Source organism: Ferrovibrio sp. (assembly GCF_036381655.1).
Taxonomy (GTDB): Bacteria; Pseudomonadota; Alphaproteobacteria; order Ferrovibrionales; family Ferrovibrionaceae; genus Ferrovibrio.
The window spans coordinates 167283-221801 of sequence record NZ_DASVCJ010000065.1; the positions used below are offsets into that span (position 1 = coordinate 167283).

Here is a 54519-nt window from a genome sequence, read left to right on the forward strand (position 1 = left end):
ACCAGGTGGCCGGCGCCATGGTCAAGCCGAAGGATCCGATGGAATACTGGCAGAAGCTGAACTTCCATCGCCAGGTGCAGAGCCCCTCGGCCTACGGCATCGAACGCTGATCCGATGGGCGCGCCCGAGACGGTCGAGATTTTCACCGACGGCGCCTGCCTGGGCAATCCGGGCCCCGGCGGCTGGGCGGCGCTGCTGCGCTTCCGCGGCAGCGAGAAGGAGCTGACCGGCGCCGAGCCCGAGACCACCAACAACCGCATGGAACTGACGGCGGCGATCATGGCGCTGGAGGCGCTGAAGCGCCCCTGCATCGTCGCGCTCTACGCCGACAGCCGCTATGTCATCGACGGCGCCACCAAGTGGCTGCGCAGCTGGAAGGCGCGCGGCTGGAAGACCGCCGACCGCAAGCCGGTCAAGAATGTCGATCTCTGGCAGCGCTTCGAGGCCGCCGCGCAGCCGCACCGGATTTCCTGGCAATGGGTGCAGGGCCATGCCGGCCATGTCGAGAACGAGCGGGTCGATGTCTTGGCGCGCGCCGCGGCGACCGAGATCGCCGGCAGCCTCGATCTCGAATAGCCCGCTTTCGCGCTCAAACAAGAAGGCCGGCCGGAATCGCTCCCGCCGGCCTCGTTGCGATGCTGTCGGACGCGATCAGAGCTGGCCCAGCAGGGTATTGGCGTCGGAGACTTCGAAGGCGCCCGGCTTTTCCAGGTTCAGCGTCTTCACCACGCCGTCCTCGATCAGCATCGAATAGCGCTGCGAGCGCACGCCGAGGCCGCGCGCCGACAGATCGAATTCCATGCCGATCGCCTTGGTGAATTCGCCCGAGCCGTCGGCCAGCATCATCACCTTGTCGCCGGTATTCTGCTGCTTGCCCCAGGCGCCCATGACGAAGGCGTCGTTGACCGACAGGCAGGCGATCAGGTCCACGCCCTTGGCCTTGAGGTCCTGGGATTTCTCAACGAATCCAGGAAGATGCTTGGCCGAGCAGGTCGGCGTGAACGCACCCGGCAAGGCGAACAATGCCACTTTCTTGCCCTTGAACAGCTCGCCGGTCTTCATTGCCTGCGGCCCCTGATCGGACATGACATAGACCGTGACATCGGGAATGCGGTCGCCAACCTTGATGGTCATGATTTCCTCGTCTGTTGCAGTTTGCTATTGCTGTTTGGCCGTCACATGCCGCGCGGAACGGCGGCATTAACATGGTCCGGTACGGATGCGGCGGCAAGCCTCCGGCTCACCCGGGCGCTGCTGCCGAAAGCTCTACAGCCCGCGGTCCGTCGACCAGCGTCAGGGTCAAGGGACCTTTGGCGGCCTGCGGCGGCGCCAGCGTGAAGGCGAATGCCGCCTGATGGCGATCGGCCGAGATCGTCACCTCCGGACGGCTGAACCAGTCGCCGGGCGCTCCCTCGACGAACAGGTCGGGGGTGGAAAAGAGCTGATCGCTGCCCAGGGTCAGGACCATCCGGCTTCCGCTGACTTCTCTGGACAGCAATCGCACTCCGCTGGCCCGGCCCGGGCGCGGCACCCGCGCCTGCCAGGCGGCCAGCAGGGCCGCGTTGACCGGATTCGCGGCCTTGTCCTTCGGATCCAGGCGATGGCTGAGATGATCCTCGCGCAGGATGCAGATGTCCTTGCAGACGCCGTATTCGATGGACAGCACCAGATCGACGGGCAGCGTCCCATCCCGACGTTGAATGGCGATCGGCAGCACCACTTCGCCGGTATAGCCGTAGAGATCGACATCGCCGATCGCGATCCGCTCCGGCGCCGGCCAGTTCACCGCCGCCGCCGCCAGGTTCTGCGATGCCGACCAGTCGAAGCTCGGCGGCACGCCGCCCTCGCCGGGCGTACGCCAGTAGAATTTCCATCCCGGAGCCAGCCGTACCAGCAGTCCGACCTGATCGCCCTCCGCCTGCAGCAGCGTCAGCCGTACCGGCTCGGACAGCGCGGCGAGGCCGGCAGCTGTTGCGGCCGGAACGGGCAATGCAAGGACGGCGAGTGCGGCAAAAAGCGCGAAGAGCGGCCAAGGCTTTTTCATGGGCTCAAGTCTGGGCGCCGGTGCATGAATTGCAAGAGCCGGAACGAGGGCGCGTATGGACAACTGGAGCCATAAGAGTAACATTCAGGTGAGAGTGGGAGCTAGGCATGGCGGATATCGACGACGGCAAAGCGATCACCGGCTATCTGGAGCGGCAGTTACTGGTTGCCATGCCGGCAATGGGTGACCCGCGCTTCACCCGCACCGTCATCTACATGTGCTCGCACAATGCCGAAGGTGCGATGGGCCTCGTCATCAACAAGGCCTATCCCGGCCTCACCTTCCCCAACCTGCTGACCCAGCTCGGCATCGAGCCCGCGGTCGACAACGACATCATCGTCAGGCTGGGCGGGCCGGTCGAAACCGGGCGCGGCTTCGTGCTGCATTCCACCGACTACATGCGCCAGGGCAGCGTCAAGCTCGACGACAGCATGGGCATCGGTCTGACCGCCACGCTGGATGTGCTGCGCGCGATCGCCACCGGCACCGGGCCGCAGCGCAGCCTGTTCGCACTGGGCTATGCCGGCTGGGGTCCGGGACAGCTGGACGCCGAAATCCAGGAGAATGCCTGGCTGGCGGCGCCCGCCGATCCGGATCTGATCTTCGATTCCGATCTCGACACGCTGTGGGAACGGGCGGTGCGCAAGATCGGCATCGACGTGGCCAAGCTGGCCAGCATCGCCGGCCACGCCTGATCCGGGCGCGGGCCTGTCCGTCCCGCTGGCGCGGGGCATGGCGGCAAGCGGAAGCGCCCGTTCAGGCGGGCGGGTCCGTCGCCAAGCGGCTGTAAAGCTGATGGTCGCGCCAGCGGCCGTTGATCTTCAGATATTCGCGCAGAATGCCTTCCGGACGGAAGCCGGCATGCCGCAGCAATCTCTGGCTCGGCTCGTTCTCCGGCAGGCAGGCCGCTTCCAGCCGATGCAGCTTCAGCGTATTGAAGCAATGGCCGACCATCAGCCGCAGCGCCTCGGTCATATGGCCCCTGCCGCTATGCGGCTTGCCGATCCAGTAGCCGAGCTCGCCGCATTGCGAGGCGCCGCGGCGCAGGTTCGACAGCGTGATGCCGCCGATCAGCGCATCGTCGCTGCGCAGGAAAATGAAATAGGCCTCGCCAAGCTCCTGCCGTTTCAGCCGCTCGAACCAGAGGAGCCGGCGGCGGAATCCGTCGCGGGTGAGCGAATCTTCCGCCCAGGTCGGCTCCCAGGGCTGCAGATGATCGCGGCTGACCGCGCGGAGCATCGCCCAGGCGTCGTAATCGGAGGCGGAAGGCGGGCGCAGGTAAAGCGCCTCCCCGCTGAGCACAGCGGCCATGCTGGGGAGGAAGCGCCCGAACAGCATCTGCGGTCTTGCTAGCCGAGCCGGGCGGCGAAACGCGAATAGTCTTCCAGCGTCCCGACCGGCCCCAGCGCCGCGACGGCCGGCGGCGCCGTGCGCAGGACGCGCTCGGCCACGCGCTGGACGGCGGCCTCGTCGACGCGATCGATCGCCGCCAGAACCTCGTCGATATCGAGCGGCCGGCCGAACACCAGCATCTGGCGGCCAAGCTGCTCGATGCGGGCGCCGGAGCTTTCCAGCGACATGACCATGCCGACCTTGAGCTGCGCCCGGGCGCGCTGGAGTTCATCCGCCGCCACATGCCCCGTCATCTTGGCCAGTTCCTCGGCAAGCACCGGCATCAGTTCGCCCAGCTTCTCGCCGCCGGTGCCGGCATACAGCGTCAGCAGCCCGCCATCGCGATAGGCGCTGGGATAGGCATATACCGAATAGGCAAGCCCGCGCTTCTCGCGCACCTCCTGGAACAGGCGCGACGACATGCCGCCGCCCAGCACGGTGGAATAGACCTGCATGGCGAAATAATCGGGATCGGTGAACGACACACCCGGCAGGGCGATCGCCACATGCGCCTGTTCGAGGTCGCGCACCGCCCGCTTCTCGCCGCCGCGATAGACGGCCTTCTGCGGCCGCGGCCGCGGCGTAGCCTGCAACCCGGCCAGAAGCTTCTCCGCCGCGGCGAGCAGATGCTCGTGCTCGACGGCGCCGGCGGCCACCAGGATCAGGTTCGGCGCATGATAGAAGCGGCCGAGAAAGCCCTGCAGGTCCTCGCGGCGCATCGCCGAGACGCGCTCGACGGTGCCGAGAATCGCGCGGCCGAGCGCCTGATCGGGGAAGGCGGTTTCCTGCAGATGATCGAAAATGATGTCGTCGGGCGTGTCTTCCGATTGCCCGATCTCCTGGATGATCACCTCGCGCTCGCGTTCGAGTTCCGAAGCCTCGAAGGTCGAGTGCTGCAAGATGTCGGCCAAGATATCGATGGCCAGATCGATATCGTCCCCCATGACGCGGGCGTAATAGGCGGTCTGCTCGCGCGAGGTGAAGGCATTGAGATGGCCGCCGACGGCCTCGATCTCCTCGGCGATGTCCAGCGCGCTGCGCCGCTCGGTGCCCTTGAAGGCCATATGCTCGAGCATATGCGCCACGCCGTTGATTTCCGGGGCCTCGTCGCGGGCGCCGGCATCGACCCAGATACCGACCGAAGCCGTCTTGACCTGCGGCATGGTCTCGGAAACCACGCGCAGGCCATTGGGGAGCGTGCTGATCCGTATCGTCATGCCGTCACCCGGCTACGTTGTGAATGCTGAAGGATGAAGGTGCGGACGGCCGCCGCATCGTTCGGCAGCACCGTCTGGCGCTCCGGCCGCTCGAACAGGTCGGCCATGCGCGGCGGCAGGGCCGGACGCCGCCCGGTCGCCTCGAAAACGGCCTCGGGGAATTTCGCCGGATCGGCGGTGGCCAGCGTGATCAGCGGAATCTCCGCCGCCACGGCGCCGCTTGAGCGCTGCTCCGCCGCAACCGACAGGCCGACGGCGGTATGCGGATCGACCAGCGCGCCATTGCCGCGCTCGAAGGCGCGCCTGAGGCTTGCCCGGGTCGCCGCTTCGTCGGCGCGGCCGGCCGAAAAGATATGCCGGCTTTCGGCCAGGGCATTGCCCGAAACCGTGAAGCCGCCATTCTTGTCGAGATCGGCCATCAGACCGCGGATCTGGCCGCCATCGCGGCCATGCATGTCGAACAGCAGGCGCTCGAAATTGCTCGCCACCTGGATATCCATGCTCGGGCTGATGGTCGGCACCACCTTGTCCTTGTGATAATCGCCGCCGGCGAAGAAGCGCGCCAGGATGTCGTTGCGGTTGGTAGCGACGATCAGCCTCGCGACCGGCAGGCCCATTTTCGCCGCCGCGTAACCGGCGAAGATATCGCCGAAATTGCCGGTCGGCACGCAATAGGCCATCGGCCGGTCCGGCCCGCCGAGGGCCAGGGAGGCCGTCGCGTAATAGACGATCTGCGCCATCACCCGCGCCCAGTTGATCGAGTTGACCGCGGTCAGCCCGACCTCGGCGCGGAAGGCGGCGTCGTTGAACAGCGTCTTCACCATCGCCTGGGCGTCGTCGAAGGTTCCCTGCAGCGCGATCGCATGCACATTGGCATCCGGCACCGTCGTCATCTGCCGGCGCTGCACCTCGGAGACGCGGCCTTCCGGGAACAGGATGAAGATGTCGAGATTCCGGCGGCCGCGGCAGCCTTCGATGGCCGCCGAGCCGGTATCGCCCGATGTGGCGCCCAGCACGGTCGCATGGCGGCCCGAGCGGGCCAGCGCCCAGTCGAACAGCCGCCCGAGCAGTTGCAGCGCCACGTCCTTGAAGGCGAGCGTCGGCCCGTGAAACAGCTCCAGCAGCCAGTCATTGGCCTCGATCTGGCGCAGCGGCGCCACGGCGCGATGCCCGAACGTCGCGTAGGATTCCGCGATCATCCGCTGCAGGTCCGCGTCCGGGATGCAGCCGCCGATGAAAGGCTTGATGATGCGAAAGGCGACGTCGGCGTAAGGCAGGCCGCGCATGGCGCGCCATTCGGCGGCGCTGAATTGCGGCCAGGTCTCCGGCACGTAAAGGCCGCCATCCGTCGCCAGTCCGGCCAGGAGGACTTCTTCGAAATCGAGGGCCGGTGCCTGGCCGCGGGTGCTGATGTAGCGCATGGTCGTCTTCAATTCAGATAGCGGGATTTCAGGTGCGCCTTGAAGGCGGCGGTCCCCAGCGGCTTGCCGGTCGCCGCCCGCAGCAGCGCGTCGGTGGACAGCAGCGAACCCTTGCCGTGCACATGCTTGCGCAGCCAGTGCAGCAGCGGCTTGAAATCGCCTTTCGCGATCCCCGGCAGGATACTGCCATCCTGTTCCTTGGCGGCGGCGAAAAGCTGGGCCGCGGCAAGCGCGCCCAAGGTATAGGTCGGGAAATAGCCGATCGAGCCGGTCGCCCAGTGGATGTCCTGCATGCAGCCGAGGCTGTCGCTGGGGACGTCGACGCCGAGCAGCGTCTGCATGCCGTCGTTCCAGGCATGCGGCAGATCGGCAACCGGCAGATCGCCATGCAGCAAGGCCTGCTCCAGCCGGTAGCGCAGGATGATATGCGCCGGATAGGTCACTTCATCGGCATCCACCCGGATCAGGTCGGGGCGGACCTGGGTGTAGAGGCGGGCAAGATTGTCGGCCGACCAGGCTTCGCCCTCGCCCTTGAACGCCTTGCGCAGGATCGGCGCCGCATAAGCGAGGAATTCCGGTCCCCGGCAGACCTGCATTTCGATCAGCAGGCTCTGGCTTTCGTGCAGCGTCATGCCGCGCGCTTCGCCGACCGGCTGGTTGCGCCAGAATTTCGGCAGGCCCAGTTCGTACAGGGCATGGCCGGTTTCATGCAGCACGCCCATCAGGCTCTTGGCAAAATCGCCTTCGTGATAGCGCGTGGTGATCCGCACATCCGTCGGCACGCCGCCCGTGAACGGATGCAGGCTGACATCGAGGCGGCCATGACGGAAATCGAAGCCGAGCGCCTTCATGAAGCGCAGCCCGACCTGCCGCTGCGTCTCGGTGGCGAAATCGCCCTTCGGCACCAGCGGCGCCGGCTTCTTCGCCTGGCGCGCCATCGCCTTGTCGATGAAGGCGGGCAGAAAGCCGCCCAGGTCGGCGAACAAAGCGTCGATGGTGGCCGCTTTGCCGTCGGGCTCGTATTCATCCAGCAACGCATCATACGGCGCGACGCCGAACGCGGCCGCCTTCGCCGCCGCCACCTCGCGGGTCAATTCCAGCACCGGGTGAAACGCCGTGGCAAAGCTCTTGAAATGATCTTCCTGCCGTGCCTTGCGCCAGACCATCTCGCAATTCAGCACCGCCTTCGAGCGCGCCTCGACCAGCTTCGGCGTCAGCGCCGTGGCATGGCGCCACTGCCGCTGCATCTCGCGCAGATTGGCCGCCTGCCACTCGTTGAGCTGGTCCTTCTGCGTCTCGGCCTCGCCGAGGAGATCGCCAAGCCGCGGATCGGTCAGCCACTCATGGCGGATCACGCTGAGCGTCGCGATCTGCTCGGCGCGCACCTTGGCGCCGCCCTCGGGCATCATGGTCGACTGGTCCCAGCCGAGCACCGCCAGCGCGCCATTGACAGCGGCAATCCGGCGAAAGCGCTGTTCCAGGGCCTTGTAGCTTTTCATAGCCTAGTCCTTGGACGCAGTATCGCGCGCCCGCCGCCGATGCCATAGCACATAAATCAGGGCCAGGACGATGGCGCCGCCATACCAGGTGACGGCGTATTCCAGATGGTTATTGGGGAAATCGACCCGCGTCTGGCCCCCGACCGGTGCCCCGCCGGGCACCGGCGTGTCGTCGGCATCCACGATCAGGGCCGGAACCTCGCCGATCCCGGCCAGTTGCGCCATCGCCGCCAGATCGGGGTAAAGCCACAGATTCCTCGCCGGATCGTTGTCCGGGGTGAACAATCCCGGCCCCCAGGCCTTATGGGCGATGCCGCGAACCGTCTGCTCGCCCTGCAGCAAGCCCGCCTCGCGCCGCGACCGGTCCTTCTTCTCCGGCGGAATCCAGCCGCGATCGACGAAAACATAGCCCGGCGCGTCGCTGCGCTTGAGCGGCACCAGGACGTGATAGCCGAAATTGCCCCGCTTCGAATGCGCCATGAGGTGGAATTCATGGCTGTTGTCGAAGGTGCCCGTCACGACGACGCGGCGGTAGTTCCATTCGGCCGGATCCAGCACGCCGGCCGGCAAGGGCACCGGCGCGGCCTCGAGGCCATGCTGCACCGTCGCGATGAGGTCCAGTTTCCAGAACAGCCGCTGGACCTGCCAGGTTCCGAGCGCCAGGAGGACGATCAGGGCAGGGATGGTGATCACGGTCGGCCAGAAGGCTGGCCGGGAACCTAATATTTTCAATGTATCACTCGCGCAGCAATTCGATATCGGAAGACGCCTTGTGGCGGAATTGTAGCGCGATGAGCGTGGCTTTGAAGGGTCGGAGCATCAGAATGGAGCCGCCCAGGATCAGCGGCGTCCACAGGACGAGATGCAGCCAGAGCGGCGGGCCGAATTTCAGTTCGACCCACAGCGCCAGTCCGACCACGATGAAACCGAGGATCAGGATGACGAAAACGGCCGGGCCGTCGCCGGCGTCGATCTTGCTGTAATCGAGGCTGCAATTCGGACAGTCTGGCCGGAGCGTCAAAAGCCCATTGAAGACCGGGGCTTCGCCGCAGCGGGGGCAGCGGCAGCGAAGCCCGGTCGAAAAGGGAGACAATGACGGATAGAATTCCGTCATCGCCTTAATGGGCCGCGTGAGCGGCGCCCGACGAACCCCACCAGTAGATGGCGGTGAACAGGAACAGCCAGACGACGTCGACGAAATGCCAGTACCAGGCGGCCGCCTCGAAGCCGAAATGCTGGTCCGGCTTGAAGTGGCCCTTCATGGCCCGGATCAGGCAGACGAGCAGGAAGATCGTGCCGACGATGACATGGAAGCCGTGGAAGCCGGTCGCCATGTAGAAGGTCGACGAATAGATGCCGTCCTTGAAGCCGAAGGCGGCGTGGCTGTACTCGAAGGCCTGACAGCTGGTGAACAGCAGGCCGAGAATGACGGTCAGCGTCAGGCCCTGCACCAGACCCTTGCGGTCGTTATGCAGCAGGGCATGGTGCGCCCAGGTCACCGTCGTGCCGGACAGCAGCAGGATCAGCGTGTTGATGAACGGCAATTCCCAGGGATCGAAAGTCTCGATGCCCGCCGGCGGCCACTGATGGTTGATCGCCTCGGTCGGGAATAGCGCGGCGTTGAAGAAGGCCCAGAACCAGGCGACGAAGAACATCACCTCGGAGGCGATGAACAGCAGCATGCCGTAGCGCAGGTGAAGCTGCACGACCGGCGTGTGGTGCCCCTCGACATGGGCTTCGCGGATGACGTCGCGCCACCAGGCGATCATCGTGTAGAGCACGATGAGAAGGCCGGGGACGATCCAGAGATAGCCATGGCCATGGAAGCCGGCGACAGCGCCGAGCGCCAGGACGAAGGCGCCGATGGAGCCGGTGACCGGCCATGGGCTCGGGTCGACGAGATGGTAATCGTGATTGCGGGCGCTGCTGGCGGCCATGTGGTCTTACCCCCTAGTTACGCAGTCGTTGCACATACTCAGTTCACCGATCTTGCGGCGGAGCCGCGATCGGAAACCTGTTTCTCCCCTTCCTCCACGCGGAAGAAGGTGTAGCTCAAGGTGATCGTCGTGACATCCCGCGTCTGCGGATCCTTGAGCAGCTTCGGATCGACGTAGAACGACACCGGCATGTCGACGGTCTGCCCCGGATTCAGCCGTTGCTCGGTGAAGCAGAAGCAGGCGATCTTGTTGAAATACTGTCCGGCCTTGTCGGGCGTGACGTTGAATGCCGCCTGGCCGGTGATGGCCTGATCGGTCGGGTTGCTGGCGCGATAGAAGATCAGCGTCTCCTCGCCCGGACGGACCGTGACCTGGCGCTGCTCGGGCTGGAATTTCCAGGGCATGCCGGGCGCCACGTCCGCGTTGAAGCGGACCTTGACCGTGCGCTCGGTCGGGTCGGTCACGCCAGGCGCCGACTCGGCCCGCAGCGGCGTGCCGGAAAAGCCGGTGACGCGGCAGAACAGGGAATATAGCGGCGCCGAGGCGAAGGCGCCGCCCAGCATCAGGGCGGCGACGGCGCCGCAGATGGCCGCGATGCGCAGATTGCGCCTGCTGCCGGGCTGGCGGCTCATTGCCCACCTCCGGTCATCTTGGCGATGGTGATCAGGTAAAACAGGATCACCAGCGCCAGCAGAACACCGCCCAAAGCATAATTGCGCGCCCTGCGGCGCTTATGGTGGTCGTGAAGAGGCATGGCGCTCATGCTCTCCAGCCCAATCCATGTTCCGCCAGCAGCAGGGCGAAGAGCAGGAAGAGGTACAGGATCGAATAGGCGAACATGTGCTTCGCCGGGCGATCCGTCTCGCTGCGCCAGATGCGCAGCGCCAGCAGGAGGAAAATCGCCCCGAGCAGCGCGGCGACGCTGCCGTAAAGCGGGCCAGCCAGCCCGAGCGCCCAGGGTGCCAGCGTCAGCGGCACCAGCAGCAGGCTGTAGATCAGGATCTGCCGGCGCGTCTCGCGGGCGCCGGCGACGACGGGCAGCATCGGCACGCCGGCGCGCGCGTAATCGTCCGAGCGATACAGCGCCAGCGCCCAGAAATGCGGCGGCGTCCACATGAAGATGATGGCGAACAGCAGGACCGGCATCAGGCTGAGATCGCCGGTCACCGCCGCCCAGCCGATCATCGGCGGGAAGGCGCCGGCGGCGCCGCCGATCACGATGTTCTGCGGCGTGCGCCGCTTCAGCCACATCGTGTAGATGAAGACATAGAAGCCGATGGTCAGCGCCAGGATGGCCGCCGCCACCCAGTTCACCGCCAGGCCCATGACGATGACCGAGCCGACGGCGAGCACGCTGCCGAAGCCGAGCGCCTCGTCGCGGCTGACCCGGCCCTGCGGGATCGGCCGACCGCGCGTGCGCGCCATCACGGCATCAATATCGGCGTCATACCACATGTTGATCGCACCGGATGCCCCGGCGCCGATGGCGATGCACAGCAAGGCGGTGACGGCCAGTGTCGGATGCAGGCTGCCCGGCGCCAGGACCAGCCCGACCAGGCCGGTGAACACCACCAGCGACATCACCCGCGGCTTCAGCAAGGCCAGATAGTCGGCCGGCTGCGCCTCGCGGCAAACCGTTTCGAGGCCGGCAGAGCCGGCCTCGTCGCGTTCCGTGATATAACTCGCGTCCGTCACTGATACTCTCCCGCGGCCCGGAAGGTAAGGCCGGGCCGCCCGGCCTTACGCAATCCGGTCCTACTTGATGACCGGCAGCTTTTCGTACTGGTGGAACGGCGGCGGCGAGGACAGGGTCCATTCCAGCGTCGTCGCACCCTCGCCCCACGGGTTGTCGGCCACCCGCTTCTTGCGGATGAAGGCGTAGATCACCGAGCAGACGAAGAACAGCGTCGAGCCGAAGGCGATATACGAGCCGATCGAGGCGATGTAGTTCCAGCCGGCGAAGGCATCCGGATAATCCGGGATGCGCCGCGGCATGCCCTGCAGCCCGAGGAAGTGCATCGGGAAGAAGGTCAGGTTCACGCCGATGAAGGTGGTCCAGAAATGGATCTGGCCCGCCGTCTCGCTCAGCTCATAGCCGGTCATCTTGCCGAACCAGTAGTAGAAGCCGGCGAAGATGGCGAACACGGCGCCGAGGCTGAGCACGTAGTGGAAATGCGCCACCACGTAATAGGTGTCCTGCATGTAGGTGTCGATGCCGGCATTGGCCAGCACGACGCCGGTCACGCCGCCCACCGTGAACAGGAAGATGAAGCCGATGGCGAACAGCATCGGCACCTTGAACTCGATCGAGCCGCCCCACATCGTGGCGATCCAGGAGAAGATCTTCACGCCGGTCGGCACCGCGATCACCATGGTGGCCGCGGTGAAATAGGCGCGGGTGTCGACGGCGATGCCGGTGGTGTACATGTGGTGCGCCCACACGACGAAGCCGACCACGCCGATGGCGACCATCGCGTAGGCCATGCCGAGATAACCGAACACCGGCTTGCGCGAAAAGGTCGAGATCACCTGGCTGATGATGCCGAAGCCCGGCAGGATCAGGATGTAGACTTCGGGGTGGCCGAAGAACCAGAACAGGTGCTGGAACAGGACCGGATCGCCGCCCATCTCAGGCTTGAAGAAGGCCGTGCCGAAATAGCGGTCGGTCAGCAGCATGGTGATGCCGCCCGCCAGAACCGGCAGCGAGAGCAGCAGCAGGAAGGCGGTGACCAGCACCGACCAGACGAACAGCGGCATCTTGTGCAGGGTCATGCCCGGCGCACGCATGTTGAAGATGGTGGTGATGAAGTTGATCGCGCCCAGGATCGAGGACGCGCCCGCGATATGCATGCTCAGGATCGTCAGGGCGACCGCCGGGCCGGGATGGCCGACATCGGAGCTGAGCGGCGGATAGAGCGTCCAGCCGGTACCGGCGCCGTTGCCGCCGGCCGGCCCCTCCACGAAGACGGAGAGCAGCAGCAGCAGGATCGCCGGGATCAGCAGCCAGAAGGAAATGTTGTTCATGCGCGGGAACGCCATATCCGGCGCGCCGATCATCAGCGGCACGAACCAGTTGCCGAAACCGCCGATCATCGCCGGCATGACCATGAAGAAGATCATCAGCAGCGCATGGCCGGTGACCAGCACGTTGAAGAGCTGATGGTTGCCGCCGAGGATGCCGTCGCCCGGGTTCATCAGCTCGGCGCGCATCAGCACCGAGAAGAGGCCGCCGAGCAGACCCGCCACGATGGCGAAGATCAGATACATCGTGCCGATGTCTTTGTGGTTGGTCGAATAGACCCACCGGCGCCAGCCGGTCGGATGGTCGTGATGGGCGTGATCTGCTTGGGCGTGGGCATGAGCCATGGCGATCTTCCTTAACTTAACCGTTTACTGAGCGTTGCGGGCGTCAGCCAGACGCGGCGAGGACGACTCGCCGTCCAGCGAGGCGAACTGCTTCTTCGCCTCCTCGACCCACTTGGCATAGGCCTCCTTCGAGACGGCTTTCACCTCGATGGGCATGAAGCCATGCAACTGGCCGCAAAGTTCCGAGCATTGCCCATAATAGGTGCCTTCGCGCTCGACGCGGAACCAGGTCTCGTTGAGGCGGCCGGGAACGCCGTCCTTCTTCACGCCGAAGGCCGGCATGGCCCAGGAATGGATCACGTCGGCGGCGGTGACCAGCATGCGCACATCGGTGTTCACCGGCACCACGACCACATTGTCCGTGGTCAGCAGGCGCGGCTGGCCTGGCTTCAGGTCGGCTTCCTGCACGATGTTGGAATCGAAGGTGAAATTGCCGTTGTCCGGATATTCGTAGGACCAGTACCATTGATGGCCGATCGCCTTGATGGTGAGCTGGGCGTCGGGCGACTTGTCGCCGTAATACAGCAGCTTGAAGGACGGCACCGCGATCACGATCAGGATCAGGATCGGCACCACGGTCCAGACCACCTCGACCAGCGTATGGTGCGAGGTCTTGGACGGGACGGGATTGGCCGAGGCGCGGAAGCGCAGCATCACGTAGATCAGCAGCACCAGCACGAAGGCGGTGATCAGGGTGATGATCCACAAAAGCAGGCCGTGGAAATGATGCATCTGATCCGCCACCGGAGTGACGGAGGGCTGCAGGCCGATATGCCAGGGGCTCGGTTGGCCCACGACCTCCTGGGCCAGCGCCGGAACAGCCTTAAAGAGAATGGCCACGACACCAAGCGCCGCAACCCGCAGCGCCAGCCGGCCAGCGCGCGTAAACCAGTTCCACCCCATCGTTTTATACCCTCACTTATGGTCGGACAGAGTCTGTATCTTCGAGGACCGGAACATACACTGTGGCCGCCCCGAGGCACAGTGCCCCACGATTATGCGACGATTTGTCGCTCTGCGTCGTGCCGGGCGGTTTGATCTTAATCATTGATTCGCCTCGCCCTTGCCTACCCGGAATGGTCCCCCTAATCTGCCTTCTCAGGGGGTGCGGGCATGCTTGATCCAGTCCAGCGGAAACTGACCCAGGACATCCTGGATTGGTTGGACCGGCCCGCATTCACGGTAGAATGCGATTCCGCTGACAACTACCATTACGTGTCATGCAACGCCGCCTACTCGGCCCTGACCGAGATGAGCGAAAACGAGCTGGCCGGCCAGGTCTTTTCGGTCGGTTTCGCCCTGGGCGAAGCGGAAAAGCTGCGCATCCTGCTGGAAGCGGCGCGCCGCGAGAACCGGCGCCAGATCGGCTCGACTCTGATTCGCTGGGCGAATGGCTGGCTGTGCCAGGGCCTGACGGTGGCCCCGGTCAGCGACGCCGGCGGCCAGGTTTCCGGCCTGGTGGTGATCGCCGAGGCCAGCACCCCGGAAAAGATGCATCAGGTGGCGCTGCAGGTCGCCGAATACAAGCTGCGCGACTTCGCCGAACTGGCCTCCGACTGGTTCTGGGAAACCGATGCCGAGCATCGCTTCACCTGGATCTCCGAATCCTCCTCGCAGCAGACGAACACCTTGCGCAGCCTCTATCTCGGCCGGCGCCGCTGGGATATCGCCACGCAGAACAACGCCGAGGCCGACCAGCAATTCTGGGACGAGCATCGCCGCCTGCTCGACCGGCATCAGCCCTTCCGCGGCTTCCGCTACTGCTCGATGATCAGCGGCCAGGAAATGTGGATCGAGATCAACGGCAAGCCCGTTTTCGATGCCGAAGGCCGCTTCATGGGCTATCGCGGTTCCGGCCGCGACATCACCGAGCAATACCGGCAGCAACGCCGGATCGAGGTGGCGCTGCGCCAGGCTGAGGAAGCCAGCCGGGCGAAGAGCCAGTTCCTCGCCAATATGAGCCATGAGCTGCGCACGCCGCTGAACGCGATCATCGGCTTCTCCGAAATCATCCGCGACCAGATGTTCGGCTCGGTCGGCGTGCCCCGCTATGTCGATTACGCGCGCGACATCAATGCCTCGGGCACCCATCTGCTGGCGCTGATCGGCGACATCCTCGACATGTCCCGCATCGAGGCGGGCTATTACGCGCTCGACGAAAAGGCTGTCGACCTGTCGGCGGTGATCGAATCCGCCCTCACCATGGTCCGCCCCCAGGCCGAGCGCGGCGGCATCACGCTGCGCAACCTGTCGCCCGACAACCTGCCGAAGCTGCGCGCCGACGAGCGCGTGGTCAAACAGGTGCTGATCAACCTGCTGGGCAACGCCGTGAAGTTCACGCCGGCAGGCGGCACCATCGATGCGATCTTCCGCCAGTTGCCCGACGGCAGCCCGTCGCTGATCGTGGTGGATACCGGCATCGGCATCGCGCCGGAACGGCTGGAACAGATTTTCGAGCCGTTCCAGCTCGCCAAGGCCGAAGTCGCGCGCCAGCATGGCGGCACCGGCCTCGGCCTGTCGATCAGCAAGCGCCTGATGGAGCTGCATGGCGGCACGCTGGCGATCTCCAGCACCCTCGGTCACGGCACGCAGGCGCAGATGACCTTCCCGAGCTGGCGCCTCCTGTCCGATGGCGGTCAGGACTGGCAGCCGCCGCCCGAGGCGGCCGCTGCCGCCCCGGCATCGCCGGCTGCGGCACCCGCCGCAGCGAAGCCCGCGGACAAGGCGGCGGCAGATAAAGCGGTCAAGCCAGCCAAGGCGGGCAAGGCGAACAGACAATCCGCCGAAGAAGATCCTGCCCTCGCGGACGCCGGCTCGACGCTGCGCAGCCTGCTCGAAACCATGGGCGAAGGCGTCATCAATATCGACAACCGCGGCACGATCGTCGCCATCAGCGATACCGGCGCCCATGTCTTCGGCTACAAGCCCAGCGAATTGATCGGCCAGAGCGTCAATATCCTGATGCCGGAGCCTTTCCGCTCGGGGCATGACAGCTACATCCAGAATTATCTCACCACCAAGCGCGCGAAGATTCTCGGCCTCGGGCGCGATACGCTCGGCCGCAAGAAGTCGGGCGAGATATTCCCGATCCATCTGAGCGTCGGCGAATTCCACAACGGCACGGAGGTCGGCTTCATCGGCATCTTCCGCGATATCTCCGACCGCCGCGACGTGGAATTGCGGGCCGAGTTCGCCAGCCGCAACGATCCGCTGACCGGCATTCTCAACCGCAGCAGCTTCATCGCCGAGACCGAACGCATGCTGAGCGCACAGCACCGGCTGGATGGCGGTCTATGGGTGCTGTTCAACCTCGACATGGACGGCTTTCGCGACATCAATGAGGGTTTCGGCTATCACATCGGCGACACGGTGCTGAAAAGCACGGCCGACCGGCTGGCCGATGTCCTGCCGCGCGAGGCCCTGGTCGGGCGCATCGCCGCCGATCAGTTCGCGGCGCTTGCCGCCGTCAACGATCTGAACAACGCGTTGAATCTGGCGCAGGCCCTGCACGGCCAGCTCACCAAGCCGCTCGCCATCGACGGCCGGATCGTGCCGCTGAAGGTGAGCATGGGCGCCGCGATCGTCGACGATCCGGGCGAAAAGATCGGCGATGCGCTGGCCAAGGCCGAACTGGCGATGAAGCTGGTACGCGCCGCCGGCGGCGATGCGACCCGATTCTACAGCCCGGAAATGACCCGGGCGGCCGAGCGGCGGCTGCGGCTGACCATGAATCTCGATGCCGCGGTGGAGAATGACGAGTTCCACCTCGTCTATCAGCCGGTGGTGGAAGCCGCCTCCGGCGCGATCTGCGCCATGGAAGCCCTGCTGCGCTGGCGCCATCCGGATCTCGGCGCCATTTCGCCCTCGGAGTTCATCCCGCTGGCGGAGGAGACCGGCAGCATCATCCAGATCACGCGCTGGGTGTTCAGCAACGTCTGCAAACAGCTTCGGCAATGGCTGAAGGATGGCGTCGAGCCGCGCCGGGTTTTCGTCAACGTCTCCGGCCAGCAATTCGTGCGCGACGACCTGCCCGGCTATTTCCGCAAGCTGCAGAACGAAGAACCGGGGCTGATCCCGTTCCTGGGCATCGAGATCACCGAGCAGGCGGCGATCCAGAATATGGAGGCGACTGTCGGGGCGATCCGGGAACTGGCGGAGATCGGCGTCGATGCGGCGCTGGACGATTTCGGCACCGGCTATTCCTCCCTGAGCTATATCCAGCGGCTGCCGATCCGCAAGATCAAGCTCGACCGCGCCTTCATCGCCGATCTGCCCGGCAACAACCGGGATATCGCCCTCGTCCGCGCCATGGTCGGCATGGCCAACGGTCTGGACCTGCCGGTCGTCGCTGAGGGCGTCGAAACCGCCGCCCAGCGGGATTTCCTGCGCGGGGTCGGCTGCAGCGAATTGCAGGGTTACCTGATCAGCAAGCCGGTGCCGGCGGAAGCCATGACGGCGCTGCTGCGCAAGAGCGAACGCCGCCGGCGCTGAGGCCGGTCATCCGTCGCTGTAGAAATCGTCATCGTCAGCCTGAAGGTCAGCCCTTTGCTTTGGCCAGATTCAAGGCCACGGCCGCGCGGATCAGCGCCTGCAGCGCCTTTTCGTCGATCCTGTCGCCCTGCCGGAGATCGATGGCCCGCCGCGTGCTGCCATCGAGGCTGGCGTTGAACAGCCCGGCGGGATCCTCCAGCGCAGCGCCCTTGGCGAAGGTCATCTTCACCACCGCCTTGTAGGTCTCGCCCGTGCAGACGATGCCGGCATGCGACCAGACCGGCACTCCGCGCCACTTCCATTCCTCGACGATTTCCGGATCGGCCTGTTTGATCAGGCGCCGTATCCGGGCCAGCGTCTCGCCCCGCCAGTCGCCCAGCTCCTTGATCCGCGCGTCGATCCGTTTCGCGGCGGGCATGCCGTCCGGCGCGCCGGTCTTGCTGCCCGTCTTGCTCCCGGTCTTGTTCATGGTGCTCACTCCCGTATCCCCGCCCCCGGATCGCCGCGCCGTCTCTCTCTATCTGGCGGAAGTCGACTTCCGCTACAACGGTCGCTCAATCGACGACAATGCCCGCGCCGTACCGCCCGGCAAGAGCTCGGAAGGCAAGCGCCTGACCTATCGGCGGACTTACAACGCCTAAGCCGATTGCCCCGGCTACGGTGCGTCGCCGATTTATTACGCTTTGGCCGTCCAGCTTTTGCAACGCTCGCGGGACTCTTAGCCGCGTTCCCCTTAGGCTTATGCGGGGTCGGCGGGGTCTGAACCATGCGCTTCAGAATCTCATCGTGCTTTGCATCATCGGGGGGGATTTGGCATGGCAAATGATCCGAATAGCGTTCGATTAATCTCGACTCTTCGAGAGCGCCGGCCTGTCTATTATCTTGTACCTGTTTCACTCTGTTCATTCAAATATATATTAGGAATATTTTGATTGACTCGCCCGGGTATGTTCCTACATTATTCCATCTCTTGCTCGAAACGTCGGTCCCGCCATGCCCCTTTTGCCGTTCCAGTCCCGACCGGAAGACACCGCGCCCCCACTGGCGCCACCCGGCCTGGCCAGCGGGAGGCAACCGGCCTTCCCTCGGCCTGCCATCGGCTTCGCCTGGCGCGGCATCGGCGTCCAATCGGCATCGCACCGGCTCGCAACGGGCCGCAATTGGCTCCGAATGGGCTGCAATTGGCTCGCAACTGATGCGAGGGCGGACGGAGAAATCGCGAAAATCCGCCTTCCGTTTACCGGACGAAGGCTTATCGGGCTGGGCGCCGTATTTCCGGGCGCTGTATTTTCCGAACGCCGCGCGCCATATACTCGCGCGGTGAGGCTTGCCGGCTGGCTGAACTGCCGGCGTTGGACTGGTGACGGAGTGTTGAGATGACGGTGACTTCCGCGGCGCAGGATTTGTTCTTCACCCGAGCCGGCCTCGATCGCCCCCGCCTGGAAACGCTGGTCAACGACGCGCTGCACGGCGCCGATGACGGCGAACTTTTCCTGGAATACAGCCAGTCGGAAAGCCTCGGCTACGACGACGGACGCCTCAAGGCGGCCAGTTTCGACATCAGCCAGGGCTTCGGCCTGCGCGCCGTCTCGGGCGAGCAGACCGGCTATGCCCATGCGTCCGAACTGAGCGAGGCGGCGATCAGGCGCGCCGCCGCCACGGTGCGGGCGGTCCGCGCCGGCCATGGCGGCGTGATGAGCGCATCGCCCCAGCCGACCAACCGTCACCTCTATGGCGAGGACAACCCGCTCAACGAAATCCCCTTCGAGAAGAAAGTCGAGCTGCTGCAGGCGATCGACGCCTATGCCCGCGCCAAGGATCCGCGGGTGCGCCAGGTTTCGGTCTCCCTCGCCGGCTCCTGGCAGGCGGTGGCCATCCTGCGCGCCGACGGCGTGCTGGTGGAGGATATCCGCCCGCTGGTGCGGCTCAACGTTTCGGTCGTCGCCGGCCAGGGCGACCGGATGGAAAGCGGCAGCCGCGGCGCCGGCGGCCGGCTCGGCTATGCCCAGTTCTTCGATCCCGCCCATTGGCAGGCCGAGGTGGACGATGCCCTGCGCCAGGCTTTGGTCAATCTGGAATCGGTTCCGGCCCCGGCGGGCGAAATGAATGTCGTGCTGGGTCCGGGCTGGCCCGGCGTGCTGCTGCACGAGGCCATCGGCCACGGGCTGGAGGGCGATTTCAACCGCAAGAAGACCTCCGTCTTCGCCGGCCTGATGGGCCAGCAGGTCGCGGCCAAGGGCGTGACCATCGTCGATGACGGAACCCTCGAGCGCCGCCGCGGCTCGCTGACCGTCGACGACGAAGGCACCCCGACCGAATGCACGACGCTGATCGAAGATGGCATTCTGAAAGGCTTCATGTATGACCGCATGAATGCGCGGCTGATGGGCAGGGCCTCGACCGGCAACGGCCGGCGGCAATCCTTCGCCCATAACCCGATGCCGCGCATGACCAACACCTACATGCTGGCCGGCGATCGCGATCCGGCGGAAATCCTCGCCGGCGTCAGGAACGGCATCTACGCCGTCAATTTCGGCGGCGGCCAGGTCGACATCACATCGGGCAAGTTCGTGTTCTCCTGTACCGAAGCCTACATGGTCGAAAACGGCAAGGTCGGCGCGCCGATCAAGGGCGCCACGCTGATCGGCGCCGGCGCCGAGGTGCTCAAGAAGGTTCAGGCGGTCGGCAACGACCTCAAGCTCGACACCGGCATCGGCACCTGCGGCAAGTCCGGCCAGGGCGTACCGGTCGGGGTCGGACAGCCGACGCTGCTGATCGGTGGATTGACGGTGGGCGGCACCGCCAAAGCCGCGTAATATCGACATCCGGTACGACGGAGGAGGACCCCATGCCCGTCAGCGCCAGCAAGGCGGCGAGCGCCGATCTCGCCAAACACGATCCAGTCTGGGCGGCCATCCGCGAGGAGGCGCAGCGCGCAGCCGCGCAGGAGCCGCTGCTGGCCAGCCTCGCGCATTCCACCGTGCTGCAGCACGAGCGGTTGGAAGATGCCCTCAGCTACATCCTGGCGCAGAAGCTGGGCAGCGACGCCCTGCCGGCGCTGGGCCTGCGCGAGATCATGGAGGAAGCCTTCGAGGCCGATCCCGATATCGGCCTGTCCGTGCGCGCCGACCTGGTGGCGGTGAACGACCGCGATCCGGCCTGCCGCGGCTTTCTCAAGCCGTTGCTGTTCTTCAAGGGCTTCCAGTCGATCCAGGTGCATCGCGTCGCCCATTGGCTGTGGCACCAGAACCGCGAAACCATGGCCTTCCTGCTGCAGAGCCGCGCCTCGGAGGCCTTCGCCGTCGACATCCACCCGGCGACCCGCTTCGGACGCGGCATCATGATCGACCATGGCACCGGCGTGGTGATCGGCGAGACCGCGGTGGTCGATGACGATGTGTCGATGCTGCAGAATGTCACGCTCGGCGGCACCGGCAAGGAAACCGGCGACCGACATCCGAAGATCCGCCGCGGCGTGCTGATCGGCGCCGGCGCCAAGGTGCTCGGCAATATCGAGATCGGCGAATACGCCAAGATCGGGGCCAGCAGCGTCGTCCTGATCCCGGTGCCGCCGCATTGCACCGCAGCGGGCGTGCCGGCGCGGCTGCTCGGCGATTGCGGCTGCGAACAGCCGGCGCGCGAGATGGATCACGCGCTGCCGAATGCGCCGGGTTGATCGCGCCCTCCTTGCCGTTCTCCTGATCGCAACACCCGATGTTGCCGCCGCGCAGTCCCTGCGCGGCGCGCTGGAATGGCTGCCGCCCGGCAGCCTCTCGGTCGCGGCGCTGAGTTCGAGACCGGGCGAGGCGCTCGACGGCGGCGAGCGCCAGAGCTTCTACGTCGAATTCGGCCGCCTGGCATTCCGTTCGCCCGATATCCTGGGCGGCCGGGCGCGCAAGGCGGGGTTGTCCTGCCAGGCCTGCCACAGCAACGGCTTCAGCACGGCGGAATTCTTCATTCCCGGCCTGTCGGATGCGCCGGGCCGGATCGATGTCAGCAACAGCTTCTGGAATCTCCGCGGCGAGAATCGCCGCGACGATCCGCTGACCATCCCCAGCCTGCGCGGCGTGAAGGCGAAGCCGCGCCTCGGCCATGACGGCCGCACGGCCTCGCTGCGCGAATTCACCCGCCGCGTCATCGTCACCGAATTCGGCGGCGACGAGCCGGCGCCGGTGCTGCTGGATGCGCTGGTCGCCTATGAAGAGGCGCTGCGGCCGGCCGATCCGGCGCGCGAGCCGATCACGCTCGAGGGCGATCTCGGCGATCTGCGCCGCTATCTCGATGCCCTGGCTGTGCCGCTGGCGGAGGAGAATATGCCCGTCGCCGGCATGATCGCGCAGATGATCCGCGGCCAGCTCGGCATCATCGACGAGCGCTTCCCGGAAGACGAAGCTGTGCATCGGGTACTGGCCGGCTGGTCGCGCCGGCTTGCGCAGATCGCCACCCTGGCCGAGGCCGGCGAATGGCCGCAGGCGCGAGCCGCCCGCGACGGATTGGCAGCGGACGTACTGCAGCCGCCGGCCGCCTTCGCCGCCGCGCCGCTATCGCTGTACGATCCGGTGCGGCTCGCGGCCTGGATCAGTAGGCAAGTTCGGTGAAGGCCGGATCGATCATGCGGTTCCAGCGGCCGTGATACAGCTTGAGCAGGGTTTCCGCCGGCGTCTCGCCGGATTCGACGATCTTGGCCAGCGGCTCGAGGAAATGCGTCTCGTCCTCGCCGGCCGGCGACAGGCGCGCGCGCGCCTTCAGGCCGGAGAGCGAAATCTTTAGCATCTGCTCGGCATAGTGTTTCAGCGGCCGGCCGCGCAGCTGCGTGTGCAGGCCGTATTTCGGCACATCCAGGCGCAGTTGCTCGCGCTCGGCCAGCGTCCAGTCGCGGCACAGATCCCAGGCCGCCTCCAGCGCCGCCCCGTCATAGAGCAGCCCGACCCAGAGCGCCGGCAAGGCGCACAGCCGCGACCACGGCCCGCCATCGGCGCCGCGCATCTCGAGATAGCGCTTGAGCCGCACCTCTGGGAACAGCGTGGTGATGTGATCGGCCCAGTCGCGCAGGGTGGGCATTTCGCCCGGCCGCGCCGGCAGCTTGCCGGCCATGAAATCGCGGAAGCTCTGGCCCGAGGCGTCGATATACTTGCCGTCGCGGTAGACGAAATACATCGGCACGTCGAGCGCATGATCGACGTAGCGCTCGAAGCCCATGCCGTCTTCGAAGACGAAACCCAGCATGCCGGTGCGGTCCGGATCGGTGTCGGTCCAGATCTGGCTGCGGTAGCTCAGGAAGCCGTTCGGCTGGCCTTCGGTGAACGGCGAATTGGCAAAGATCGCGGTCGCGATCGGCTGCAGCGCAAGGCCGACGCGGAACTTCTTCACCATGTCGGCTTCGGAGGCGAAATCGAGGTTCACCTGCACCGTACAGGTGCGCAACATCATGTCGAGGCCAAGCTTGCCCTTCTTCGGCATGTAGGCCCGCATGATGTCGTAACGGCCCTTCGGCATCACCGGGATGTCGTCGCGCCGCCATTTCGGATTGAAGCCCAGTCCCATCATGGCGATGCCGAGTTCGCCGCCGATCTCCCGGATCTGCTTCAGGTGCGAGCCGACCTCGATGCAGGTCTGATGGATGCTCTCCAGCGGCGCCCCGGACAGTTCGACCTGCCCGCCCGGCTCCAGCGTGATCGACTGATCGTCTTGCGCAAGCGCGATGACGTTGTTGCCTTCGTTCACCGGCTCCCAGCCGAAACGCTGCAGCTCGGTGAGCAGGCGGCGGATGCCGACCTCGCCATCGTAGGGCAGCGGGCGGAAGTCGGTCGTATTGTAGGCGAATTTCTCGTGTTCGGTCCCGATGCGCCACTCGGCCTCGGGCTTTGCTCCCTGGGCGATATATTCGACGAGCTGTGCCTTGGACGTGATCGGCGTCTCAGGGGCCTGGGCCGGTCCGGACATGACTACCTCAAAGTGATTATTGTTATCGTTAGATGACTTGCTGGTCGCGGCCGAACGGCTGCTTCCGGCATATGGGGCAGATGGACAAGCTTGTCCAGTATCCGCCGGGGCCGCCAACTGTACTTATGACCAAGATCAATTCTGCCGGACGGATTGTAAAATTGCGAGGGCGGCGATGGCAGCGGTTTCCGCGCGGAGAATCGTGCCGCCGAGCGATACCGGCACGGCTTGCGGCAGGGCGCGGACCCGGTCCTGCTCTGCCGGCGCAAAGCCTCCTTCGGGTCCGACCAGCAACCCACAGGGCGCCGCTTTGGGCCAGGCCTGCGCGGCGCCGAGCAACGCATCGGCTGCGCCGCGTTCGACGCAGAAGAACAGCCGCCGCTCCGCCGGCCAAGTGGCCAGAAGGTCATCCAGCGACGTCGCAGCGGCGATCTGCGGCACATCCAGCCGCTCGCACTGCTCGGCCGCTTCGCGCGCATGGGCGGACAGCCGATCCGTGTTGACCCTGCCGATCTGGCTACGCTGCGTCTGCACCGGCAGCAGGCGGCCGACGCCGAGCTCGGTCGCCTTCTCGACGATGAATTCGATACGGCCCTGGCGGATCGGCGCGAAACAGAGCCAGATATCGGCGGCCGGCGCAAATGGCCGAAGCTGCGTTGCGACCGCGGCAATCGCCTCCTTCTTGCCGAGCTTCTCGATCCGGGCGCTGTATTCGCCGTCGCGGCCGTTGAACAGCGTGACGGCATCGCCTTCGGCAAGCCGCAGGACGTTGCGCAGGTAATGATGCTGTTCGGCGCCAAGCGTCACCGCCGCGCCGGGCGCAAGCGCATCCGGAACGTAAAGGCGGGCTTTTTCGGCAGCTTTCATCGGCGCTTGTACTCTCGGAATGAAGGGACTACAGGAGCGTTATGACAAAGCCCGAACCCGAAGTCACCCCGCCCGGCGGGGGGCGGAGCGACGGAAGCCATGCCGGGCCGGCCCCTGCCGACGCACTGCCCGACCATTGGGTGGCGCGCTGGCTGCCGGCCGCCTGGCAGCCTTATGCCCGGCTGTCGCGCCTGGATCGGCCGATCGGAACGTGGCTGCTGCTGCTGCCGGGCTGGTGGGCCATCGCCCTGACCCGGGGCGAGGGACAGCCGCTCGATTTCTATCTGCTGATCCTGTTCGGCATTGGCGCGCTGGTCATGCGCGGCGCCGGCTGCACCTTCAACGATATCGTCGACCGCGATTTTGACGCCGCCGTCGAACGTACCCGCCTGCGGCCCATTCCAGCCGGGCGAGTCCGCGTCCGGCAGGCTTGGATCTGGCTGATCGCCCAGGCCCTGATCGGCTTTGCCGTGCTGATCCAGATGAACAGCCTCGCCATCCTGCTTGGCGTCGCCTCGCTTGCGCTGGCGGCGATCTATCCCTTCATGAAGCGCATCACCTGGTGGCCGCAATTCTTCCTCGGTCTCGCTTTCAACTGGGGAGCGGTGCTGGGCTATGCGGCGGCGCGCGGCACGCTCGACTGGACCACATTGGCGCTGTATGCCGCCGGCATCAGCTGGACCCTCGGTTACGATACGATTTACGCCCTGCAGGACAAGGAGGATGATGCCCTGATCGGGGTGAAATCCACCGCGCGGCTGTTCGGCGACCACGCGCGATTGTGGATTGCCGCCTTTTACGATCTGACCCTGATCGGCCTGGCGGTCGCCGGCGGCTTTGCCGGTCTGCGCTGGCCCTTCTGGATCGGGCTGGCCGCTGCGGCATGTCACTTCGCATGGCAAGTACTGACGTTGAAACCCGGCGATCCGCAGGATTGCCTGACCAAGTTCCGCGCCAATCGCGACGCCGGCATGGTTATTTTCGCGGCATTCCTGTTCGGCTAGCTTATCGCTTGGCGAATGCGGAAGCCGCGCGTATCTTCCGCCCCATGAAAAAGCCCCGAATCAGTCCGAAAGATTTCGCCGCGCTGTACCAGAAGTACAACGCCAATCTCGCCAAGGTCGATTGCGGCCGCAAATGCGCGCCGCTGAACAAAGGCCAGCCGGTCTGCTGCAGCACCGAGAATGCGATTCCCGTCGTCGACAAGGCCGAATTCGAGCTGTTGAAAAGCCGCACCGACCTCTGGTCGCGCTACAAGCCGGTGGATGCCGCCTCGCGCAAGATCGTCAACGAGCTGACCAGCCATGCCTGCGCCATCGAGTGCAAGGGCGCGGCCTTTTGCGAGCGCGACAACCGCACCATCGCCTGCCGCTCCTTCCCCTTCTATCCCTATATCGACAAGGCGGGGAATTTCATCGGCCTCACCTATTACTGGGATTTCGAGGACCGCTGCTGGGTGATTTCCAACATGCAGGTGGTCGAGCGCGAATTCGTCGACCAGATGGTCGCGGCATTCGAGACGATCTTCAGGCTCGATCCCGACGAATACGATACGATGAAGGACCACTCAGCCAATATGCGCCGGGTTTTCAGCCGCAAAAACAAGATCATCCCGGTCATTCACCGCGACGGCGGCTATTTCAAAATCAAGCCGGGCAGCGGCGGCGCGCTTACGCCCTGCGATCCATCGGACTTCAAAAAGTTCGGCCCGTATAAATCCGAGGCCGCCTACATCCGCGCCGTCAAGAAAGCCGGCGGCACGCTCGGCCCGGCGCCTCGGAAAGGCTACCTCGCGCCATAGACCCGCCTTGGATCGATAGGGAGAAGCGCACGGACATCCGTGACAGATGTCCACCCGCTTTTCCAGGTCGATTCTTTCCCCGGCACCGCGGCATAGTATAGTCGGGCGGCCGATTCGAGAGATGCGGGGGCGGGACATGGCGGCATCCATTTGCCTGGCGGGTGGCCAAGTACTGACACCCGAAGGGACCCTCGAGACCGCGGATGTGCATATCGCCGAAGGCCGGATCGTCGACCCGCCGGCAGCGTCCGCGTCCACGCGCATCGACTGCCGCGGCTACTACGTTCTGCCGGGCATCGTGGATGTCCATGGCGACGCTTTCGAGCATGAACTGCATCCGCGTCCGGGCGTGGATATCGCGTTTGCTGTCGCGATGCGCTCGGTCGACCGTCAATTGCTGGCCAATGGCATCACGACGGCCTTCCATGGCCTGACGATCTCGTGGGAGCCGGGCGCACGCAGTCTCGCCGCGGGACGCCGCTTCATGGATGCGCTGCAGACCCTGCGCCAGGATTTGATGGTCGACCACCGCGTCCAGTTGCGCTGGGAGACCTTCGCCCATGACGTGGTGAACGATCTAGCCCGCTGGCTTTCCCTGCAACCAGCGCCGGCGCTTGCTTTCAACGACCATACAACCTCGACCATGGAAAAGGTGAAAGCCGGCAGCCACAGGAAACTCGGCCAATGGGCGGAGCGCGCCGGCCTCACGCCGGAGCAATATCTGGCCGAAGTCGATGCGGTCAGCCACCGTGCGCCGGAGGTTCCGGCCAAGATCCAGGCCGTTGCAGGACAGGCCCGCCGGCAAGGCGTCGTCATGCTGTCGCATGACGAGCGCTCCCGCGACGAGCGGGTGGCCTATCGCGATCTGGGCGTGAGCGTCTGCGAATTCCCGCTTGCGTCGGAAGTGGCGGCGGATGCCGTAGCGAGCGGCGAACACGTCATCCTGGGCGGTCCGAACGTGATCCGTGGCGGCAGCCATACCGGCGCGATGTCGGCCGAGGCTGCCATACGCGACGGCCTCTGCACCGTGCTTGCCTCCGACTACTATTATCCGAGCCTGCTGCATGCCGCGGAGCACCTGGTCGGCCGCGGCGTGCTGTCTTTTGGCGAGGCGTGGAATCTGATTTCGCGAAACCCCGCCGCGGCGATGCGGCTGCAGGACCGAGGCCTGATCGCCGCCGGCTGCCGCGGCGATATCGTCGTGATCGACGCCTCAGGTCCCTGGCGTCTCGTCCACACCATCGCCGGCGGAACCGTGACGAGCTTCGGTTACTGACGACGCCGCCTACTTCGCCGGCTGATCCGCAAACAGGAATGTCCCCAGCAGCACCCAGCGCCGCGCCGCCTGCTCCCCTCCGGGCCTGGCGCGCAGGGGCGTCGTGTAATGCCAGAAGGGCAGCCGATAGGCGGTGATCAGGCCGCTTTTGGTCACTTCTTTCATCTCGGTGAAATGGCCGCTCCTGGCGTAAACCAGGAATTGATCCCGCACGGCCGGCGTGGCGAAACTGACATGCAGGTCCAGATAGCCGCGCAGCGCGGCGGCATCCTCCGGATGATGATCGGTATGCGGCCCGGCATAATCGCCGGCGCCATACGCGATCGCCTGCAGACCGCATTTGCGTTGCAGCACCCGTCCGGCCAGGACGGCGGCAAAGGCGCGATAGCTCTCCGAGCGCAGCATGGCGATCAGCCCGATCTCGCTTGCCGCGTGAAACGCCGCTGAACGGCTGTTGTCGAGATGCGCGGTTCTCTGGCGCATCGTCTTCGGCAGCAGTTCGGCATAATTCTCTCTGGCTTCCCAGATCGTCTCGGGCGGGATCGGCTGCGCCATCAGCCGCAGATGCGACAGCAGCGCCTTGTCCAGCAACATCGCCGCCGCCTGCGCCTGCCGCCGCTCGATCAGGCCGTCCAGGGCGAGGACGCGGCAGCGCGGATTGGCAAGCGCGCCGGCGGCGGCATGGCGGCCAGTCAGCAAGGCGCGGCCTCGGGCGGTCAGCAGGTCGGCGAATTCGGCAGGGAAACGGCGCATCTCTTCGGCTTAAACTCTGGCCAGCCCGGCAGGCAAGCCCTAATCTCCGGCTCGCAAGAAGAAAGTTCCCGATGACGGCCGCCTCCTCGTCCTCCGCCAGCCGCGATCAGCAGATCGCGCAGATTCTCATCTTCATCACGCCCGCCATGTTCGCCACCAACATGCTGCTGGCCCGCTATTCGGCCGACTTCATCCCGCCGATCGCCCTGGCGGTCTGGCGCTGGCTCGGCGTCTTCGTCCTGCTGCTGCCCTTCTGCGGTGGCGAGCTCTGGCGCAAGCGGCAGGCCATCCGCAGCGATTGGCTGCGGCTTCTGGTTCTCGGCGCGCTCGGGATGGGCATCTGCGGCGCCGTCGTCTATGCGGCGGGCCAGACCACGACTGCGACCAATATCGGCCTGATCTATGCCGTCTCGCCCATCCTGATCATCCTGCTGTCGCGGATCATGTTCGGCGAACGCCTTTCGGCGCGGCAGCGCACCGGCACACTGCTCGCGCTTGTCGGCATGCTGGCGATCGTTGCCAAGGGCGATCCGCGCATTCTGCTGCATCTGCGTTTCGTGCCGGGCGATCTGATGATCCTGGCTGCCGCCACCGCCTGGGCGCTCTATTCCGTGCTGCTCAAGCGCTGGCCGGGCAGCCTGACCATCAATGCCAGGCTTGCCGCCATCGCCATGGCCGGCGTGCTCGTGATGCTGCCCTTCCTTGCCTGGGAGACGATCACCATCGGGCCGGCCAGGCCGGACCCGCGCACCCTTGCCGTCATGGCCACGGTGGTTCTGGTGCCGGGCATCGGCGCCTATGCCCTGCATGGCTACATCACCAAGCATCTCAGCCCCTACAAGGCCGGATTGATCCTTTATCTATCGCCGGTCTACACGGCCCTGCTCGCCTGGCTGCTTCTCGGCGAGCGGCTGGCCGTCTATCATTGGGTCGGCGCGGCCCTGGTTCTGGCCGGGCTCTACATCGCCACCAGCCAAGCAAGGAAAGCCTGAATGCCCTATGCCTCGCTTCGCGATTTCATGGCGCAGCTCGAGGCGCGCGGCGAACTGGTGCGCGTGAGCGAGCCGGTCTCGACGGTACTGGAGATGACCGAAATCCAGACACGGCTGCTGGCCGAAGGCGGACCGGCCGTGCTATTCGAAAGGCCGATCCGTGCCGATGGCCGGCCCAGCGACGTTCCCGTTCTGGTGAACCTGTTCGGCACGGTAAAGCGCGTCGCGCTGGGCATGGACCGCACGCCGCCGGAATTGAAGGATGTCGGCGAGATGCTGGCCTTCCTGCGCCAGCCGGAGCCGCCCGGCGGCTTCAAGGAAGCGCTTGGCATGCTGCCGCTGCTCAAGACCGTGATGGCGATGCACCCGAAGACGGTCGGTCACGGCCCGGTGCACGAGGTCGTGCTGCAGGGCGACGATATCGACCTCAATGCGCTGCCGATTCAGACCTGCTGGCCGGGCGAGCCGGCGCCGCTGATCACCTGGCCGCTGGTGGTCACGCAAGGCCCCTCAAAGTCCGACAAGACCGACCGCTTCAACCTCGGCATCTATCGCATGCAGGTGCTGAACAGGAAGCAGACGCTGATGCGCTGGCTGAAGCATCGCGGCGGCGCGCAGCAGCATCAACGCTGGAAACAGGCCGGCAGGCGCGAACCGTTTCCCGCCGCCGTGGTGATCGGCGCCGATCCCGGCACGATCCTTGCGGCCGTTACTCCCGTGCCGGAGACGGTGTCGGAATATCAGTTCGCCGGCCTTCTGCGCGGCAGGAAGGTCGAGCTGGTCGAGTGCAAGACGGTGCCGCTGAAAGTGCCGGCGGAAGCCGAAATCGTGCTGGAAGGCCATGTCTCGCTCGAGGATTACCGCGACGAAGGACCCTATGGCGATCACACCGGCTATTACAACTCGGTCGAGCAATTCCCGGTCTTTACCGTCACCGCCATCACACGGCGCCGGCAACCGATCTATCTGAGCACCTTCACCGGCCGGCCGCCGGACGAGCCGAGCGTGCTGGGGGAGGCGCTGAACGACGTGTTCGTGCCGCTGATCCGCCAGCAGTTCCCCGAGATCGTCGATTTCTGGCTGCCGCCGGAAGGCTGCTCGTACCGCGTCGCCGTGGTCAGCATGAAGAAAGCTTATCCCGGCCATGCCAAGCGCGTGATGATGGGCGTGTGGTCGTATCTGCGGCAGTTCATGTACACCAAATGGGTGATCGTGGTGGACGACGACATCAACGCGCGCGACTGGAAGGATGTCGTCTGGGCGATCTCTACCCGCATGGACCCGGCGCGCGACATCACGCTGATCGAGAATACCCCGATCGATTACCTGGATTTCGCCTCGCCCGAATCCGGCCTGGGCAGCAAGATCGGCCTGGATGCCACCAATAAATGGCCGCCGGAGACCAAGCGCGAATGGGGCGAGAAGATCCGCATGGACGAGGACATCGTCCGCACCGTGACGGAGAAATGGCCGCGGCTGGGTCTGCCCGGTTCGGGCAGGCCGATCTGGTAGGATACATGCCGGACGGCATCGTGACTGCCGTTACGGAAAGTTGCCCCCGCCGTCCCTCGCGCAAGCGGCGATAATCGTCTAGCTTACGGGGAATGCGGCATTCCCCCTGCCGATCCGGGGTTGGCAATGACGATTTGGCACCGTCTTCACGATCTGGTCTGCGGCGAAGGCCGGCAATGCATGCCGGGCGAAGCCGACGCCCCTCTCTCCGCTGCGCTGCGCCAGGAAGAATACGAAGCGCTGCGCCTGAGCATCGGCCTGCGCCTGATTGCCTGCCTGGTCATCGCCGTGCTGTTGACCATCGAGCTGCATTGGCCGCTGGTGCTGAATTATTACGGCTATATCGCCGCGCTGGCCGCGTCCGGCTATGTGCAGCTCGTGGTGCGCAGGCCGGCGCTCAAGCAGCCCTGGATGGACTGGGCCTTCCCGCTGGTCGATATGGGCATCCTGGTCGCCGGCATCGTGCTGCCCAATCCGCTCGACCCCAATCCGCTGCCGCCGCCGATGCATCTCGGCTTCGACACCGTGCTCGATCTCGTGCTGTTCGTCGTGCTGGCCGGCCTCGGCCAGTCGGCGCGGGTGATGCTGTTTTCCACCCTGGCCGCCGTGCTGGCCTGGGCCGCCGGCACCCTCTACGTCGTCTCCCAGCCGGGCGTGACCTTCCACAGCTTCACCGACAATCTGATCGATATCACCACGCCGGAGCGCCTCGCCTATCTGCTCGATCCCTGGAATGTACGCGTCGGCGAGTTCATCCCGCGGCTGGTGCTGATCGGCCTAATCGGCATGATCCTCACCGTCGGCGTGCTGCGCTCGCGCCACCTGATCGCCCGCCAGCTCGAGGCCGAACGGGCGCGGCGCAATCTGTCGCGCCATTTCTCGCCGCATATCGCCGAGACGCTGGCGCAGATGGACGACCCGTTGGGTCAGGTCAAGCAGCTCGAGGCCGTCGTGCTGTTCGCCGACCTCGTCTCCTTCACCCAACTGGCTGACGATCTCTCGCCGCAGCAGACGGTGGCGCTGCTGCGCGACGTGCATCAGCGCCTGGCGCGTGCCGTGGCCGAGCATCGCGGCACGCTGGACAAGTATCTCGGCGACGGCATCATGGCCTCGTTCGGCACGCCGGAGCCGGGCCCGCGCGACGCCTCCGCCGCCCTGCTTTCTGCCCGCTGCATGCTGCGCGAGATCGAGGCGCTCAACCAGCAGCGCAAGCTGTTGCGGCAATCGCCGCTGACCCTGGCGATCGGCCTGCATTACGGACCGCTGACGCTCGGCAATATCGGCGATGAAAGCCGCGTCGAATATGCGCTGATCGGCGAAACCGTCAATGTCGCCCACCGCCTGGAGCAGATGACCCGCGCCCTCGGCACGCCGATCTGCGTCAGCCAGGCTTTCGTCGACAAGCTGGCGGAAGAGACCCGCGGCGACCTGACCTGCCTGCGCGATCTGGTGGCGCTGCAGCCGCAGGCGATCCGCGGCCTGCGCGATCACATGGTAATCTGGATTCAGCAACGCGCCGCGCCCTTTGCCAGCGACAGCGGCGCACCGGAAGCGGCGCCGACCATCCACTAGCCACGTCTGGGGGTGACATCATGCGGCTCGCCATCAAGCGCATCTACGAACCGCCGGCCGCCAGCGACGGCGCGCGGATTCTGGTGGACCGCGTCTGGCCACGCGGCGTCAGCAAGGAGAAAGCCGCGCTCACGCTTTGGCTGAAGGAGATCGCGCCGAGCACCGCGCTGCGGAAATGGTTCGGGCACGATCCGGCGCGCTGGAACGAATTCCGCCGCCGCTATCACGCCGAACTTGCCGCCAACAAGGAGGCGATCGCGCAGTTGCGCGCCGTCGCCGCCAAAGGCCCGGTGACGCTGCTTTACAGCGCCCACGACGAAAAGCACAACCAGGCCGTCGCCCTGGCGGAATATCTGCGTACGCATAAACAGCGCTGAAAACGCCCGGCAGGCTCGCCCCCCGGCCCCAGTGCGACGGCCGGCGATTGCTTGCCCCGGGGCTGATTTCGCTCTATGTCCTGAACGATGAGCAAACGCCACGCCTGACCAGGTTCCCCCGATGGCCGATCCCCGCACGCGCGCCGCCGACGCGCAAACCCTTATTGCCGACCTGATCGCCGCCGCGACCAAGGCAGGCGCGGAAGCCGCCGACGCGGTGTACCACGAAGCCCGCTCGCTGAGCGCCGGCGTCAGGATGGGAAAACCGGAGGATGTCGAATCCTCCGAAGCGCGCGATCTCGGCCTGCGCGTGCTGCTGGGCCGGCGCCAGGCCTGCGTTTCCACCACCGATTTCGCTCCGGCCGCCCTGCACGAGCTGGTCGAGCGTGCCATCAGCATGGCGCGGGTGGCGCCGGAGGATAAATTCTGCGGATTGCCGGATCCGGCGCAATTGGCGACCGAAGCGGCCGAACTCGACCTTTTCGACGGCGTCGAACTGGAAATGCCGCAACTGCTCGAGCGCGCCAGGGAAACCGAGGCCGCCGCGCTGGCCGTGGCGGGCGTCACCAATTCCGAAGGCGGCGGTGCCAGCCGCTCCTTCGGCCTCGTCGTCTATGCCAACAGCCTCGGTTTCAGCGGCGCGAGCTGGAGCGGATCGCATAGCCTGTCGGCCTCGGCCATCGCCGGCAAGGACACGGCGATGGAGCGCGATTGGGATTACGAGGCGAAGACGCATTTCGACGATCTGCCCAAGCCGGAAAGCGTCGGCCGCAAGGCCGGGGAGCGCGCCGTGCGCCGCCTCAATCCGCGCAAGCTGGAAAGCGCGGCGATGCCGGTCGTTTTCGACCCGCGCGTCGCCACCAGCCTGGTCGGGCATTTCGCCAGCGCCATCAATGGCAGTGCGGTCGCCCGCGGCACGTCTTTCCTGAAGGACAAGCTGGGGCAGGTCGTTTTCGCACCCGGCGTCAGCATCATCGACGATCCGCTGCGCAAGCGCGGCTTCCGCTCGCGCTGGTTCGACATGGAGGGCGTGGCGCGGCAGACGCGCTCGCTGATCGAAGATGGCCGCCTGACCACCTGGCTGATGGATTGCGCGACGGCGCGCCAGCTTGGCATGACCAGCACCGGCCACGCCGCCCGCGGCACCGCCTCGCCACCCTCGCCGGCCCCTACCAATGTCTATCTTGCGCCGGGACGGCAATCGCCCAAGGAATTGATGGCCGATGTCAGGCAAGGGCTCTATGTCACCGAACTGATCGGCATGGGCGTCAACGGGGTGACCGGCGATTACAGCCGCGGCGCCGCTGGCTTCCTGATCCGGGACGGGGAACTTGCCGAGCCGGTTTCGGAGATCACCATCGCCGGCAATCTCAAGGAGATGTTCCTGCACCTGACGCCGGCCAACGATCTGGAATTCCGCTTCGGCACCGATGCGCCGACCGTCCGCGTCGACGGCATGACCATAGCCGGCCGCTGAAGGCAATGCCATGGCCGTCTCGCTGCATCAGGATCAGGAATTGCTGCTATCCACCGTCCGGGAGGCCGGGGCGGTGGCGATGCGCTATTTCGGCAGCGGCCTGAAGACCTGGAACAAAAAGCCGAACGATCCGGTCTCGGAAGCCGATCTCGCGGTCGATACCATGCTGCGCGAGCGGCTGATTGAGGCGCGGCCGGATTACGGCTGGCTGAGCGAGGAGAGCGGCCAAAAGCCAGGCCATGCGGACGACCTCTGGGTGGTCGATCCGATCGACGGCACCCGCGCCTTCATCGACGCCAAGCCGGAATTCACCATCTGCGTCGCCCTGCTGCGCCAGCATCAGCCGGTACTGGCGGCGATCTTCAATCCAGCGACGGATGAATTCTACGACGCGGTCGCCGGCGGCGGCGCCCGGCTGAACGGCAAGTCGATCCATGCCTCGGGCCATGCCAGCCTGATGGAGGCCCGTTTCCTGGCCAGCCGGCGCACCTTCGAGCGGCATGGCTGGATGGCGCGCACCGCCAAGGCCGATTTCGCCTATCGCAACTCCATTGCCTATCGCATGGCTCTGGTCGCCGCCGGCAAATTCGACGCCGCCATCAGCCTGACCGAGAAGAGCGACTGGGACGTCGTTGCCGCCGACCTGCTGGTGCGCGAGGCCGGCGGCCGCGTCGCCACCGCCGAGGGCGAGCCGCTGACCTATGACACTGGCGGCAAACGCCATCCCTCGGTGATCGCCACCGGCGCCTATATCTTCGACGATGTCGTCGATCTGCTGAAGACGCGGAAGGGATAGGCCGCCGCCGGCGCTTCAGGCCGGCAGCAGCTTCAATCCGATCACACCACCGATCACGGCAAGCAATGCGATTGCCTTCGCTAGCGAGACCGTCTCGCCGAACAGGAGAAGCCCCGCGAGGACCGAGCCGACGGCGCCGATACCGGTCCAGACGGCGTAGGCCGTCCCCAGCGGCAGCACCTTCAGCGCCTGACTGAGCAAAGCAACGAATCCGGCCAGCGAAAGCAGCGACAGGAGCGCCCAGCCTGGCCGCGCATAGCCTTCCGACTGCTTGGTGGCAATCGCCCAAAGCACGTCCGTCGCGCCCGATAATACCAGCAGCAGCCAGGCCAAGCCGTTCGACATGTCAGGCTGCCTCCTCGCGCATCACCGGCACGGCCAGGCCGCGCTGGACGGCGGGACGCGCGGCAATCTCGCGATACCAGCGCACAAGCGCGGGATAATCCGCGATAGCGACGCCGATCTTCTCCTGCGCGGCATGAATCCAGGGCCAGGTCATGATGTCGGCCAGACCGTATTCCGCCACCAAAAAGGGCCGCTGCCGCAATTGGCCATCCAGCACCTTCAGCACGCGGCGGGTCTCGCGCTCGAAACGCTCGATCACCGGCGGCAGCTTCGGCTCGACGAATATCTTGTAGTTCCAGAGCTGGCCCAGAGTGGGGCCGACATGAGCCGCCTGGAACAGGATCCATTGCAGGGTGAGCGTCCGCAGAGCTTCGTCCTGCTGCACGAAGCGGCCGGCGCGATTGGCGAGATAGATCAGGATGGCACCGGATTCGAAAACCGTTCGATCGCGGTCAGGATCGACGATCACCGGAATCTTGTTGTTCGGATTGAGGCTGAGGAAATCGGGCTGATGCTGTGCGCCGGCTTCGATATCGACGAGATGGACCTCATAGGGCAAGCCGGTTTCCTCGAGCATGATCGAGGCCTTGTGGCCGTTGGGGGTCTGGTAGGTGTAGAGCCGGATCGGCGTTATCGGCTTGGCGGCATCGGCCATGGCGGCATCCTTTCTGCGCGGCTGACATTCGCCGCTCAGATAGGCTGTGCCACTTCGCAAATAAATGTTCTATATTGCAGATTATGACTGCAAAAACGCACAGGGGAGAACGGCAGCCCCAGGCCCGCGATCCACTCGGCCGCATCGCCTGGGACGATCTGCGCATCGTGCTGGCCGTCGCCACGGCCGGATCGCTGGCCGGCGGCGCCAGGCGGCTCGGCGTCAACCATACCACGGTGCTGCGCCGCATTGCCGCTGCGGAAGAGCGGCTCGGCCTGCGGCTGTTCGAACGCCAGCCGGGCGGCTATATGCTGACCGCCGGCGGCGAAGAATGGGTGAAGGCGGCGCGCGGCATCGACGAGACGGTGACAGCGCTGGAACGCCGCCTTGCCGGCCAGGATCTGCGCCTGTCCGGCAGCATCCGGCTGACCACCACCGATACGCTGATGGCGTCGGTTCTGCCGAAGATCCTGGCCGAGTTCCGCGCCGCCCATCCCGGCATCCAGATCGAGGCGGCGGTGTCGAATGCCATGTTCAGCCTCACGCGGCGCGAAGCCGATGTGGCGATCCGGCCGACCACCATCGCGCGCTGGCTGCGCCAGACCCTGCCCGACGTGACCGCAGCGGCCTTCGCCGATTCCTTCGTTACCCTGCGCGACCTGGCGGTGGCCGGCATCGGCCTGACCGCCCTGCCCTGCTATCTGGGGGATAGCACGCCGGGGCTGCTACGTTTCGGCGCGCCGCAGGCCGGCATGCAGACGGCACTCTGGCTGCTGACGCACGAGGATCTGCGGCGCAGTGCGCGCATCCGCGCCTTTACCGATTTCGTTGCCCGCGCCCTTGTCGGTCGCCGGCCGCTGCTCGAAGGCCGCGGCCGGCGCTGAGCCTATTCACGCCGCCATGGCCGGCGCGAAATCGATGAAGCCGGTCACGCTCCGCAGGCGTCCATCGACCACGGAGGCGAAATCCGTGCCGCCGGCCAGGGCCTCACCGTCCTCCGGCCCGAGCAGCCAGGAAAAACGCAGGCAGCCCTCCACCATCTCCGCCTGCCCCTTGCGGCTGAAGCGCAGACCGGGGAACTTCGCCTGCACGCCCCGCACCAGGGCATCGATGCCGTCGTGCCCCTCGCCCCGCATCATCGGATCGACATAGCGGGCATCCTCGCTCCAGGTTTCGGCGATCAGGCGGCGGCGCTGGGCGGCATCGGCCTCGTTCCAGATGGCAATGTAACGGTCCACCAGGGCATCGTAGTTGCTCATGTCGTCCTCCATATGTGGCTTGCGGGATCAGCTTGCGCATAGCCGGGATGGAAAGCGATTACGTCACGGATAATCAGCAGGGGCATCGCATGATGCCGAAACGCAACATCAGAAGGGATTTTCCGCGGATGCCTGGTTATGCCGCGCGGCCGGACCGCCGCGCCGCTTACGCGGCGCGGACCCAGATGGCATTGTCGTGGAATGCCGCGCCGCCATTGGGCTGGCCGGGATCGGCGCCAGTCAGCGCATTGATGCCAATGCCTTCCTCGAAAGCCTTATGCGGCCAGATGCTCTCGACGATGACCACGCCCCGCTGCACGCCATCGAACAGTTTCGCATGCAGTTTCACGGTGCCGCGCCGGTTGCCCAGCCGCACGGGAGCGCCATCGGCAAGGCCGAGTTCGGCGGCGTCGGCCGGATGGATGAAGGCTGTCGGCCGCGCCTCGCGTTGCAGTGAGGTCGGCGTTTCGGTGAAAGTGGTGTTGAGGAAATTGCGCGACGGCGCCGTCACCAGCCGGAACGGATGCTCGTCGGTGGCTTCCTCGATGCTGGTCCAGTGGTCCGGGAGGCGCGGCATGCCCTCGGGATTCGGACCCATCTGCGCCCAATCCGGCGCGAAGCGGAATTTGCCATCCGGCCAGGCGAAGCCGTCGAGATAATGACTGCTGCGGAAGTCCGGCTGGCAATCGTGCCAACGCCGTTCGCGCAGGGTCGCCACATCGGGCCAGCCGGAAGCCTTCAGGGTCGCCTCGACGATCTCGATGGCCGACATGTCGAAACCCGGATGCTCGGCGCCGAGCCGTTTTGCCAATTCACAGATGACGAAATGATTCTCGCGCGCCTCGCCCGGCGGCTCGACCAGCTTCGGCCCGAGCAGGATATGCTGCTGACCTCCGGCCTGATAGATGTCGTCATGCTCGGTGAACATGGTGGCCGGCAGAACGATATCGGCCACTTGCGCCGTCGGCGTCATGAACTGCTCCTGCACGCAGACGAAAAGGTCGTCGCGGGCGAAGCCGCGCGCCACCTTGTTCGAGTCCGGCGCGACCTCGATCGGGTTGGTGTTCTGGATCAGTAGGGCCGTCACCGGCGGACCATGGCGCAGGGCATCCGGTTCGCCGCAGAGGATCGGCCCGATCTGCGACTGGTCCAGCGTGCGGATTTTCGGATCGACGGCATCGAAACCCTCGATCAATGTCTTGTCCCAGCGGAAAATCGCGCCGTTGTTATGGAACGAGCCGCCGCCTTCGTATTGCCAGGCGCCGGTGACCGAGGCGATGCAGCTTGCCGCATGCATATTGACCGCGCCGTTGCGGCTGCGCGCAAAACCATAGCCCAGACGGATGTAATGCCGCTTGCGCTCGCCTAGCAGATGCGCGAAGGCAACGATCTCGTCTTCGCTCAGGCCGGTGATCGCCGCAGCCCAGGCCGGACCGCGGCTTTGCAGATGCCGTTCCAGCTCGTCCGGCACGTCGGTATAGCGCGCCATGTACTCACGGTCGGCGAAGCCGTCGCGGAACAGGACATGCATTACCGCGCAGGCCAAGGCGCCGTCGGTTCCCGGCCGCAGCATCAGATGCATGTCTGCCTGTTCGGCGGTCGCATTGCGGTAAGGATCGACCACCACGATCTTGGCGCCGCGTTCCTTGCGGGCGCGGATTGCATGGGTCATCACGTTGACCTGCGTATGCACGGCATTGGTGCCCCAGATCACGACGCAATCGCTTTTCGCCATCTCGCGCGGGTCGGGGCCACGCAGGCTGCCGGTGCCGGCGATGGCGCCGGCGCGGGCGAGCGTGACGCAGATCGTCGAATGCTGCCCGGAATAGCGCTTGACGTGCCGCAGCCGATTGATTCCGTCGCGCTGCACCAGCCCCATGGTACCGGCATAGAAATACGGCCAGACGGTTTCGCTGCCAAATCTGGCTTCCGCTTTCCGAAAGGCTTCGGCCACGCGATCCAGCGCCTCGTCCCAGGAGATGCGCTCGAACTGGCCCGAACCCTTCGGCCCGGTCCGCTTCAGCGGATACAGCAGGCGATCCTTGTGGTTCGCCCGCTCGGCATAGCGGGCGACCTTGGCGCAGATCACGCCGGCGGTATAGCTATTCTCCTCGGCGCCGCGCACCCGGCCGATCTGACCGGACGGCAGAAGCTCGATCTCCAGCGCACAGGTCGACGGGCAGTCATGCGGACATGCGCTATGGCCGATCCTGGGCTTGGTCGCGGCAAAAGGAGCGTTCATTGCGGCATCATGTTCGCAGGCGGGTGGGGCTGAGGTCCTGCTCGGTCACGCCGAGATCGGCAATATCGTTGGGCAAAGCGCGGCCCAGCGCAAGAGCGCCAGCGACCCGGCTCATGGCCGCCGAGGTCTGAATCCCATAGCCGCCCTGGGCCGCCAGCCAGAAGAAGCCCGGCGCCCCCGGATCGAAGCCGCAGACAATGGTGCGGTCGGCCACGAATGAGCGCAACCCGGCCCATTTCGCCGCCAGCCTTCGCACCTGCAGCGTGCTCACCGTCTCCAGACGATCCACAGCAATGGCGATGTCCATTTCATCCGGCTGGGCATCGCAGGGCTCGCTGTCGGTCTCGTCGCAGGGCGACAGCAGGATGCGGCCGGCATCGGGCTTGAAGTAGTAGGCCTCGTCGGCGTCGATCACCATTGGCCAGTCCTGCACCGACATGCCTTGCGGGGGATCGAAAGTCAGGGCCGTGCGCCGCTTCGGCATCAGGCCGATCTGCGCAACGCCCGCCAAGGCGGCAATCCTGTCCGCCCAGGCGCCGGCGGCGTTGACAACGACGGGCGCCGCGAAGCTGCCCTGGCTGGTCTCGACCTGCCAGACGGCACCGTTGCGCGCAAGTCCCGTCACCTCGGCCTCGGTGACGATCCGTCCGCCCGCTGCCGTCATGCCGCGCAGGAAACCGCGATGCAGTGCATGCACTTCGATATCCATGGCATCCGGCTCGGCGATGCCGCCGCCAGTGACAGCTTCCGCCCGCAGCACCGGCATACGCTCCAGCACCTCGGCCGGCGTAAGGCGGCGCAGCGAACCGACCAGCTTGCGCATATCGTCGTATGCGGTATCCAGCTTCCCGGCCTTCTCGGCAGCGCCGATATGCAATGCGCCGCGCGGCGTGAGGATCGGCACCTCGCTGAAACCGGCAGGCGGGTTCATCAAAAAGCTCCGGCTCGCCACGGTCAGAGCACGGATCGGCGCGTTGCCATAGGTTTCGGCAAATAGCGCCGCCGAGCGCCCGGTGGTGTGATAGCCGGGCTGGCTCTCGCGCTCGAGCAGGATGACGCGCTTGCCCTCGCGTGCCAGCGCATAACCGGCGCCGGCGCCGGCTATGCCGCCGCCGATGATGACGAAATCGCAATGCTCGACCATGGAAACCTCTCAAGGCTTGGGGAGGGCCGCCGCGTCTTGTGCGCCGCTGGCCTGGCTCCAACTATAGAGAGTGGCCGCACGGCCCTCCAATGCCTTGAAGGTATGGGCGCATACCCAGCCTTGGCCTACACGCCGCCGAGGCAGAGATATTTTATCTCGACAAAGCTGTCGATGCCGTATTTGGAGCCTTCGCGCCCCATGCCGGATTCCTTCATGCCGCCAAACGGCGCTTCCGCCGTGGAGATCAGGCCTTCGTTGATGCCGACAATGCCGTAATGCAGCTTCTCGGCCACGCGCCAGACCCGGCCGATATCGCGGCTGTAGAAGTAAGCGGCCAAGCCGTAGGGCGTGTCGTTGGCCAGCTTGATGGCTTCCGCTTCGTCCTTGAAGCGGAACAGCACGGCGACCGGGCCGAATATCTCCTCCTGCGCGCAGGCCATGTCCGGCGTCGCCTCGGTGATCACGCTGGGCTGATAGAAGGTGCCGCCCAGTTCGTGCCGCGCGCCGCCGAGCAGCACCTTGGCGCCCTTCGCCTTGGCATCGGCCACCAGCCGCTCGACCTTGTCCAGGGCGTCCTTGTTGATCAGCGGCCCCTGCGTAACGCCCTCGGTCAGGCCGGGGCCGGTCTTGAGCTTCTTCGTCGCGTCCACCAGCTTGGCAGCGAATGCGTCGTAGACCTTGTCATGCACCAGCAGGCGATTGGCGCAGACGCAGGTCTGGCCGGTATTGCGGTATTTCGAGATCATCGCGCCGGTGACGGCGGCGTCGAGATCGGCATCGTCGAAGACGATGAAGGGCGCGTTGCCGCCGAGTTCGAGCGACAGCTTCTTCAGCGTATCGGCGCTCTGGCGCATCAGAATCTTGCCCACCTCGGTCGAGCCGGTGAACGAGACCTTGCGAACCGTCGGGTTGGTGGTCAGTTCGAGGCCGACTGCCGGCGCCTGCATGCTGGTCACCACGTTGAACACGCCCTTCGACATACCGGCGTCTTCGGCGAGTTTGGCCAGTGCCAGCGCGCAGAGCGGCGTGTCCTCCGCCGGCTTGACCACCACCGGACAACCGGCAGCAAGGGCCGGCGCCACCTTGCGGGTGATCATGGCGACCGGAAAATTCCAGGGGGTGATTGCGGCAACCACGCCAACCGGCTGCTTCAGGACGATGATTCGTTTGTCCGACGCATGGCTGGGGATGACATCGCCATAGATGCGGCGGCCTTCCTCGGCGAACCATTCGACGAAGCTGGCGCCATAGATCACCTCGCCTTTCGCCTCGGCCAGCGGCTTGCCCTGTTCCAGCGTCATCAGCGCGCCGAGATCGTCCTGGTTCTGCAGGATCAACTCGTACCATTTGCGCAAGATGCCGGCCCGCTGCTTGGCTGTCAGCGCCGCCCAGGCAGGCCAGGCGGCTTCCGCGGCGGCGATAGCGCGGCGGGTTTCAGCCACGCCCATGTCCGGCACCTCGGCGATCAGGCTGCCATCGGCCGGATTGGTGACGGCAAAGGTCTTGCCGCTATCGGCGCTGATCCAGGCGCCATCGATATAGGCCTGGCGACGTATAAGATCGGCATGTTTCAACATCGTCATATGGTTCGTCCTCCCGCAGCGATGTGAGACACCGCCACTTTCAAAAAGGTTCCGGCCCTCCCCCGACGGGCATGCACACGGCTTCTCGATGTGCATCAATTCTGGAGACGGGCTTCCGTGCTTCGCTGCCTGCGACTGCGATGCCGGAATGGATTCCAGCCGCAGTCTAACAAGGCCGTTTACCGCATGGAAGGAGTCTCAAGATGACAAGATTCCCTCGTCTGATCGCTGCGCTGGCCGTTCCGGCTCTGCTGGTCGTTGCCGGCTGCACCCAGCAACTCAACCCCGACGACCGGGCTCTGCTCGAACAGGTCCGCCTGACGGCGAATGATGCCAAGGCCGAGGCCAGCAAAGCCGCCTCTTCGGCCCAAATGGCAGCTACCGCCGCCCAAGCCGCGGAGGCCAGGGCCTCTGCCGCCGCTGACGCGGCTGCAAAATCGGCGGCAGATGCCATGGCGGCGAATGAAAAGACCGAGCGCATGTTCGCCCGCGCACAGCGGAAGTAAAAAATAGCGCGTTCTGGCGTTCTGCAAATCACCATCCACGACATGGAGATCAGTGCGACAGACGCCGCAGGTGCTCACCTTAACAGCGACCTGTTGCGGGCCGGGTGGTAGATCCGGCATCGCTGTCATGACCAGAGGCTGCCCGGCTGCATGCAAAACCATTGCGCGCATTGCTCGCCCCCTTATGCCGGATTGACATTACGGTTCGGGTCGGCAGCGACATTGACCTATATCAAGTCACCCAGCCGCTTGTCGTGGCAATCTGCGAGCATGCTATCGACCGGCATAAACAGGAGAAATTCCCATGCCAACGCGGAAATTTCCCGTAACCTGGGTCGTCACAGCCGATGTTTGGCGCGCCCGTTTCCGGGAATGCCTGGACCGGCAGGGACCGTTGCAAGAGGTCGCCGACCTTGCGCTGGAAACCGAGGAAATGCACGGCAATGCCCGCGACCTCAAAAGCGACAAGCCTGGCCGCGCCTTTTCCAGCACCGAAGCCAGCCGTTCTATGATGGAACCGCATCACGATCCCGTTGAACTGGCCAAACTGCGTTTCGCCAAGGCCGTGGCCCGGCAGGTCAATGATGCCTTCCGCAGGAACCAATTCAAACGGCTGGTGATCTCCACCCCGCCCAAGATGCTGGGCGCGCTGCGGCAGGATATCTGCGCCTCGGCACAGCAAGTCATCGCCGGGGAACTCGACAAGGACATGATGAAGGCTACCCCTCAAGCCATCTTCGAAAGCGTCGAGCCTTTCCTACGCTGATCCGACATGCCGTACCGTTCCAACAGCGATCTGCCCGACGCGATCCGCAATCACCTGCCGCAGCACGCACAGGATATTTTCCGCGCCGCCTTCAATCATGCTTGGACGGACCATGCCGGCGATCCGCGTCAGGAGGAAGCCGCGCACCGCATTGCCTGGGCGGCAGTGAAACGGCGCTATGTCAAGCATGGAGACGTCTGGGTCGAGAAGGCTTAGCGCACCCTCCTGGCTTGCGCCGTCGCGGCCTTTCAGGATGATCAGGGCGGCAGCGGGATGAATTCGTCATCTCCCGGCACAGCCGCGAAGCGGCCTTCCCGCCAATCGCGCTTGGCCTGCTCGATCCGCTCAGGCGAGCTGGAAACGAAGTTCCACCAGATATGCCGCTCCACATCGAGCGGCGCGCCGCCCAGCAGCATCAGCCGCGCGGCGGAATGCGCCGCGACATCGGGCCGGACATCGGGTTTGAAGACAACGAGCGAACCACTCTCGTATAGCTCGCCATCGACGGCGATCGAACCATCGACAATATAGATGGCCCGCTCCCCGTATTCTTCGGGCAAAGGCAAAACGCCGCCCGGATCGAGCGCGGCATCCAGATAGAATGTCGGCGCGAAGCTACGCACCGGCGACGTCATCCCGAAAGCGGCGCCGGCGATCAGGCGCAGACGGGCGCCGTCCTTTTCGATCGCCGGCAGGACGCCACCGCCGACATGCTGAAAGGCGGGCTCAGTCTCTTCCCAGGCCTTCGGCAGTGCAATCCAAGCCTGAACGCCATGCAGCGGTCCACCTTGCGGACGCAAATGATCCGGCGTGCGCTCGGAATGGGCGATCCCTCTGCCGGCAACCATCCAGTTGACATCGCCTGGCCGGATCGGCTGCACGATGCCGAGACTGTCGCGATGCATGATCTCGCCTTCGAACAGATAAGTCACGGTAGCGAGGCCGATATGCGGATGCGGACGTACGTCGAGACCCCGGCCCGCCTCGAACCGCACCGGCCCCATATGATCGAGGAAAACGAAAGGTCCGACATGGCGTCGACGCGCATAAGGGAGGATGCGGCGCACCGTGAAGCCGTCACCCAGATCGCGCAGGCGCGGCTGGATGACGAGGTCGATCGTCTCGGGCAGAAGATTGTCGGACATGGGTCACCTTTCTGCGGCAGCCTAGCCCAACATCAATCCGAGCCCAAGCACTCGATTGCCGCCCCTCGATCGTCTAAACGCGCAGCAAATGCGGCAGCCAGAGGGAGAAACCCGGCACATAGGTAACGATGATCAGGGCGATGAGCAATGCCAGATAGAACGGCAACACGCTTTTCATCGACTCCTCGATCGTGATCTGCCCGATCGCACAGCCGACGAACATGACGGCGCCGACCGGAGGCGTCAGCAATCCAAGCCCGAGATTGATCATCAGCACCATGCCGAAATGCACCGGATCCATGCCCATGGCCTTGGCCACCGGCAGGAAAATCGGCGTGCAGATCAGGATCAGCGGCGCCATGTCCATCACGCATCCCAGTGCGAGCAGAATGACATTGATGATGAGCAGGACTGCCCAGGGTTCCTTGCTGAAATGTCCCAGCAGTTCGATGGCATGCATCGGCAACTGATGCAATGCGAGAAGCCAGCCGATCGAATTGCCGGTGCCGATCACCAGCATGACCATCGCCGTGGTGCGCACCGCATTCATCGTGGCACGCTTGAGGTCCTTCAGGCTGAGACTGCGATAGACGAAAGCGGTGATGATCAGGGCATATAAGGCGCCTATGGCCGCCGACTCGGTTACGGTGAATACGCCCATGCGGACGCCGACCAGAATGATGACGGCAAGCCCGAGACCAGGTATCGCCGCCAAGAAAGAAATGCCGACAGCTGCCCAACCTGGGAAAGCCTCGCGCGGGTAGTTGCGCCGGACCGCCAAGATCCCGGCCACCAGCATCAGCAGTCCCGACATCAATAGCCCGGGCAGGATGCCGGCCGTGAAGAGCGCGATGATCGAGATGCCGCCGCCAGCCGCCAGCGAATAGATGATCATGTTGTGGCTGGGCGGAATCATGATGCCGATCAGCGCCGCGCTGGTGCTGACGTTGACCGCATAATGCGTATCGTACCCGCGCTTGGACATCGACGGAATCAGGATCGAGCCCAAGGCAGATGCGTCCGCCACCGCCGAGCCCGAAATGCCACCGAACAGGGTCGATGACAGGATGTTCACTTGCGCCAAGCCGCCGCGGAAGCGGCCGACCAGCGTCATGGCGAAATTGACCAGCCGCTCGGCGATACCGCCATAAAGCATCAACTCGCCGGCATAGATGAAAAAAGGTATCGCCAGCAGAGAATAGATGTTCATGCCAGAGGACAGCCGCTGGAAAACCACCTCGGCCGGCAGGCCGTCGTAGATGATGGTCGCGAAGGCGGCCAGGCCCATGGAGAATGCGACAGGCACACCAAGTGCCAGCAGCGCGATCATCGTGCCGAAGAGAAGAAGAACCGACATCAGGAGGCGTGATCCCTATAGACGTCCTTGTCCACTGCAAGATTCATATGCAGGGCGAACAGGCGCTCGATGATGAACAGAAGGATGGCGGCGCCGGAGAATGGCAGGGCGAGGTAGAAAACCCCTTCCGACAGCTCGACTTGCGGCATGACATGTTCGGCCGTGGCCATGGCCAGCCGGCCGCCGTACCAGACCATGCCGAACGCAAAGCAGCCTACCGCCAGCAGGCTGAAAGTTTCGGCCCAGCGGCGACCGCGATCCGACAGAAGCTGCAGGACGACCTGCACTCCCATATGGAAACCCTCGCGTACGCCGACAGCGGCGCCGAACAGGCAGAGATAAAGCATGAAGATCAGCGACAGCGGCTCGGCCGCAATCGGCGTTTCGTTCAGCACATAGCGGCCCCAGACCTGCCAGCCGACCATCATGGTCATCGCCAGCAGCAACAAGGCACTCGTGGCGAGCAGGATGTCCCCGATGCGGCGACAGAGATAGGTATAGCGATTGAACATCGATGCCACCCGAACAATGGGCCGGCGGCTGTTCGCCGCCGGCCCTTACACATCAGGCGTCGGCCACGTCCTGGATCCGCTTGACCAGCGCCTTCGCCTTGTCGCTGGTGACGAAGCGGTCATAGACAGGCTTCATCGCTTCCTGGAACGGCTTTTTGTCGATCTTTTCGACGATTTCGCAGCCGGCGCCGCGAATGATGGCCTGCGACTTGGCCTCGCGCTCGTCCCATAGCTTGCGCATATACGGGACAGAATCCTTGGCGGAGGATTTGACGATTTCCTTCTCCTTGGAACTCAGCTTGTCCCAGGCGACCTTCGACATTACGAAGATCTCCGGCGACAGCGAATGCTGATCCAGCGAATAATGCTTCGCCACCTCGTAATGATGCGAGGATTCATAGGACGGCCAGTTATTCTCCGCACCGTCGAGCACGCCAGTTTTCAGGCCGGTATAGACCTCGCCATAAGGCATCGGCGTGGCGTTGGCGCCGAGCGCCTGCACGAGGGCGACGAAGATGTCCGACTGGATCACACGGATCTTCATGCCTTTCATGTCGGCGGGCGTGTGGATCGGCCGCAGCCGGTTGTAGAAGCTGCGGGCGCCGCTGTCGTAGAAACACAGACCGATGAAACCATGCGGCTCGAAAGCGGCGAGAATTTCGTCGCCGATCTTACCGTCCATCACGGCGCGCATATGCTGTGTCGAGCGGAAGACGAAGGGCAGAGCCGGTATGCCGGATTCAGGGACGATCCCGTTGAACGGCGCCATGTTGACGCGGTTGAACTGCAAAGCGCCGATCTTGGTCTGCTCGATGGTATCCTTCTCCTCGCCGAGCTGGGCGGAGTGGAAAACCTGCAGCGACATCTTGCCGCCGGAACGCTCCTTCATCAGGCGGCCCATCTCCTCGACCGCCTTCACCGTCGGATAATCCGGCGGATGCGTATCCGACGAGCGGAAGTCGGCAGCCAGCGCCGCGCGGCTGCTCAGCAGCGTCACGCCCATGGTGCCCGCCACTAGGCCGGCACCGCTGAGGCGAAGCACCTCACGTCTATTCATTGCGTTTCCTCCCGCCGGCCGTCTGCCGGCCTTTCGTATCTTTCCAGGGCAATCGGACCCTGATGGTTGACCCTGGCAGGTGTTGACCCTATGATCATGTCATACGATGACCTGATGAGCAGACGGTAATCTTGTCCGAAGTGAAAGACAAGCCCTTTTCAATGGCCCCTCTCCCGGCTCCCCGTAACCTCACGGCAGAGCTGGTCGAACGGCTATCCAACGACATCCTGAGCGGCAAATTAGAGCCCGGCTCGAAATTGCCAACGGAACAGGAAATGGTGGCCGCCACCGGCGTCAGCCGCACCGTGGTGCGGGAGGCCGTGGCGGCGTTGCGGGCCGAAGGCCTGGTCGTGACCCGCCAAGGCGTCGGCGCTTTCGTCGCCGCCGATATCGCGCGACGCCCCTTCAAGATCGACGAAGCCAGCCTTGATCTGGTCAAGGAGGTCATCAACGTCCTCGAATTGCGCACGGCCCTGGAGGCCGAGGCAGCGGCGCTGGCGGCGCGGCGGCGCCTTCCGAAGCATCTGGAGGTGATGCGCGACGCGCTCAGCCAAATGGCCAACGCCATCGAGGATGCGGAAGATGCCGTGGCGCCGGACCTGGAATTTCATCGCACCATCGCCGAGGCGGCGAACAATCCGCATTTCACGCATCTCTTCAATTATCTCGGCGCCCTGCTGATCCCGCGGGCGCGCCTGCAGACCTTCCGGGTCCTGCAGGAAGACCGGTCCGAATATCTGCGGCGGGTCAATCGCGAGCACGAAGACATCTATCAGGCCATCCTGTGCCAGGACGCCGACGCCGCGCGTTCGACCATGCGACTGCATCTGGAGAAAAGCCGTGAGCGCCTGCGCCGGGCTATGGAGCAATCCGAGCGCGGCGACACTCAAATCAGGTAACGCCTAAACGTACTCCGTATCGAGGCTACCCATGGAACCGAATGCCCTGAAGGCCGCAATTTCGGCCGGCTTGCTGTCCTTTCCCGTTACCGACTTCGATTCCGCCGGTAATTTCGAGCCGAAAGGCTATCGCCGCCGTCTGGAATGGCTGATGCCCTACGGTGCCAGCGCGCTGTTCGCGGCCGGGGGCACCGGCGAATTCTTTTCGCTGGCGCCAGACGAATACGGCGCCGTGATCAAGACCGCGGTCGAAACCTGCCGCGGCAAGGTGCCGATCATTGCCGGCACCGGCTATGGCACGCGGCAGGCGATCGCCTATGCGCAGGAGGCGGAGCGTCTGGGCGCCGCCGGATTGCTGTTACTGCCGCACTATCTGGTCGCAGCCGATCCGGAAGGCATCCGCCGTCATGTCGCGGCAGTCTGCAGGTCGGTCAGGATCGGCGTCATCGTCTATAATCGCGGCGCCTGCCGGCTCGGAGCGAATGCCTTGGCAAAACTGGCCGACGAGTGTCCGAATCTGATCGGCTTCAAGGACGGCGTCGGCGATCTGGAACTGATGGTCTCGATCCGCCGCAAGATGGGCGACCGCTTCGCTTATCTCGGCGGCCTGCCGACGGCGGAATTCTTTGCCGCCCCCTATAAGGCGATGGGCGTGCCGGTCTATTCCTCCGCCGTCTTCAATTTCATCCCAAAGACCGCGATGGAATTCTGCCGCGCCGTCGCCAGCGACGACACCGCAACCATGACCCGGATACTCGATACATTCTTCATGCCCTATGCGGCGATCCGCAACCGGCGAGCGGGTTATGCCGTCAGTATCATCAAGGCCGGCGTCCGCCTGGTCGGCCATGACGCCGGACCGGTTCGCGCGCCGTTGGTTGACTGCACGGATGAGGAGCACGACATGCTGAAGGCTTTAATCGACAAACTCGGTCCGCAATAACGCCGGGCCGCAAATCAAGGAGGCAGCGCATGAAACGGGTTCTGCTTACTGGAGCCAGCGGCGGCGTCGGAACGCGGTTACGCAGCCTGCTCAAGCCGATTTACCCCGATCTTATCCTCAGCGACATCAAGGCGCCCTCCGATCTGCACGACGACGAAACCTTCCTGCCGGCCGACCTGGCCGACATGGCCGCCGTCGAGAAGATCTGCGAGGGCATGGACGGCATCGTTCACCTGGGCGGCTTCTCGGTCGAGGGCCCCTGGGAAACCATTCTGCGCGCCAACATCATCGGTTGCTACAACCTGTTCGAGGCGGCGCACCGCAAAGGCGTCAAGCGTATCGTCTTCGCCTCCTCCAACCACGTCATGGGCTTCCACCCACGGCATCGTAAAATCGGCATTGAAGCCGTGCCAAAACCTGACACCCGTTACGGCGTCAGCAAGCTGTTCGGCGAGGGTCTTGGCGCCCTCTATGCCCATAAGCATGGCATAGGTGTACTCAGCATCCGCATCGGCAATTTCGGCGACAAGCCTGTCGACGAGCGCCGCCTGGCGATCTGGCTGAAGCCGGACGACCTGGTGCAGCTAATCCGGATCGGCCTCGAAAAACCCGATCTGGTCTACGAAACCGTCTACGGGATGTCGGACAATAAGCGGGCGTGGTGGGACAATGCCCGGGCGCTCGAGCTCGGTTATCGCCCGAGCGGCAAAGCGGAGGATTTCGCAGCCGAAGCCTTGGAGGCGCAGAAGAAACTGCCGAAAGACGAGATCGGAGATTATTTCCAGGGCGGCAGCCCGTTCTGCAGCCAGGAATTCGACGGCGATTTCGCCAAGCTGCGCAAGCAATGATGGACGCCATGCGCATCCAGAGCATTGAGGCGATTCCGCTGAAAATTCCGTTCAGCGATCTCTATTCCGGCCCGCGCCACAAGGAACGCGGCTGGACTCATTTCGATACGGTGCTGGTGCGCGTGACCACCAAGGATGGCCTGGTCGGCTGGGGCGAGGCCTTCGCCTATAGCTGCGCGCGTTCCGTTACCGCGGCCGTCAACGAGATGATCGCGCCGCTGGTGGTTGGGCGCAGCATCGATGATATCCCGGCATTGAACCTGCAATTGCAGAAGGATCTCCATATCTGGGGCCGCTATGGGATCACGATTTTCGCGTTGTCCGGTCTTGATATCGCGCTCTGGGATATCGCGGCGAAGGCGGCCGGAAAGAGTCTTGCCGATTACCTGGGCGGGCGGGTGCGAGAAGCCGTCCCCGCTTATGCCAGCCTGGTCCGCTACGGCGCACCGCCGCCGATTGCGGCCGTCGCCGCACAGGCCGTGGCGGAGGGCTACCAGGATGTGAAACTGCACGAGGTCACCTACGACAATATCGCCGCCGGCCGCAGCGCGGTGGGACAGACCATTCGTTTGACCACGGATGTCAACTGTCACTGGTCGGTGCCGGAAGCAGAAGCGGTCTTGCCGCGCCTGAAGGCGCTCGATCTGTTCTGGGTCGAAGAGCCGATTTTCCCGCCGGAGGATTACGACGCGCTGAAGCATCTGGGCGAATTCGGCGTATCGCTCTCGGCCGGCGAAAATGCCTGCACGGCGGTTGAGTTCAAGCGCCTGATCGAGGCCGTCGCCTATCCGCAACCGAGCGTGACCAAGGTCGGCGGCATCAGCGAATTCCTCAAGATCGCCGCCCTGGCCAGGATTGCCGGCAAGCCGGTCATGCCGCATTCGCCCTATTTTGGGCCTGGCTATTGGGGGACGCTGCAATTGGCGGCACATCTCGAACAGATCGGTTTGTTCGAGTTCCTCTATGTGAAACCGGATGCCTGGCTGGGGCAGGACATCCCCCTGCCGAAGGCTGGTCAGATCGCGCTGCCGGGCGCCCCTGGCATCGGCTTCGTACCGGTGGATGAAACGCTGCGGCGCTACCGCATCGATTGAGGGAGGATTTTCATGTATACGCGCACGCTCACCGGCCCGCCGCCCCGCCTGAAGGCTCCCGCCGGCACTTGCGATACGCATATCCATTTCTACGACAGCCGGTACGAAGCCGTTCCCGGCACACCGACGCCGCCGGATGCTTCCGTTTCCGATTATCGCAAGGTGATGGCTTGGCTCGGGATCGAGCGCGTCGTCGTCGTCCAGCCGAACGCCTATGGCGACGATAATCGCCTGACTTTGGATGCGACGGCGCAACTTGGCGCGAATGCGCGTGCGGTCGTGGTGGTGAAGCCCGGTGCAAGCGATACTGAGCTGGAGAGGCTGACCAAGGCCGGTGCCCGTGGCCTGCGCATCATGGCCTTGCTTGGCGGCACATTGGGCCTCGATGTTCTGGAGCAGATGGCGGCGCGAGTGCATCCCTTCGGCTGGCATGTCCTGGTGCAGCTCGATGGCCGCGAACTGCCCCGGCACGAAGAAACGCTCAGACGCCTGCCCTGCAATGTGGTGATCGACCATATCGGCAAATTCCTCGAACCGGTCCCAGTAGAGCACGCGTCCTTCCAGAGCCTGCTGCGGCTGGTGGAAACCGGTCGCGTCTGGGTCAAGCTCGCCGCCGTCTACGAGACCTCGAAAAGCGGCAAGCCGCATTACGAGGATGTCGGCGTTCTTGCCAAGGCGCTGGTGAAGGCAGCCCCGGAACGGATGATCTGGGCCAGCAACTGGCCTCATGCCCAGGCCGCGAAATTCGGCTATCCCGATGATGCCGCCCTGATGGACCTGCTGCTCGACTGGGCGCCATCGGAGGCTGACCGCAAGAAAATCCTGGTCGACAACCCTGCCGAACTCTACGGATTCTGAACATATCCAGATATTTCTCTTGACCCGGACCGGCCAAAGCCTCATATAGCGCATGCTGCTTCGGCGGCCTCTTGCGCTGCGGCCGCGTGAGCGAATGGCTCGAATCGCCATTTCGTCCTGCCCGGCGCCTTGAATTTCCTATCACGACCCAGGTCACGCGGGGCGTTTCATCAAACCCCGCGCCCGATCGCTGCGCTTCAGGCCCGCAGGCCTGCGCCATCGTGCGCCTTCGAAGGATTCCGTTTTGACGACATTTTCCGACCTTGGCCTATGCCAGCCGCTCCTCAATGCGCTGGCTGCAGGCCGCTATACCCAACCGACGCCGATCCAGGCCCAGGCCATCCCGCCGGTCATCGCCGGGCGCGACCTGCTTGGCATCGCCCAGACGGGCACCGGCAAGACCGCCGCCTTCGCCCTGCCGATCCTGCATCGCCTTGCGGCCGAAAAGCGCCGCCCGGCGCCCAAGACCTGCCGCGCCCTGGTACTGAGCCCGACGCGCGAACTGGCCAGCCAGATCGCCGAGAAATTCCGCGCCTATGGCCGCGAGACGAAGCCGTCTATCGCCACTGTATTCGGCGGCGTCGGCATGAATCCCCAGGTGCAGACCCTGGCACGCGGCGTCGACATTCTGGTGGCCACGCCCGGCCGTCTGATCGATCACCTGCAGCAGAATACGCTCAAGCTGGACCAGGTCAGCGTCGTCGTACTGGACGAAGCCGACCAGATGCTGGATCTCGGTTTCGTGCATGCGATCAAGCGTATCTCTCAGGCCCTGCCGAGACAGCGCCAGAGCCTGTTCTTCTCAGCCACCATGCCGCAGAATATCGCCCAACTGGCAGCCGGCTTCCTGCGCGACCCGATCAAGGTGGAGGTCACGCCCGTGGCAACCACCGCTGAGCGGATCGAGCAGACGGTGATTTTCGTCGAGGCCGAACGCAAGCGTGCCATGCTGGCCGAGATCATGGCCGATCCGGCCATCACACGGGCATTGGTTTTCACCCGCACCAAGCATGGCGCCGACCGTGTCGCCCGCCACCTGACCAATGGCGGAGTACCCGCGAACGCCATCCATGGCAACAAGTCGCAGAGTCAGCGCGAACGGGCCTTGAGCGAATTCAAATCCGGGCGCATCCGCGTGCTGGTCGCCACCGATATCGCCGCCCGCGGCATCGACGTTTCGGGCGTCAGCCATGTGATCAACTTCGAACTGCCGAATGTGCCGGAAAGCTATGTGCACCGGATCGGCCGCACGGCGCGCGCCGGCGCCGCCGGCCAGGCAATCTCGCTATGCGCCCAGGATGAGCGGGCGTATCTGCGCGATATCGAGAGACTGACGCGTCAACGCCTTCCGGCCACCGACCGGCGCGGCGATGCGGGTCTGGCTGCCGCCACGGCCGCCGAGCCGAAGGAGGCCCGTCCGCAGCAGCAGCGCAGCCATGGCCACGGTCACAATCACCGGCAGGGCAGCAACCCTCATCGGGAAGGCTATCGCGCTGAACAGGGGCAACCGCAACACAAGCCTGCCCGAAAGCCAAACAAGCACCGCTTCGGCCGCCCCGGCGGCCAGCGCCAAGGGCAAAGTCAGGCGAAAGCCGGATAAATCCGCAATCGGGAACGGCGCCATCTGGCGCCGTTTTCATGCCCGCCTAGGGTTTCTGCTCCATCTGGGCAAATACCTCCTCCGCCCAGTGGACGGCACTGTTCCCGGCGGGGACGCCACAATAAATCGCTGCCTGCATGGTGACTTCCTTGATGTCATCCTGCGTCAGGCCGTTATTGAAGGCGGCCCGCACGTGCAGCTTGAATTCGTCGGGGCGGTTCAGCGCGATCATCATCGACAGCGTCATGCAACTGCGTGTCTTGCGATCAAGCCCCGGTCGCGTCCAGATCTCGCCCCAGGCATATCGGGTGATCAGAGTCTGGAATTCCTCGTTGAAGCTGTTACGCCGGCTGATCGAGCGGTCGACATGGGCATCGCCCAGGACCGCCCGCCGCACCTGCATTCCGGCATCGTAGCGCTGCTTCTCGTCCATCTGCGTCCCTCCGTATCAGGCCGTCAGAAATTCGAGCAGGGCTTCGGTGAAGGCCTTCTCGCATTCGATATTTGATAGATGCGCGGACGGGAGTTCGACATAGCGGGCGCCGGAGATCTTTTCGGCTATGAAGCGCCCGTCGCTCGCCGGCGTCGAAAGATCATGGCTGCCGGCGATCACCAAGGTCGGGTTGCGGATGGCCGCGATTTCGTTGCGCTGATCCATGTCGCGGATGGCGCCGCAAGCGGCAATATAGCCTTCAGGCGGGCATTGCAGCAGCATGTCGGCGATCGGCTTGACGGCATCCGGATGCTGCGCCGCAAAGTCCGCCGTGAACCAGCGCTGAATCACGCCCGGCAGAATGGTCGCGATGCCGCCCTTTTCCACCGCAGCAATGCGGTCATTCCAGATTCCCGGCGTGCCGATCTTGGCGGCAGTGTTGCAAAGGGCGAGCCGGTCGATGCGATCGGGCGCATGCACGCCAAGCCACATGCCGGTCATGCCGCCCATCGACAAACCGCAGAAATGCGCCCGCGATAC

General features: G+C 64.9%; 57 protein-coding genes (2 of these 57 running past the window's edge). 27 read left to right on the forward strand and 30 right to left on the reverse strand.

From position 1 onward, the window contains the following. Both VF194_RS14610 and rnhA read left to right on the forward strand, forming a co-directional pair. A protein-coding gene (locus VF194_RS14610; RefSeq protein ID WP_330891911.1) for a homoserine kinase crosses the window boundary here: on the forward strand, positions 1 to 110 show its 3' end. It extends 880 nt beyond the left edge of the window; only the last 110 of its 990 coding nucleotides appear in the window; the start codon falls outside the window, past its left edge; the stop codon is at positions 108 to 110. A 4-nt stretch (positions 111 to 114) separates the two neighbouring features. Continuing rightward, positions 115 to 576: a ribonuclease HI gene (gene rnhA, locus VF194_RS14615; protein WP_330891912.1), complete on the forward strand. Its 462-nt coding sequence runs from the start codon at positions 115 to 117 to the stop codon at positions 574 to 576. A gap of 75 nt (positions 577 to 651) precedes the next feature. Here the strand turns inward: rnhA and VF194_RS14620 are convergent, their stop codons facing one another. Further along, positions 652 to 1134 carry a peroxiredoxin gene (locus tag VF194_RS14620; protein WP_330891913.1) on the reverse strand — a complete coding sequence of 161 codons (483 nt, stop codon included), beginning with the start codon at positions 1132 to 1134 and terminating at the stop codon, positions 652 to 654. Positions 1135 to 1240: 106 nt separating this feature from the next. Beyond that, positions 1241 to 2044, reverse strand: a complete 804-nt coding sequence (locus tag VF194_RS14625) for a protein-disulfide reductase DsbD domain-containing protein (RefSeq protein WP_330891914.1) — start codon at positions 2042 to 2044, stop codon at positions 1241 to 1243. 107 nt (positions 2045 to 2151) lie between these two features. Here VF194_RS14625 and VF194_RS14630 point away from each other — a divergent pair, with 107 nt between their 5' ends. Further along, the gene (locus VF194_RS14630; protein WP_330891915.1) at positions 2152 to 2739 is read left to right on the forward strand and encodes a YqgE/AlgH family protein; all 588 of its coding nucleotides are present in this window, start codon (positions 2152 to 2154) and stop codon (positions 2737 to 2739) included. A 61-nt stretch (positions 2740 to 2800) separates the two neighbouring features. Here the strand turns inward: VF194_RS14630 and VF194_RS14635 are convergent, their stop codons facing one another. From VF194_RS14635 to coxB, 12 genes are all read right to left on the reverse strand, one after another. Beyond that, on the reverse strand, positions 2801 to 3382 hold the full coding sequence (locus VF194_RS14635; protein ID WP_330891916.1) for a GNAT family protein: 582 nt from the start codon (positions 3380 to 3382) through the stop codon (positions 2801 to 2803). Positions 3383 to 3393: 11 nt separating this feature from the next. After that, the gene (locus VF194_RS14640; RefSeq protein ID WP_330891917.1) at positions 3394 to 4653 is read right to left on the reverse strand and encodes a pitrilysin family protein; all 1260 of its coding nucleotides are present in this window, start codon (positions 4651 to 4653) and stop codon (positions 3394 to 3396) included. Next, positions 4650 to 6074 (reverse strand): threonine synthase, encoded by a 1425-nt coding sequence (thrC, locus tag VF194_RS14645; protein ID WP_330891918.1) that lies wholly within the window; start codon positions 6072 to 6074, stop codon positions 4650 to 4652. Before thrC ends, VF194_RS14640 begins: the two co-directional genes overlap by 4 nt. Positions 6075 to 6082: 8 nt before the next feature. Next, positions 6083 to 7573 carry a carboxypeptidase M32 gene (locus VF194_RS14650; RefSeq protein ID WP_330891919.1) on the reverse strand — a complete coding sequence of 497 codons (1491 nt, stop codon included), beginning with the start codon at positions 7571 to 7573 and terminating at the stop codon, positions 6083 to 6085. 3 nt (positions 7574 to 7576) lie between these two features. Further along, positions 7577 to 8266 carry an SURF1 family protein gene (locus VF194_RS14655; protein ID WP_330891920.1) on the reverse strand — a complete coding sequence of 230 codons (690 nt, stop codon included), beginning with the start codon at positions 8264 to 8266 and terminating at the stop codon, positions 7577 to 7579. A gap of 43 nt (positions 8267 to 8309) precedes the next feature. After that, entirely contained in the window at positions 8310 to 8594 is a 285-nt protein-coding gene (locus VF194_RS14660) for a DUF983 domain-containing protein (RefSeq protein ID WP_330891921.1), read from the reverse strand. 97 nt (positions 8595 to 8691) lie between these two features. Continuing rightward, the gene (locus VF194_RS14665; RefSeq protein WP_330891922.1) at positions 8692 to 9510 is read right to left on the reverse strand and encodes a cytochrome c oxidase subunit 3; all 819 of its coding nucleotides are present in this window, start codon (positions 9508 to 9510) and stop codon (positions 8692 to 8694) included. Between the two features lie 38 nt (positions 9511 to 9548). Continuing rightward, positions 9549 to 10142, reverse strand: a complete 594-nt coding sequence (locus VF194_RS14670) for a cytochrome c oxidase assembly protein (protein WP_330891923.1) — start codon at positions 10140 to 10142, stop codon at positions 9549 to 9551. Continuing rightward, positions 10139 to 10264, reverse strand: coding sequence for a hypothetical protein (locus VF194_RS14675; RefSeq protein WP_330891924.1), 126 nt, complete (start codon positions 10262 to 10264; stop codon positions 10139 to 10141). The genes VF194_RS14670 and VF194_RS14675 overlap by 4 nt, the downstream gene beginning before the upstream one ends. 5 nt (positions 10265 to 10269) lie before the next feature. Beyond that, positions 10270 to 11187 (reverse strand): heme o synthase, encoded by a 918-nt coding sequence (locus tag VF194_RS14680; RefSeq protein WP_414656113.1) that lies wholly within the window; start codon positions 11185 to 11187, stop codon positions 10270 to 10272. A gap of 78 nt (positions 11188 to 11265) precedes the next feature. After that, positions 11266 to 12876, reverse strand: a complete 1611-nt coding sequence (gene ctaD, locus VF194_RS14685; RefSeq protein WP_330891926.1) for a cytochrome c oxidase subunit I — start codon at positions 12874 to 12876, stop codon at positions 11266 to 11268. 24 nt (positions 12877 to 12900) lie between these two features. Continuing rightward, positions 12901 to 13716: a cytochrome c oxidase subunit II gene (gene coxB, locus VF194_RS14690; RefSeq protein ID WP_330891927.1), complete on the reverse strand. Its 816-nt coding sequence runs from the start codon at positions 13714 to 13716 to the stop codon at positions 12901 to 12903. 273 nt (positions 13717 to 13989) lie between these two features. On the opposite strand from coxB, the gene VF194_RS14695 reads away from it, so the two are divergent. Continuing rightward, complete coding sequence (locus VF194_RS14695; RefSeq protein WP_330891928.1) at positions 13990 to 17367, forward strand: EAL domain-containing protein; 3378 nt, start codon at positions 13990 to 13992, stop codon at positions 17365 to 17367. Between the two features lie 46 nt (positions 17368 to 17413). Here the strand turns inward: VF194_RS14695 and VF194_RS14700 are convergent, their stop codons facing one another. Continuing rightward, complete coding sequence (locus tag VF194_RS14700) at positions 17414 to 17836, reverse strand: DUF1801 domain-containing protein (RefSeq protein ID WP_330891929.1); 423 nt, start codon at positions 17834 to 17836, stop codon at positions 17414 to 17416. On the opposite strand from VF194_RS14700, the gene VF194_RS14705 reads away from it, so the two are divergent. The 4 genes from VF194_RS14705 (at position 17835) to VF194_RS14720 (ending at position 21965) form a co-directional block, all read left to right on the forward strand. Beyond that, on the forward strand, positions 17835 to 18008 hold the full coding sequence (locus tag VF194_RS14705) for a hypothetical protein (protein ID WP_330891930.1): 174 nt from the start codon (positions 17835 to 17837) through the stop codon (positions 18006 to 18008). The two genes, VF194_RS14700 and VF194_RS14705, sit on opposite strands and share 2 nt — an antisense overlap. 735 nt (positions 18009 to 18743) lie before the next feature. Beyond that, entirely contained in the window at positions 18744 to 20183 is a 1440-nt protein-coding gene (gene tldD, locus VF194_RS14710) for a metalloprotease TldD (protein WP_330891931.1), read from the forward strand. A 32-nt stretch (positions 20184 to 20215) separates the two neighbouring features. Beyond that, positions 20216 to 21043, forward strand: a complete 828-nt coding sequence (gene cysE / locus VF194_RS14715) for a serine O-acetyltransferase (RefSeq protein ID WP_330891932.1) — start codon at positions 20216 to 20218, stop codon at positions 21041 to 21043. Continuing rightward, positions 21030 to 21965, forward strand: coding sequence for a hypothetical protein (locus VF194_RS14720; protein ID WP_330891933.1), 936 nt, complete (start codon positions 21030 to 21032; stop codon positions 21963 to 21965). Before cysE ends, VF194_RS14720 begins: the two co-directional genes overlap by 14 nt. On the opposite strand, the gene VF194_RS14725 is transcribed toward VF194_RS14720, so the two are convergent. Together VF194_RS14725 and VF194_RS14730 are read right to left on the reverse strand one after the other, a co-directional pair. Then, the gene (locus VF194_RS14725; protein WP_330891934.1) at positions 21946 to 23310 is read right to left on the reverse strand and encodes a glutamate--cysteine ligase; all 1365 of its coding nucleotides are present in this window, start codon (positions 23308 to 23310) and stop codon (positions 21946 to 21948) included. The genes VF194_RS14720 and VF194_RS14725 overlap by 20 nt on opposite strands. Positions 23311 to 23445: 135 nt before the next feature. Further along, positions 23446 to 24177, reverse strand: coding sequence for a 16S rRNA (uracil(1498)-N(3))-methyltransferase (locus VF194_RS14730; RefSeq protein ID WP_330891935.1), 732 nt, complete (start codon positions 24175 to 24177; stop codon positions 23446 to 23448). 41 nt (positions 24178 to 24218) lie between these two features. On the opposite strand from VF194_RS14730, the gene ubiA reads away from it, so the two are divergent. The 3 genes from ubiA (at position 24219) to VF194_RS14745 (ending at position 27254) form a co-directional block, all read left to right on the forward strand. Then, positions 24219 to 25181, forward strand: a complete 963-nt coding sequence (gene ubiA, locus VF194_RS14735) for a 4-hydroxybenzoate octaprenyltransferase (RefSeq protein WP_330891936.1) — start codon at positions 24219 to 24221, stop codon at positions 25179 to 25181. Between the two features lie 44 nt (positions 25182 to 25225). Then, entirely contained in the window at positions 25226 to 25978 is a 753-nt protein-coding gene (locus VF194_RS14740) for a hypothetical protein (protein WP_330891937.1), read from the forward strand. Positions 25979 to 26114: 136 nt separating this feature from the next. Beyond that, the gene (locus VF194_RS14745; protein ID WP_330891938.1) at positions 26115 to 27254 is read left to right on the forward strand and encodes an alpha-D-ribose 1-methylphosphonate 5-triphosphate diphosphatase; all 1140 of its coding nucleotides are present in this window, start codon (positions 26115 to 26117) and stop codon (positions 27252 to 27254) included. 9 nt (positions 27255 to 27263) lie between these two features. Here VF194_RS14745 and VF194_RS14750 read toward each other — a convergent pair whose 3' ends face one another. After that, the gene (locus VF194_RS14750) at positions 27264 to 28007 is read right to left on the reverse strand and encodes a hypothetical protein (protein WP_330891939.1); all 744 of its coding nucleotides are present in this window, start codon (positions 28005 to 28007) and stop codon (positions 27264 to 27266) included. Positions 28008 to 28078: 71 nt separating this feature from the next. Here VF194_RS14750 and VF194_RS14755 point away from each other — a divergent pair, with 71 nt between their 5' ends. From VF194_RS14755 to VF194_RS14780, 6 genes are all read left to right on the forward strand, one after another. Further along, complete coding sequence (locus VF194_RS14755) at positions 28079 to 28999, forward strand: DMT family transporter (protein ID WP_330891940.1); 921 nt, start codon at positions 28079 to 28081, stop codon at positions 28997 to 28999. Beyond that, positions 29000 to 30511, forward strand: coding sequence for a UbiD family decarboxylase (locus tag VF194_RS14760; RefSeq protein WP_330891941.1), 1512 nt, complete (start codon positions 29000 to 29002; stop codon positions 30509 to 30511). A gap of 126 nt (positions 30512 to 30637) precedes the next feature. After that, positions 30638 to 32083, forward strand: coding sequence for an adenylate/guanylate cyclase domain-containing protein (locus VF194_RS14765; protein WP_330891942.1), 1446 nt, complete (start codon positions 30638 to 30640; stop codon positions 32081 to 32083). Positions 32084 to 32103: 20 nt separating this feature from the next. Then, complete coding sequence (locus VF194_RS14770) at positions 32104 to 32460, forward strand: DUF488 domain-containing protein (RefSeq protein WP_330891943.1); 357 nt, start codon at positions 32104 to 32106, stop codon at positions 32458 to 32460. Between the two features lie 121 nt (positions 32461 to 32581). Then, on the forward strand, positions 32582 to 33937 hold the full coding sequence (locus tag VF194_RS14775) for a TldD/PmbA family protein (RefSeq protein WP_330891944.1): 1356 nt from the start codon (positions 32582 to 32584) through the stop codon (positions 33935 to 33937). Between the two features lie 10 nt (positions 33938 to 33947). Continuing rightward, positions 33948 to 34733 (forward strand): 3'(2'),5'-bisphosphate nucleotidase CysQ, encoded by a 786-nt coding sequence (locus tag VF194_RS14780; RefSeq protein ID WP_330891945.1) that lies wholly within the window; start codon positions 33948 to 33950, stop codon positions 34731 to 34733. A 15-nt stretch (positions 34734 to 34748) separates the two neighbouring features. On the opposite strand, the gene VF194_RS14785 is transcribed toward VF194_RS14780, so the two are convergent. Together VF194_RS14785 and VF194_RS14790 are read right to left on the reverse strand one after the other, a co-directional pair. Beyond that, the gene (locus VF194_RS14785; protein ID WP_330891946.1) at positions 34749 to 35078 is read right to left on the reverse strand and encodes a multidrug efflux SMR transporter; all 330 of its coding nucleotides are present in this window, start codon (positions 35076 to 35078) and stop codon (positions 34749 to 34751) included. A gap of 1 nt (position 35079) precedes the next feature. Then, positions 35080 to 35733 carry a glutathione S-transferase family protein gene (locus tag VF194_RS14790; protein ID WP_330891947.1) on the reverse strand — a complete coding sequence of 218 codons (654 nt, stop codon included), beginning with the start codon at positions 35731 to 35733 and terminating at the stop codon, positions 35080 to 35082. An 83-nt stretch (positions 35734 to 35816) separates the two neighbouring features. Here VF194_RS14790 and VF194_RS14795 point away from each other — a divergent pair, with 83 nt between their 5' ends. Then, positions 35817 to 36617 carry a LysR family transcriptional regulator gene (locus VF194_RS14795; RefSeq protein ID WP_330891948.1) on the forward strand — a complete coding sequence of 267 codons (801 nt, stop codon included), beginning with the start codon at positions 35817 to 35819 and terminating at the stop codon, positions 36615 to 36617. Positions 36618 to 36623: 6 nt separating this feature from the next. Here VF194_RS14795 and VF194_RS14800 read toward each other — a convergent pair whose 3' ends face one another. The 4 genes from VF194_RS14800 to VF194_RS14815 all read right to left on the reverse strand — a co-directional run bounded on the left by VF194_RS14800 (position 36624) and on the right by VF194_RS14815 (position 41955). After that, positions 36624 to 36992 carry a nuclear transport factor 2 family protein gene (locus VF194_RS14800; protein WP_330891949.1) on the reverse strand — a complete coding sequence of 123 codons (369 nt, stop codon included), beginning with the start codon at positions 36990 to 36992 and terminating at the stop codon, positions 36624 to 36626. A gap of 166 nt (positions 36993 to 37158) precedes the next feature. Next, positions 37159 to 39234 carry a molybdopterin oxidoreductase family protein gene (locus VF194_RS14805; protein WP_330891950.1) on the reverse strand — a complete coding sequence of 692 codons (2076 nt, stop codon included), beginning with the start codon at positions 39232 to 39234 and terminating at the stop codon, positions 37159 to 37161. A gap of 7 nt (positions 39235 to 39241) precedes the next feature. Next, positions 39242 to 40378, reverse strand: a complete 1137-nt coding sequence (locus VF194_RS14810; protein WP_330891951.1) for an FAD-binding oxidoreductase — start codon at positions 40376 to 40378, stop codon at positions 39242 to 39244. A gap of 125 nt (positions 40379 to 40503) precedes the next feature. Then, complete coding sequence (locus VF194_RS14815; RefSeq protein ID WP_330891988.1) at positions 40504 to 41955, reverse strand: NAD-dependent succinate-semialdehyde dehydrogenase; 1452 nt, start codon at positions 41953 to 41955, stop codon at positions 40504 to 40506. Between the two features lie 209 nt (positions 41956 to 42164). Here VF194_RS14815 and VF194_RS14820 point away from each other — a divergent pair, with 209 nt between their 5' ends. The 3 genes from VF194_RS14820 to VF194_RS14835 all read left to right on the forward strand — a co-directional run bounded on the left by VF194_RS14820 (position 42165) and on the right by VF194_RS14835 (position 43449). After that, positions 42165 to 42467 (forward strand): alanine-zipper protein, encoded by a 303-nt coding sequence (locus tag VF194_RS14820; RefSeq protein ID WP_330891952.1) that lies wholly within the window; start codon positions 42165 to 42167, stop codon positions 42465 to 42467. 304 nt (positions 42468 to 42771) lie between these two features. Then, positions 42772 to 43233, forward strand: coding sequence for a host attachment protein (locus VF194_RS14830; protein WP_330891953.1), 462 nt, complete (start codon positions 42772 to 42774; stop codon positions 43231 to 43233). A gap of 6 nt (positions 43234 to 43239) precedes the next feature. After that, the gene (locus VF194_RS14835; RefSeq protein WP_330891954.1) at positions 43240 to 43449 is read left to right on the forward strand and encodes a ChaB family protein; all 210 of its coding nucleotides are present in this window, start codon (positions 43240 to 43242) and stop codon (positions 43447 to 43449) included. Positions 43450 to 43490: 41 nt separating this feature from the next. On the opposite strand, the gene VF194_RS14840 is transcribed toward VF194_RS14835, so the two are convergent. The 4 genes from VF194_RS14840 to VF194_RS14855 all read right to left on the reverse strand — a co-directional run bounded on the left by VF194_RS14840 (position 43491) and on the right by VF194_RS14855 (position 47304). Then, complete coding sequence (locus VF194_RS14840) at positions 43491 to 44378, reverse strand: pirin family protein (RefSeq protein ID WP_330891955.1); 888 nt, start codon at positions 44376 to 44378, stop codon at positions 43491 to 43493. Positions 44379 to 44451: 73 nt separating this feature from the next. After that, the gene (locus VF194_RS14845) at positions 44452 to 45735 is read right to left on the reverse strand and encodes a TRAP transporter large permease (protein ID WP_330891956.1); all 1284 of its coding nucleotides are present in this window, start codon (positions 45733 to 45735) and stop codon (positions 44452 to 44454) included. Further along, entirely contained in the window at positions 45735 to 46247 is a 513-nt protein-coding gene (locus VF194_RS14850) for a TRAP transporter small permease (RefSeq protein WP_330891957.1), read from the reverse strand. Before VF194_RS14850 ends, VF194_RS14845 begins: the two co-directional genes overlap by 1 nt. Before the next feature lie 52 nt (positions 46248 to 46299). Further along, the gene (locus tag VF194_RS14855; protein WP_330891958.1) at positions 46300 to 47304 is read right to left on the reverse strand and encodes a TRAP transporter substrate-binding protein; all 1005 of its coding nucleotides are present in this window, start codon (positions 47302 to 47304) and stop codon (positions 46300 to 46302) included. A gap of 161 nt (positions 47305 to 47465) precedes the next feature. Here VF194_RS14855 and VF194_RS14860 point away from each other — a divergent pair, with 161 nt between their 5' ends. From VF194_RS14860 to VF194_RS14885, 6 genes are all read left to right on the forward strand, one after another. Next, positions 47466 to 48203 carry a FadR/GntR family transcriptional regulator gene (locus VF194_RS14860; protein WP_330891959.1) on the forward strand — a complete coding sequence of 246 codons (738 nt, stop codon included), beginning with the start codon at positions 47466 to 47468 and terminating at the stop codon, positions 48201 to 48203. Between the two features lie 31 nt (positions 48204 to 48234). After that, positions 48235 to 49146, forward strand: a complete 912-nt coding sequence (kdgD, locus tag VF194_RS14865; protein WP_330891960.1) for a 5-dehydro-4-deoxyglucarate dehydratase — start codon at positions 48235 to 48237, stop codon at positions 49144 to 49146. Between the two features lie 29 nt (positions 49147 to 49175). Beyond that, entirely contained in the window at positions 49176 to 49994 is an 819-nt protein-coding gene (locus tag VF194_RS14870; RefSeq protein WP_330891961.1) for an NAD(P)-dependent oxidoreductase, read from the forward strand. 8 nt (positions 49995 to 50002) lie between these two features. Continuing rightward, positions 50003 to 51088, forward strand: coding sequence for a mandelate racemase/muconate lactonizing enzyme family protein (locus VF194_RS14875; protein WP_330891962.1), 1086 nt, complete (start codon positions 50003 to 50005; stop codon positions 51086 to 51088). 12 nt (positions 51089 to 51100) lie between these two features. Then, positions 51101 to 51946: an amidohydrolase family protein gene (locus tag VF194_RS14880; RefSeq protein ID WP_330891963.1), complete on the forward strand. Its 846-nt coding sequence runs from the start codon at positions 51101 to 51103 to the stop codon at positions 51944 to 51946. Between the two features lie 244 nt (positions 51947 to 52190). Next, complete coding sequence (locus tag VF194_RS14885; RefSeq protein ID WP_330891964.1) at positions 52191 to 53546, forward strand: DEAD/DEAH box helicase; 1356 nt, start codon at positions 52191 to 52193, stop codon at positions 53544 to 53546. A gap of 46 nt (positions 53547 to 53592) precedes the next feature. Here the strand turns inward: VF194_RS14885 and pcaC are convergent, their stop codons facing one another. Together pcaC and pcaD are read right to left on the reverse strand one after the other, a co-directional pair. Beyond that, a complete protein-coding gene (gene pcaC, locus VF194_RS14890; protein WP_330891965.1) occupies positions 53593 to 53979 on the reverse strand; it encodes a 4-carboxymuconolactone decarboxylase in 387 nt (128 codons plus the stop codon). 15 nt (positions 53980 to 53994) lie between these two features. Continuing rightward, positions 53995 to 54519: the 3' portion of a 3-oxoadipate enol-lactonase gene (gene pcaD, locus VF194_RS14895; protein ID WP_330891966.1), read on the reverse strand. The gene runs 258 nt beyond the window's last position; only the last 525 of its 783 coding nucleotides appear in the window; its start codon lies beyond the right edge, outside the window; its stop codon occupies positions 53995 to 53997.

What these genes read in the sequence shown, in the direction of transcription:
- rnhA (WP_330891912.1), top strand. Translation starts at nt 115, where the DNA reads ATGGGCGCGCCCGAGACGGTCGAGATTTTCACCGACGGCGCCTGCCTG.
- VF194_RS14620 (WP_330891913.1), bottom strand. Translation starts at nt 1,134, where the DNA reads ATGACCATCAAGGTTGGCGACCGCATTCCCGATGTCACGGTCTATGTC.
- VF194_RS14625 (WP_330891914.1), bottom strand. Translation starts at nt 2,044, where the DNA reads ATGAAAAAGCCTTGGCCGCTCTTCGCGCTTTTTGCCGCACTCGCCGTC.
- VF194_RS14630 (WP_330891915.1), top strand. Translation starts at nt 2,152, where the DNA reads ATGGCGGATATCGACGACGGCAAAGCGATCACCGGCTATCTGGAGCGG.
- VF194_RS14635 (WP_330891916.1), bottom strand. Translation starts at nt 3,382, where the DNA reads ATGCTGTTCGGGCGCTTCCTCCCCAGCATGGCCGCTGTGCTCAGCGGG.
- VF194_RS14640 (WP_330891917.1), bottom strand. Translation starts at nt 4,653, where the DNA reads ATGACGATACGGATCAGCACGCTCCCCAATGGCCTGCGCGTGGTTTCC.
- thrC (WP_330891918.1), bottom strand. Translation starts at nt 6,074, where the DNA reads ATGCGCTACATCAGCACCCGCGGCCAGGCACCGGCCCTCGATTTCGAA.
- VF194_RS14650 (WP_330891919.1), bottom strand. Translation starts at nt 7,573, where the DNA reads ATGAAAAGCTACAAGGCCCTGGAACAGCGCTTTCGCCGGATTGCCGCT.
- VF194_RS14665 (WP_330891922.1), bottom strand. Translation starts at nt 9,510, where the DNA reads ATGGCCGCCAGCAGCGCCCGCAATCACGATTACCATCTCGTCGACCCG.
- VF194_RS14670 (WP_330891923.1), bottom strand. Translation starts at nt 10,142, where the DNA reads ATGAGCCGCCAGCCCGGCAGCAGGCGCAATCTGCGCATCGCGGCCATC.
- VF194_RS14675 (WP_330891924.1), bottom strand. Translation starts at nt 10,264, where the DNA reads ATGCCTCTTCACGACCACCATAAGCGCCGCAGGGCGCGCAATTATGCT.
- ctaD (WP_330891926.1), bottom strand. Translation starts at nt 12,876, where the DNA reads ATGGCTCATGCCCACGCCCAAGCAGATCACGCCCATCACGACCATCCG.
- VF194_RS14695 (WP_330891928.1), top strand. Translation starts at nt 13,990, where the DNA reads ATGCTTGATCCAGTCCAGCGGAAACTGACCCAGGACATCCTGGATTGG.
- VF194_RS14705 (WP_330891930.1), top strand. Translation starts at nt 17,835, where the DNA reads ATGGTGCTCACTCCCGTATCCCCGCCCCCGGATCGCCGCGCCGTCTCT.
- VF194_RS14700 (WP_330891929.1), bottom strand. Translation starts at nt 17,836, where the DNA reads ATGAACAAGACCGGGAGCAAGACGGGCAGCAAGACCGGCGCGCCGGAC.
- tldD (WP_330891931.1), top strand. Translation starts at nt 18,744, where the DNA reads ATGACGGTGACTTCCGCGGCGCAGGATTTGTTCTTCACCCGAGCCGGC.
- cysE (WP_330891932.1), top strand. Translation starts at nt 20,216, where the DNA reads ATGCCCGTCAGCGCCAGCAAGGCGGCGAGCGCCGATCTCGCCAAACAC.
- VF194_RS14720 (WP_330891933.1), top strand. Translation starts at nt 21,030, where the DNA reads ATGCGCCGGGTTGATCGCGCCCTCCTTGCCGTTCTCCTGATCGCAACA.
- VF194_RS14725 (WP_330891934.1), bottom strand. Translation starts at nt 23,310, where the DNA reads ATGTCCGGACCGGCCCAGGCCCCTGAGACGCCGATCACGTCCAAGGCA.
- VF194_RS14730 (WP_330891935.1), bottom strand. Translation starts at nt 24,177, where the DNA reads ATGAAAGCTGCCGAAAAAGCCCGCCTTTACGTTCCGGATGCGCTTGCG.
- ubiA (WP_330891936.1), top strand. Translation starts at nt 24,219, where the DNA reads ATGACAAAGCCCGAACCCGAAGTCACCCCGCCCGGCGGGGGGCGGAGC.
- VF194_RS14740 (WP_330891937.1), top strand. Translation starts at nt 25,226, where the DNA reads ATGAAAAAGCCCCGAATCAGTCCGAAAGATTTCGCCGCGCTGTACCAG.
- VF194_RS14745 (WP_330891938.1), top strand. Translation starts at nt 26,115, where the DNA reads ATGGCGGCATCCATTTGCCTGGCGGGTGGCCAAGTACTGACACCCGAA.
- VF194_RS14750 (WP_330891939.1), bottom strand. Translation starts at nt 28,007, where the DNA reads ATGCGCCGTTTCCCTGCCGAATTCGCCGACCTGCTGACCGCCCGAGGC.
- VF194_RS14755 (WP_330891940.1), top strand. Translation starts at nt 28,079, where the DNA reads ATGACGGCCGCCTCCTCGTCCTCCGCCAGCCGCGATCAGCAGATCGCG.
- VF194_RS14760 (WP_330891941.1), top strand. Translation starts at nt 29,000, where the DNA reads ATGCCCTATGCCTCGCTTCGCGATTTCATGGCGCAGCTCGAGGCGCGC.
- VF194_RS14765 (WP_330891942.1), top strand. Translation starts at nt 30,638, where the DNA reads ATGACGATTTGGCACCGTCTTCACGATCTGGTCTGCGGCGAAGGCCGG.
- VF194_RS14770 (WP_330891943.1), top strand. Translation starts at nt 32,104, where the DNA reads ATGCGGCTCGCCATCAAGCGCATCTACGAACCGCCGGCCGCCAGCGAC.
- VF194_RS14775 (WP_330891944.1), top strand. Translation starts at nt 32,582, where the DNA reads ATGGCCGATCCCCGCACGCGCGCCGCCGACGCGCAAACCCTTATTGCC.
- VF194_RS14780 (WP_330891945.1), top strand. Translation starts at nt 33,948, where the DNA reads ATGGCCGTCTCGCTGCATCAGGATCAGGAATTGCTGCTATCCACCGTC.
- VF194_RS14785 (WP_330891946.1), bottom strand. Translation starts at nt 35,078, where the DNA reads ATGTCGAACGGCTTGGCCTGGCTGCTGCTGGTATTATCGGGCGCGACG.
- VF194_RS14790 (WP_330891947.1), bottom strand. Translation starts at nt 35,733, where the DNA reads ATGGCCGATGCCGCCAAGCCGATAACGCCGATCCGGCTCTACACCTAC.
- VF194_RS14795 (WP_330891948.1), top strand. Translation starts at nt 35,817, where the DNA reads ATGACTGCAAAAACGCACAGGGGAGAACGGCAGCCCCAGGCCCGCGAT.
- VF194_RS14800 (WP_330891949.1), bottom strand. Translation starts at nt 36,992, where the DNA reads ATGAGCAACTACGATGCCCTGGTGGACCGTTACATTGCCATCTGGAAC.
- VF194_RS14805 (WP_330891950.1), bottom strand. Translation starts at nt 39,234, where the DNA reads ATGAACGCTCCTTTTGCCGCGACCAAGCCCAGGATCGGCCATAGCGCA.
- VF194_RS14810 (WP_330891951.1), bottom strand. Translation starts at nt 40,378, where the DNA reads ATGGTCGAGCATTGCGATTTCGTCATCATCGGCGGCGGCATAGCCGGC.
- VF194_RS14815 (WP_330891988.1), bottom strand. Translation starts at nt 41,955, where the DNA reads ATGTTGAAACATGCCGATCTTATACGTCGCCAGGCCTATATCGATGGC.
- VF194_RS14820 (WP_330891952.1), top strand. Translation starts at nt 42,165, where the DNA reads ATGACAAGATTCCCTCGTCTGATCGCTGCGCTGGCCGTTCCGGCTCTG.
- VF194_RS14830 (WP_330891953.1), top strand. Translation starts at nt 42,772, where the DNA reads ATGCCAACGCGGAAATTTCCCGTAACCTGGGTCGTCACAGCCGATGTT.
- VF194_RS14835 (WP_330891954.1), top strand. Translation starts at nt 43,240, where the DNA reads ATGCCGTACCGTTCCAACAGCGATCTGCCCGACGCGATCCGCAATCAC.
- VF194_RS14840 (WP_330891955.1), bottom strand. Translation starts at nt 44,378, where the DNA reads ATGTCCGACAATCTTCTGCCCGAGACGATCGACCTCGTCATCCAGCCG.
- VF194_RS14845 (WP_330891956.1), bottom strand. Translation starts at nt 45,735, where the DNA reads ATGTCGGTTCTTCTTCTCTTCGGCACGATGATCGCGCTGCTGGCACTT.
- VF194_RS14850 (WP_330891957.1), bottom strand. Translation starts at nt 46,247, where the DNA reads ATGTTCAATCGCTATACCTATCTCTGTCGCCGCATCGGGGACATCCTG.
- VF194_RS14855 (WP_330891958.1), bottom strand. Translation starts at nt 47,304, where the DNA reads ATGAATAGACGTGAGGTGCTTCGCCTCAGCGGTGCCGGCCTAGTGGCG.
- VF194_RS14860 (WP_330891959.1), top strand. Translation starts at nt 47,466, where the DNA reads ATGGCCCCTCTCCCGGCTCCCCGTAACCTCACGGCAGAGCTGGTCGAA.
- kdgD (WP_330891960.1), top strand. Translation starts at nt 48,235, where the DNA reads ATGGAACCGAATGCCCTGAAGGCCGCAATTTCGGCCGGCTTGCTGTCC.
- VF194_RS14870 (WP_330891961.1), top strand. Translation starts at nt 49,176, where the DNA reads ATGAAACGGGTTCTGCTTACTGGAGCCAGCGGCGGCGTCGGAACGCGG.
- VF194_RS14875 (WP_330891962.1), top strand. Translation starts at nt 50,003, where the DNA reads ATGCGCATCCAGAGCATTGAGGCGATTCCGCTGAAAATTCCGTTCAGC.
- VF194_RS14880 (WP_330891963.1), top strand. Translation starts at nt 51,101, where the DNA reads ATGTATACGCGCACGCTCACCGGCCCGCCGCCCCGCCTGAAGGCTCCC.
- pcaC (WP_330891965.1), bottom strand. Translation starts at nt 53,979, where the DNA reads ATGGACGAGAAGCAGCGCTACGATGCCGGAATGCAGGTGCGGCGGGCG.